The following is a 46,897-nucleotide window of genomic DNA, read 5'->3' as shown; positions in this document are numbered from 1 at the left end:
CGGCTGATGGAATCCCTGGCGCCGCTGTTGCTGTTTCTGGCGCTGTTCTGGATGTGGAAAGACACCGCCCTGGAGGCCGCACTGATCAGTTGGCTGGCGGGTCTGAGCCTGGTGGTATTGGCCGGTTGGGTCTGGCTGCGGCGGGACCACAGGTTCACCCTGCAATGGGATCGCTCCAACCAGAAGGAGCTGTTGCGCTACGGTGCCCGCAGCCACCCCGATTTACTGTTCCAGCAAGTGGTACTGCGCTCGGACTACCTGTTCATCGGCGCCCTGCTGGGCAGCACTGCCCTGGGCCATTACGCCATGGCCAGCGCCGCCGCCGAACTGCTGCTGATTGTGCCTGAGGCGGTCACCACGCCGCTGATGAAGCGTTTGCTGCAGCAGGACTCCGACATGAAACGCCTGACGCCTCTGGCCCTGCGCCTGACCGCCACGGTCATGCTCGGCGCCTGCCTGGGCATGGCACTGATTGGTGAATGGCTGATCGTCACGCTGTTCGGCGCGGCCTACCAACCAGCGTATCCCGCCTTGCTGGCGCTGCTGCCGGGGCTGTTCGGATTGTGCTACGCGAGCATCCTGCGCCTGGATCTGCTGGGCAAGAACCGGCCCGGCACGGTTTCACTGCTGATGGGTGTGGGAGCGTTATTGAACCTGGCATTGAACCTGATCCTGATTCCGCGTTACGGCATCGTCGGGGCCGCCGCGGCTTCTTCGATCGCCTATATGGCCGTGACCGTCGCGCTACTGACGATGTACTGCCGCCTCAGTGGCGTGGCGCTATGGCAGACGCTGATCATCCTGCCCAGTGACCTGCTGCCAATGCGGCAGATGCTGATGGGGAAATCCGCATGAACGCCGTCGTCAGGCAGATCGTCATCGCGAGCAGGCTCGCTCCCACAGTGGCTCGCCGCCGAACACAAGAGCTGCGGCCGCTACACCTCCAATGTGGGAGCGAGCCTGCTCGCGATGGGGTCGGCCCGGAGCTTATGCAAACCCCTCAGATCGGGTATCTCCTGCCCGGGGACACCCTGTTTTGCCATGGACTGGAACACACCTCGTTTCTCCCACCACGCCACCCGTCAGGAGGCACCATGAAGTCCCTGCAAAAATTGCGTGATCGCATCCAGAAGAAAGGCCTGCGCGCTGTGCTCAAACAGCTGTTCAGGCGCTACGTGTATTTCCACTCCCGACTGGTGTGGCTGCAGCACGATGTGCGGACCCCGCTTCCCCCGCATAACCTCAAACCCTACCCACCAATGCGCCTGGAGTTCATCACGGTCAGCAATGCCGACGCGTTTGCCCGGCACTTCGGCGACCGCGTCAAAACCATGCGCGAGCTGGCGGCGGAGGGCTACACAGGCTTGATGTACCTGGATGCTCAAGGCGACACCGTGGGTTTCGCCTGGGGCAGTACGCGAGACTATTTCGACCGCCATTTCTATCGCTGCAACTTCCCGATCCAGCCTGGCGAGTACTTTCAGTTCGGTGGCGAGATGATCCGTGCCTACTGGGGTTCCAGGATGTCGGCGGACATGCAGTTGGAAATTTGGAAGATCATGGCTGACAAAGGTTGCGACACGATGGTCGATGTCTGCGACTTGCAAAACATCCCGGCGATCAAGATGCACCTGCGCATGGGCTTCCAGGAGCGCGGCAAGATCACCCACGTGTATCGCCTGTTCGGTCACTGGCGGTTTTTCCGCGACACGTTTTACCGCGGCTCGGCACTGGGCGCTTTTCAAAAACCGGATCATCCGGTTGCATCGACTGCGGCGGCCTGATGTCCATGGCGATCCGGCTCAAATGGTGTCGCTCCTTGCCGTCCCAGCGGTGTGGCGCCGTGGCAGACACAGATCATCCTGCCCAGCGACTGGCTGCCGATGCGCCGGAGGCTGATGGGGACATCAGCATGAGTGCGCTCGTCAGCCAAAAACCCATCGCGAGCCAGCTCGCGATGGGGGCCATTTCCCAACCCGCCACCCGTCAGGAGGCACTATGAACGTTCTGCAAAAATTGCGTGATCGCATTCAGAAGAAAGGCCTGCGCACCGTGCTCAAAAAGCTGTGCAGACGCTACGTGTTTTTTCACTCCCAACTAATATGGATGGAGCGGGATCTGGTCAGTCCTGTGCGGCCTTGCAAACTTAAGCCTTATCCACCTTTGCGCAGGGAAGTCATCACTACCAGCAACGCCGACGCTTTCGCCACTCACTTCGGCGACCGTGTCGAGACCATGCGCGAATTGGCTGCCGAAGGCCACACCGGGCTGATGTACCTGGACGACAAGGGCGACACCGTCGGTTTCATCTGGGGCAGTCAACGCGACTATTTCGACCGCCATTTCTATGGTTGCTGGTTCCCGGTCAAGCCGGGCGAGTTCTTCGAGTTCGGCGGTGAAATGATCCGCGCCTATTGGGGCAGTCAGCTGTCGGTGGATGTGCAATTGGATCTCTGGAAGACCATGGCCGACAAAGGCAGCGACAAAGTAGTCGACGTCTGCGATCTGGAGAACATTCCAGCCGTAAAACTGCACCTGCGCATGGACTATCAGGAGCGCGGACAAATCACCCACGTGTATTGCCTGTTTGGCCGCTGGCGTTTTTTCCGCGACACGTTCTATAGCGGCTCACTACTGGACCCGTTTCGCAAACCGGCCCAGCCGTCCGCCACCACTGCGGCGGCCTGATGTCCATGGCGATCAGGTTCCAATGGTGCCGTTCCTTGGGCGCGGCGCAGTTCCCTGCAACAGCTTATGAACAGCTGCGAACCCTGGTGCCCGACACTACACCGTTCAACACATTGGCCTGGCTGCAAGCGGCGGAATTTGCGCTGCTGCCAGATCAGCAGCTCAACATACTGCTTGGCTGGCAGGATCAGACACTGTGCCTGTGTCTGCCGCTCATTTCGGGGCGCGAACGTATCTGTGGGCTGCGTTTCCGGGTATTGCGTCACTTGGGCTATCCATTGGCTGACCGCATCGCGCCGCTGATACGTCTGGACGCCGAGGGTATGGCAGAGGCGCTGATGCAGATCCGCCAACATCTGCCCCATGCGTTACTACAGTTGAATGAAGTGACCGAACCGGTGGGTGAAGGAAGCGTCCTCAGTGCCTGGATGGCCCTGAGCTCGACCGGGGAACGGCGACTCAGTTGCCGGGTGCCGGTGCATTTGATCAGCGACAGCGACCGCCAGGAGATATCCGGTGATCCGCGCTACAAGTTACGCCGGGCGCGCAAGCGGATCGCCGCATGCGGTGCCCAAATCCGCCGGGTGACACCCGATGCCATCAGCATGGGGCTGCTGCTGCACGACCTTGCCGAAGTCGAGGCAGCCAGTTGGAAAGGAGAAGAAGGTGTCGGCATTTTCGCCGACCCCAGCCGTCGGCAATGGATGAATCACGCCTTCACTGCGCTCGCCGCCGAGGGCATGGTGCGGGTGGTGATACTGGAACTGGACGGTCGCTGCATCAGTTATCGCCTCGGCCTGCTGGATCAGGGACGACTGTACGACTACAACCTGGCGTTCCTGCCACAGCATGCCGACCTGGGCAGTGGTCGGGTTCTGCTCGAGGAGTGGATTCGCTGGGGGCTGGATGACAACTGGCGCTGGATCGATGCCTCGCGGGTCAGCCTGGAGAACTCGAGCCATCAACTGCATGAACGCATGACCGGACAACTGGAGCACTGGCGTTGGAGTTTTTATTCATGGCAGCCCGATGGCCTGGTACTGGGGCTCGCCTTGCGGTTATGGAAAAGCCTGAAACCGTTACTGCGCAAGCGCCCGACCGGGCAAAGCGCGACAGCGACTTCGTCATCTACCCCCAAGCGCCAGGAGAATGTGAATGCCACGCCAAGTGATCGTCAACGCTGACGACTTCGGACTCGATCTCAACGAAAACTCCCTGATTCTGCGGGCCTTCGAGGCTGGCGTGATCAGTTCGGCCACGGCCATGGCCAACATGCCGGCTTTCGAGCAAGCTTGTGAAATGGCCCGCAAACCGCTACTCGACGGCCGAATCGGCCTGCATTTCAATCTCAGCTTCGGCCGCCCGCTGAGCCAGACCATTGCTTCGCGACCGGCGTTTTGCGACACGAACGGCGAGTTCGACCTGAACCTCTCGCGCTACTGCCTGCGCCTTGGTTCAAAGGACCTCCGCGCGGTACAGGAAGAGCTTGATGCCCAATGGCAACGCTGCCTGGACCACGGCCTGCGGCCTAGCCACCTCGACTCTCATCAACACGTACATAACATCTGGCCCATTGGAGAGCTGGTGGCCCGCTTTGCCGCCCGACACGGCGTGCCGATTCGGTTGGCGCGTAACCTGGGGGCGAATCTCAACCTGCCCAAGCGCCTGTTCAAGACCATGCTCAACCGTCGCCTGCGCAGCCTGTGCGGCGCGACAGCCGACTACGTCTGCACACCCGCCGACCTGCACCACGCCGCGCCGCCAGGTCACGGCTCGCTTGAGGTAATCGTTCATCCACTGCACCTGGATGAAGACTTTGGCGACGCGAGCCTGATGCCAGGGGACTCACTGACCCAAGTGTTGCATAAACGCCTGTCGGGCGTACCTAGGGTGGCGTACGGCGCGGCGGTGAAGGCTTTGATATTGACCCAATATGGGGATATGCAGTGATTTAGGATACGCGACAACAAGCCATCCGAAATCCCTCCACCCTTCGAGCGAATCTGATAAAAAGCACCTTCATGCCTTGAGTAGTGAATCGCATCGATGTCTTCGTCTCTTATCTCCCGCCTTGGGCGACGCTGGCTGGCTTTGCTGTGCATGAGCGCGATGGTGGTCGGGCTGCCGGTGGGCTGTGGCGTGTTGCAGCACAAGGAACGTGAACTGGTGTTTCGGATCGAGCCGGGTACGGCAACCTGGTTCAGCGGCTTGCCGGGCGACGTGCAGGAGTTCGACCTCAAGTCCAAGAGCTTCAAGGCCGGGGAAAATATCCACGGCTGGTGGTGGCCGGCCGAACGCAAGAACGCGCCGGCGATTCTGTACCTGCACGGGGTGCGCTGGAACCTGACCGGTCAGCTGTTTCGTATTCGGCAGTTAAGGGCCCTGGGCTTTTCGGTGCTGGCCATCGATTACCGTGGTTTCGGCAAAAGCCAGGGCGATCTGCCGTCGGAAGCCAGCGTCTATGAAGATGCGCGCATTGCCTGGCAGCGTCTTGAAGTGCTGCAACCGGACCCGGCCCTGCGGCTGATCTACGGCCATTCACTGGGTGGCGCCGTCGCGGTAGACCTCGCCGCGGAGCTTGGCCAGAAGGCGGCGAAAGACGGCAGCCTCGTGCCCGCCCGAGGTCTGGTCATCGAATCCACGTTCACCTCCCTGGGCGATGTCGCCACCGCCATGGCGAACACCTCCCTGCCGGTGCGCTGGCTGCTGTCGCAGAAGTTCGACTCCATCGACAAGATCCGCGAGATCAACATGCCCTTGCTGGTGGTGCACGGCGCCGCCGACCGCTACGTCCCGCCACGCTTGAGCGAACAATTATTCAACGCCGCCCTGGAGCCAAAGCGTCTGTTGCTGGTGCCAGGCGCAACCCACAACAACAGTATGAACCTGGCGGGCAGCACCTACCGCCAAGCATTGGAGACCCTGATGAAAGCCGGGCCATCGCCAGTGGCCGGACACCCTCCTACCAGCCCGGCCAAGGCGGGCTGATTCAAATCCGCCACCCAATCCCCCTGTGGGAGCGAGCCTGCTCGAGATGGCGGCGGGTCAGTTGGCATTAATGCGGGATGTGCCACCGCCATCGCGGGCAAGCCTTGCTCCCACCGTTTTGCGCGTCGAGGGGCCGGCCGCAAAAAAAAAACGGCACCTTACGGTGCCGTTCATTCATTGCAGGTCCAGCTTTATTTACGCGCCGCCTCCCATGATTTCAGCAGTTCGGCGTAGCTCACGGTTTCACCCTTAGGCTTCTCGTTGGCCAGTTTCGGCTTCGGTGCGCCCGGTTGGTCGAACCAGTATTGCGCGTCGCGCTCAGGGTTCATTTTCGGGGCGCAGGTGGCCTGGGCCTTGGAGCGTTCCAGACGGGTCATGATTGCGTCCTGATCCTTGGCCAACCCGTCGAGTGCCTGTTGCGGAGTCTTCTCGCCGCTGGCGGCTTCGGCGATGTGGCTCCACCACAGCTGAGCCAGGCGTGGATAGTCCGGCACGTTGGTCCCGGTCGGGGTCCATTGCACACGGGCCGGGCTGCGATAGAACTCAACCAGCCCACCGAGTTTCGGCGCCAGATCGGTCAAGGCCTGAGAGTTGATGTCCGACTCACGAATCGGCGTCAAACCTACAATGGTTTTCTTCAGCGATACGGTCTTGGACGTCACGAACTGCGCATAGAGCCAGGCGGCCAGCCTCTGCTTCTCAGGCGTGGACTTGAGGAACGTCCAGGAGCCCACGTCCTGATAGCCCAGCTTCATGCCCTCTTCCCAATACGGTCCGCGCGGCGACGGCGCCATGCGCCATTTCGGCGTGCCATCGGCGTTCATCACCGGCAGGCCCGGTTTGGTCATGTCGGCCGTAAAAGCGGTGTACCAGAAGATCTGCTGGGCGATGTTGCCTTGCGACGGCACCGGGCCGGATTCGGAGAAGGTCATGCCCGCCGCTTCCGGTGGCGCGTACTTCTTCATCCAGTCCACGTATTTGGTGGTGGCGAACACAGCCGCGGGGCCGTTGGTGTCGCCGCCACGGGTCACGCTGGAGCCGACCGGATGGCAATTTTCGACGCGAATACCCCACTCGTCCACCGGCAAGCCGTTGGGCAGGCCCTTGTCGCCGCCACCGGCCATGGAGAACCAGGCATCGGTAAAGCGCCAGCCCAGGGACGGATCCTTCTTGCCGTAATCCATGTGACCGTAGACGCGCTTACCGTCGATTTCCTTGACGTCTTCAGTGAAGAACTTGGCAATGTCTTCATAAGCCGACCAGTTCACCGGTACACCCAGCTCGTAGCCGTACTTTTCCTTGAACTTGGCCTTCAGGTCGGCCCGCTCGAACCAGTCGGCGCGGAACCAGTACAGGTTGGCGAACTGCTGGTCCGGCAGTTGATAGAGCTTGCCGTCCGGCGCGGTGGTGAACGAAGTGCCGATGAAGTCCTTGAGGTCCAGGGTCGGCGAGGTGTAGGCCTTGCCTTCGTTGGCCATCATATCGGTGATCGATGCGGTCTTGCCGTAGCGAAAGTGCGTGCCGATCAGGTCCGAGTCATTGACCCAACCGTCGTAGATGTTCTTGTCCGACTGCATCTGGGTCTGCAGCTTCTCCACCACGTCGCCTTCCTGCAACAGGTCGTGGGTCAGCTCGATCCCGGTAATGTCCCTGAAGGCCTTGGCCAGCACCTTGGATTCATATTCGTGGGTGGCGATGGTTTCCGACACCACGTTGATTTTCATGCCGCGAAATGGCTCGGACGCCTTGATGAACCACTTGAGCTCTTCGAGCTGCTGTTCGGCTGTCAGGGTAGACGGCTTGAATTCACTGCCAATCCATTTTTTCGCCGCGTCTTCATAGGCGTCGGCCCAGGCCGCAGCGCTCAACCCGCTGAGTGCCAGCACGGCTGCCAATGAAACGCTATGTCGCAGCTTATTGTTTTTATCGAACATAGAGACCTCCTGTTTGGGTTTAAGAGCCTGATCGTCGAACCTTCGACTAGCCCCACCGCATCACTGCCAACAGCCACACCAAAGACAACGCGAACGCTATCCAGATGCTCCAGTCGGTGGCGCCGATCACCAGCAGATGCAGGTAGGCGCTACCGAGAAGACCGATAAACAACCGATCGCCACGGGTGGTGGCAATCGGCAGGAAACCGCGCCGAGGGATACTCGGCGAACGCAGTTCCCACGTAGTCATGCCTGCCAGCAGCAAGGCGATGACACCAAAGAAGGCCGCCGTCGGGCCGGTCCAGTTCATCCATTCCATCATCGTCTCCTCAGACCCGGCCCAGGGCAAAGCCCTTGGCCACATGGTTGCGTACGAACCAGATCACCAGCATGCCTGGCAGGATAGTCAACACCCCCGCCGCCGCCAGCACGCCCCAGTCGATACCCGATGCCGAGACCGTGCGGGTCATGACCGCCGCGATCGGCTTGGCATTCACCGAGGTGAGGGTGCGCGCCAGCAACAGTTCGACCCAGGAAAACATGAAGCAGAAAAACGCCGTGACGCCGATGCCGGAGCCGATCAACGGGATGAAGATCTTCGCGAAGAACTTGGGGAAACTGTAGCCGTCAATGTAGGCAGTCTCGTCAATTTCTTTCGGCACCCCGGACATGAACCCTTCGAGGATCCACACCGCCAGCGGCACGTTGAACAGGCAATGGGCCAAGGCCACAGCGATATGAGTGTCGAACAGCCCGATGGACGAGTACAGCTGGAAGAACGGCAGCAGGAACACCGCTGGCGGCGCCATGCGGTTGGTCAGCAGCCAGAAGAACAGGTGTTTGTCCCCCAGGAACCGGTAGCGGGAAAACGCATAGGCCGCCGGCAACGCCACAGCCAGGGAAATCACCGTGTTCAGGCTGACGTAGTACAGCGAGTTCAGGTAACCGGTGTACCAGCTCGGATCGGTGAAGATCACCTTGTAGTTCTGGAAGGTGAAATCCTGGGGCCACAGCGTCAGGGTGCCGAGGATCTCGGTGTTGCTCTTGAACGACATGTTCAGCAGCCAGTAGATGGGCACCAGCAGGAACAGGATGTAGATCAGCAACGGAATCAGCTTTCTCTTGCTCATGGCGCGGGCCTCAACGGTTGGCGTCGGAATGAGTCATGGCGGTATAGAACAGCCACGACACCAACAGAATGATCAGGAAGTACACCAGGGAAAACGCTGCCGCCGGGCCCAGGTCGAATTGACCGATGGCCATCTGAGTCAGGGTCTGGCTCAGGAACGTGGTGGCGTTACCCGGCCCGCCGCCGGTGAGCACGAACGGCTCGGTATAGATCATGAAGCTGTCCATGAAGCGCAGCATCACCGCGATCAGCAGCACGCTCTTCATTTTCGGCAACTGAATATGCCGGAACACCGCCCAGTTGGAGGCCCGGTCAATTCGCGCGGCCTGGTAATACACGTCCGGAATCGCCCGCAACCCGGAATAGCAGAGCAGCGCCACCAGGGACGTCCAATGCCAGACGTCCATCACCAATACCGTGACCCAGGCGTCCATGGTGTTGGCCGCATAGTTGTAGTTGATGCCCATGGCGTTGAGCGTGGAGCCCATCAGGCCGATGTCGGCGCGGCCGAAAATCTGCCAGATGGTGCCCACCACGTTCCATGGAATCAGCAGCGGAATCGCCAGGATGATCAACACCAGGGACGACCATTTGCCCTTGGTCGGCATGGTCAGGGCGATGGCGATGCCCAGCGGAATCTCGATCAGCAGTACGCACGCCGAATAGATGAACTGGCGTAGTAACGAGTCGTGCAGCCGTGGATCGAGCAGCACCTGCCTGTACCAATCGGCACCGACGAAATAGCGGCTGGACTGGTCGAAGATGTCCTGCACCGAATAGTTGACCACGGTCATCATCGGGATCACCGCACTGAACGCCACCAGCAGGAACACCGGCAACACCAGCCACCAGGCCTTGTTGTTCTGCACCTTGTTCATGGCTGCACCTCGCTCAACGGTTCCAGCAAGTATTCATCGGCATACACCATCAGCCATTGGCCCGGAAAACTGATGTACGCAGTGCCTTCGGGCACCGGTTTGTCTTCGGCCAGGCGCACCTTGATCGGCGCGCCATCGAGGTTGAGGGTGAGGATCTTGTAGGTGCCCAGGTCCTCGACGTGGACCACATCGGCCCGCATCGCATCGTCGTAAGGCCCGTCCCAGACATGGACAAATTCAGGACGAATACCGACCTTCAGGCTTTTGCCTTCGGCCTGGGCAATACCGCGTTGCAACGTTTCGGACAGCGGAAAGTGGGTGGAAGCGAAACCGACGCCGCCGGGTTGTGCCGTGACCTCGATCAGGTTCATCCCCGGGCTGCCGATGAAATAGCCGACAAAGGTGTGGCTCGGACGCTCGAACAACTCCCGAGGCGTACCGAACTGCACGATCTGACCGCCATACATCACCGCGATCTTGTCGGCGAAGGTAGAAGCTTCCAACTGGTCGTGAGTGACGTAGACCATGGTGATATTGAACTGCTCGTGGATCTGCTTGAGCTTGCGCCGCAGTTTCCATTTCAGGTGCGGGTCGATCACCGTCAGCGGTTCATCGAAGAGGATCGCCGACACATCGTCGCGCACCAGCCCGCGCCCCATGGAGACCTTCTGTTTTTCGTCGGCGGTGAGGTTGCGGGCCTTTTTGTCCAGCAGGTTCTGCAGGTCCAGGACCTCGGCGATTTCCTGCACCTTGGTGTGGATTTTCGCCTCGGCCATGCCCTGGTTACGCAGCGGGAAGGCCAAGTTGTCGAACACCGTCATGGTGTCGTACACCACCGGAAACTGGAACACCTGGGCAATGTTGCGACGCTCCGGGGTCAGGTCGTTGACGACTTTGCTGTCGAACATCACTTGGCCTTCAGAGGGGCTCAGCAGTCCGGAAATGATATTGAGCAAGGTGGATTTGCCGCAGCCCGATGGCCCGAGCAACGCATAGGCGCCGCCCTGCTCCCAGATGTGGTTCATCTCGCGGATCGCGTAATCCTCTGGGCCCGCTGGGGTGCTGGTGTAGCTGTGGGCGAGGTTCTGCAAACGAATTTCAGCCATCAGGCAACCCTCGCAATACGCTGGCCTGGGGCTTGGACCAGCTTGCCCTGGGCATCGAAGACAAACAGTTTGTGGGTCGGAATGTAGATGCGGATCGGCTCATCCACGTCGTATTCATGGACGCCGGACAAGTGCAGCACCAGCAGGAAATGCTCGTTGCGCACGTGCAGGAATGTCTCCGAACCGCTGATCTCGGCCACCTCGACAGTCACCGCCAGTTCCAGGTCGTCGTCGTTGCTCGGCACCAGGGAAATATGACTGGGCCGCACACCGAAGCGGAACTCACCCTCGCCCACCGGCCGCAGATCGACGTTCAGCGGAAAGTGCACGAAATTGGCAAAGCTCACTTCATTGCCGGCGATGCGGCCCGGCATGAGATTGATCGGTGGCTCGGAGAACAGCTCGGCGGCCAGTACGGTTTGCGGCTGGTGATACACCGAGGCCGACTTGCCGCTCTGGATCACCCGGCCCTCATGCAGAATCGTCGTGGTGCCGCCCAAAGCCAGGGCTTCGTTGGGTTCGGTGGTGGCGTAGACGGCAATGGTGTGGCGGGCCTGGAACAGTTCGCGCATTTCCTGGCGAAGTTCCTCACGCAGCTTGTAGTCCAGGTTCACCAGGGGCTCGTCGAACAGGATCAGTTCGGCGTCCTTGACCAGCGCCCGGGCCATGGCGGTGCGCTGCTGTTGGCCACCGGACAGCTCCAGCGGGTGACGCTGCAGGAACTTCTCAATGCGCAGCATCTTCGCGGTTTCCAGCACCTTGCTCTGGATCACCTCGTTGGACACACCGGCCTGGCGCAGCGGCGAGGCGATGTTTTCGAACACCGTCATGGTCGGGTAGTTGATGAACTGTTGATAGACCATCGACACGTTGCGCAGGCGCACCGGGCGCTGGGTGACATCGACGCCGTTCATCAGGATGCGACCGCTGTCGGGCTTGTCCAGACCGGCCATCAGGCGCATGAGGCTGGTCTTGCCGGACAGCGTGCGGCCCAGCAGAACGTTGAACGATCCGGGTTCGAAACTCAGGTTGGCATCGTCGATCCAGGTCTGGCCTTCGACGGTGCGACAAATGTGCTCAAGCGTTAATGACATGGCTCGGCCTTTTTATTATTTGGAGTCAAGCGACCCGAGTCTAAAAGCGAAAGCCGTGCCAGAAATCACAAGCTCATGATCCTGTTGATTTTTTCTCTTATCCTTCAGAAAAGAACGTTCGTTGATGAACGAAAATGAACAACCTGACTGAACAACTGAACAGATTACTGGTTGACAATGAACAATTTTGAACAACACTGAATAGAGGTTTTCGGCCAGCCTGACTTCGATCCTGTGGGAGCGAGCCTGCTCGCGATAGCTTTGTGTCAGGCACATCAATGCTACTGATCAGACGCTATCGCGAGCAGGCTCGCTCCCACAGGTTTCGTATATCAAGTGACATTCAGGCATGCCCCAGCACAAGGAGGATGTGCGAGACTTATCACAACAATAAAAACAACATCTGCGAGAGTGCCCCATGGCCGCACCTGCTCCAGCCTTGTCCCACGAAGCCATCATCCAGGCCTCCTGGTCCCGCTGCCGCGCCTTTGGCCTGAATCACCAGAGTGTGCCTGCCTTCGATCAATTGCCCGCCGAAGGCATTGCCCAGTTGCTGGAAAGCCAGCATTCGCTGGTGCAGACCACCCACCAGGAAGTCCTGCCGTATTACGAGAATATCCTGAGCAACTCCAATTGCCTGATCATGCTGGCAGACAACCAGGGCCAGGTGCTGACCTCGTGGGGGACCCAGCGCTTTATCGAACCGAAACTGGCCCATGGTTTCAGCGCCGGGGCGAGCTGGATGGAGCGCTGCAGCGGCACCAATGCCATCGGCACGGCACTGGCCTGTGAACAGGCGGTGCACATTGAACACGATGAACACTTCCTCAAGGCCAACCGCTTCATGACCGGCTCCGCCGCGCCGATCTTCGACGCCGAGCGCAAGGTCATCGCAGTGCTGGACGTTTCCAGCGACAGCTACCTGCCGCCCTCCCACACCCTGGGCATGGTCAAGATGATGAGCCAGACCGTGGAAAACCGGCTGATCCTCAACCTGTTTCGCGGTGAACACTTCCAACTGACCTTCAACACCGGCTTGAACAACCTCGACAGCCAATGGGCCGGGCTGCTGATTTTCGATGAAACCGGCCAGGTGCTCTCCGCCAACCGCCGCGCCGACAATCTGCTGGGCCTGCGCCTGTCACGGGTGAGCATCGAAAGCCTGTTCAAGGTTTCGCTGCTGGAGCTGCTGAACCAGCCCGACGGCCTGCCGTTCGCCCTGCAAGCGTCGGGGAGCAATCGCTTCCAGTGTTTGCTCAGACGCCCGCAACAGGTGACGGTCAAGGCCCGGGTCTTCAGCGAGCCAGCGCCCTCGTCCGCCCCCGCCGCGAACGTGATCAGCCTCAATACCCTGCACTTCGGCGACAGCCGCGTGGAAAAAGCCGTACGCCAGGCCGAGCGCTTGCTGGAGAAGGACATTCCACTGCTGATCCACGGCGAAACCGGGGTCGGCAAGGAAGTGTTCGTCAAAGCCCTTCACCAGGCCAGCTCCCGCAGCAAGCAGCCGTTCATTGCGGTCAACTGCGCGGCGATCCCCGCCGAGCTGGTGGAATCGGAACTGTTCGGTTATGAAAAAGGCGCCTTCACCGGCGCCAATCAAAAAGGCAGTATCGGCCTGATCCGCAAGGCCGACCGCGGCACCTTGTTCCTCGATGAGATCGGTGACATGCCCCTCCCGACTCAGGCCCGATTGCTGCGAGTATTGCAAGAGCGTTGCGTGCAACCGGTGGGCAGCGCCGAGCTGTTTGCGGTGGACATTCGTATCATCTCCGCCACCAACCGCTCGTTGCGCGAACAGGTGCAACTGGGCCGGTTCCGCGAAGACCTGTACTACCGCATCGGCGGCCTGACCCTGGAACTGCCGCCCCTGCGCGAACGCAATGACAAACAGGCCCTGTTCAAACGTCTTTGGGAACACCACCGCGAACCCACACAATGGGCCGGCCTGAGCCGCGAAGTGCTGGATCTGTTCGAACGCCATCCATGGCCAGGCAACCTGCGCCAGGTCAGCAGCGTGCTGCAAGTGGCCCTGGCGATGGCCGAAGAGCAGCCGATCCGCCCGGAACATCTGCCAGACGACTTCTTCATTGATCTTGAAATGGAGCCGGTGGAAACACCGGAGCCGCTGACGGTCGACCTGAACGATGTCGAGGACCTGAACCGTCAGTTGCAGGCGGTGGGCGGGAACATCTCACACCTGGCGCGGCGGCTGGGGGTCAGCCGCAACACCTTGTACAAGCGCCTGCGACAACTTGAAAGCTGATGCAAAACCTGTGGGAACGGGCTTGCTCGCTCCCACAGGCGTTTCGCTTAACTGACAGGCATTACTCCGAATGAGACTGCTATTTATTCCATTGGCGCTTTAGTCGAACGCACCGTTAAGCACTTCATAGATGATGCCGGTGGCAATCGCCACCAGAATCAGGTCCGTGCCCACCTGCTGCCATTCGTACCCGTCATAGTGCGGCAGGCGTCCCAGCAAGCGCCCATCCAGCTTCTTGGCAATGCCCGGTGGCAACGGCTTGCCTCGGGCGAGGTTTTTCTGGATACCCGGCGGCAGTGGCGGACCGGGGCTCCAATAATCACGGTGACCGCTCACCAGGCCGAGAATGCCGCCGCGGTCGATGCTGGGGCCGTTGTGCCAATCACCACCCGATGGGTTGCCCTTGCCGCCCTGGTTACCTTTGCCGCCCTGATTGCTACCTGAGTTACCTTGACCGCCCTTGTTGCCCTGCCCGCCTTTGTTTCCTTGTCCTTGACCCTGGCCTTGATCGAATTTGGCGTTCCCCTTGTCGTTACCCGGGTTCGCCACTACAGCGGTAGAACCCGCCACGAGGGCGAAGCAGGTAACCGCAACAATCAACGAGCGCGATTTGAACATGGTGGTTCTCACTGAAAAGGGAACATCCCTGTGAATATAGAGGCTAACAGTGATATTAGTTCCATATCATACTGCGCGCTGACAGCAAGGCCCGATACCGTACAACGACGTTTCCAAGGAGCTCCATGCGCAAGGATTACCTGGCCTTTTTCGTTTCAATGTTCCTCTCACGGCTGGCCGACCAGATACTGCTGTTCATTGTCCCGCTGATTGTTTTCCAGACCACCCAAAGCGTCTCCTGGGCGGGCCTGGCTTTCTTCGTCGAATCCCTGCCACGCTTTCTGTCGTTCCCGATCTGCGGGGCGCTGTGCGACAAGTTCTCGCCCATTCGAATCCTGCACATCAGCCAGGTTTATCGCGCCGTGATGTGCATCGCCGCCGTGGTGCTCTTCATGATTTTTGGCGGCATTTATTGGATCGTCGCCCTCTCGGCGGTCTGCGGTGTATTGACCACCCAGGGCATCATGGCTCGCGAAGTGGTGATGCCCTACATCTTCAAGCATTACACCTACACCAAGACCTTGTCGTACTCGCAGATCGCCGACCAGACCGGGCTGGTGCTGGGCCCGCTGATCGCCGCGCTGATGCTGGAGGTATGGGCCTGGCACTGGGTGGTGCTGGCGATTGCCATACTGTTCCTGCTGGCGGACCTGGCGATGCTGTTCTGGCAGCGGACCAGCGCGGTGACGCTGGAAACCTTCGAACAACATCACGACGTCTGGCTGAACCCGCTGCGCATTGCCTTCGGTCACATCCGCAACCTGGCCGAGCTGAAAAAAATCATCGGCCTGGCCGTAGGGGTCAACCTGATCATCGGCGTCACCCTCGCCACCTCGGCGGCCATGGTGATCGGCGAGTACAGCGCCGGCAAGGACTACTACGCCTGGTTACAGGCAGCCGGGGCCGTGACCACCATCATCATTCTGTTCTTCCTGGCGCGGGTGACCTTGCCCTTGAGAGTCTTGGGCAGCGTGTCTTACACGCTGATCGCCGCCGGCGCCTTCATCACAGCACTCAGCCCGACAGTATGGGGTTACATCGTCGGATTTCTGCTGATCGTCGGCTTCGACAAGATGTTCAACGTCTACATACGCAGCATTCGCCAGCAGGTCATTCCAGCCAGGGATTTTGGCAAGACTGTCGGCGTCATTACCCTGCTCAACAACCTGTCACAGCCCTTGGCGGGGCTGTTGGTCGCGCTGCTGGCAGCGCCCGTCGGAACGCAGCAGGTGATCCTGCTGCTGGCGCTTGCCACCAGCCTGATCGGCATCACCGTGGTCGCGTTCTTCAGCAAGACGGCAGGCATGCCGGCCGGCTATGGCGCCGACACAGACGCTTGAGAAGTCGCCCGCGTCTTTAAATATTCATCTGTGGGCGGTTAGAGTTTCCCGGTGCCCACCATTCGTCGCTAATGGAAGGTGACGCGCATTTCGCCGCCACGTCTGGCTCAGGGTTTGCACCGACTTGTCATGGCAGCCCCAGGGCGACGTAACCCTGACGCGGCGGCCGTCTTATCACTGCTGGTCAGTCACCGGAGATGTACCGTGTCAACTCTCAATGAAATCGCAGCGAACCACGCGAGAATGGCAAAGGCAAAGGAAGAAGAGTCGATACGGCTACGTGCACTTCACAGTCAAATAGTCGGTAGTTTTGACATTGCGCCGGTCGAGGCGAAACAGAAGATGCCACTGCACTTCATGGCCGGCGTTCAGGACCACTCGTTTGGGGAGGCATTGGCCCTGAACTTCTGACCTGTGTTACTTGGAATTCATCGCCCGCTTGTGAGCGGGCGACATGGTTTCAGAACTGCCTGACCAAAGCGGCTGCAAGTATCCCGGCCGCAATCGCCGGCAGAGGTTTCTTCACGATCACCATGATGATTGCGGTGCTCAGCAAAGCCAGGCGCGCGCCGTTGTCACCCTCGATCGCCAACGGGGCAAGCACGGCCACCAATACCGAGCCGGACATTGCCGTGATGAATTGCTGCACCCGATAGTTGATCGGCACGAACGACATCACGAAAACACCGCCCCAGCGGGTCGCCAACGTCACGATGGCCATGATCAGGATGATGATCAGGGTGCCATGGCCCGCCGTGTCGATATTCATTGTTTTTTCTCCATCCACAACGCGCCCAGAATACCTCCCGCCAAAGCCCCCACCACGACATGACTGTTAGCCGGCAGATACCAGTAGGCCAACAGCGATGAACAGGCCGCCACCGTCCAGATGATGAGCATGCGCAGGTTCTTCTTCCCGCCCACGACCATCGCCAACAGGAAACACCCCATCACCATGTCGAGCCCGAAACTGACCGGGTCTTCAATGGCGCTGCCAAAGTGCAGCCCCAGCCAACTGCCCAGGATCCAGGCGACCCAGAGCGCGATGCCACCGCCAAATAAAAGCCCCAGCCCAGGTTTTCCACGGCTGAACGCTTGCATCGCCATGGCCCAGTTGGCGTCCGAGACCACCAGCATCACACCATAACGCTTGGCAACCGGCAGCTCCCGTAGCCATGGGTAGAGCGTGGCGCCCATCAACAGGTGCCGGGCGTTGATGGCAAAGACGGTGATCATCAACGGAACGACCGGGACCTGTTGGCCCCACAGATCCAGCGCAGCAAATTGAGAAGCGCCGGCGAATACCAGCGTGCTCATGAGCACGGCTGAAACATCACTCAACCCCGACTGCGCTGCGGCCAAGCCAAAGGCGACGCCGAATACAACGACGAACAGAGAAATGGGGAGCAGCTGTTTGAAGCCGTCGTAGATGTGATGGAGCTTTAGTTCATGCAGGCGAGATTCTACGTTCGACAAGAGATGGCCTCTTAAAATATTTGCTGCGTCACTTGAACAACCCAGGGCCGCAAGACAGGAACCGTGTCAGCAAAGAAGTCATGGGGAGCCCTACGATTCAATGTAGGGCTTCCTTTAGCCATTCTCGTCAGTTATCACTGCGAGCGCACTGAACTGCTGACTTACTCAACCGCCGACCGGCTGTTACGCCAGAACAGATACGCCAGCCCCACCGGCGCTATGAAAATCGCCAACGACCAGCACATCGCCATGGTGAAAACCTTCACTATCAGCATGAACAGCGCATTCACGAAAAAAACGTTGTTACCCATGATGTAGCCAACAACGCTTTCGTAGACGAACCGAGAATACGGATAGAGCAATGAGTTGATGACCGCCAACACAATCAGCCCAGGCTTGGCACCGATTCCTCCAGGGCCATTGGCGGCCAAAGAGATGATCATCACAGCGAACACCAGCCCAAAAAGGAACTGACGGATGTAATAGCTGGTAGTAAGACCCCCAAAGGTCTTGGCGAAAAATGAGTGCATAGAAGATCCCTCTTGAACGCTGATTTAAACGAGGCGCCACCATACCAGCATCATTTTTTCGCGCAAGATCAAGCAGATCCCCGGATTGATGTCAGCGCAAGCGGTAGACAATCGGACCGAGTCCTTGCTTTTAGAAACTGAGACCTACAAAAAACGGGCGACTCATAAGTCGCCCGCTTTTGCCATAAATCAGCAAGGACGAAAGCTAAGCGTCGGGATGCTCACTGGCCACCGAATCGGCGGCCTCCACATCAGACATATCCTCCTCGACAGGAGCCTCATCATCCGCCGGCAATGGAACCTCGGGGCCGTCCTTCTTGGGATCGTGGCCTGTTTCATTATCCGTGCCACGGGTTACGTCCTGCTGGGATTTGTTCCCAGGGGCATTCTCGTCGATTTCCATGATGGCTCTCCGTTCTGACGCGAGGGATTTCCACGCTTAAACATGAGAGATGTCTGGGCAACTGCAAGTGCCGGGCAATGGATGAACGGCAGGTACAGAAAAAACGGAGTTTGGATCGGTGGATTCAGGGAGCGTTGGCGCTGGACACGGAGTTCTGAGTGGACTGCGCCGCGCGCCGACGTTACTCACGGGACAGGAATCGGTCGATGATCATCGAGACCGCTTGCACCGGAGAGACCAAGGCTGTGTCTACGCAAAACGAAGCTTCATGCCATGGCTCATATTCATGATCCAGTACCGATTGCCAGGTTGGTGGAGTCAGCCCTGGAACATCAACCATCCTTGTTTCGACCCGGCGTCGATGTTCATCTTTATCGGAACAGACCACTTGGATATTTGCTAATCGGACACTGGCCTGTGAGGCGATTTCGCTCCACGCGATCCGGCTTTCGAGGACGGGATTGACACAATCAACAATGACCGTGCGGCCCAAACGAAGATTACTCCGCGCAAGCTCATTGGCGACCATGTAGCCACTGCGCCCCACATCTTGCGCAAGAGCGCCCGAGTTTCGAATCGCCTGCTCAATAGTATCGATCCGCAGGTACATGGCGCCTGTTGTCGCGGCGAGATCATTGGCGATAGTCGTTTTTCCGGTGCCGGGAAGGCCGCTGAAGACGATGAGCATTCCATATCCTTCGATTAATGCGTCAGGTAGAAAACCGGGGACCGACCACGATTTGGACCCTTGGAATCGTCCCGTTTCATATTGTGGGAGGTATCCCATTTTCCTTCACGCCTCAATGAAGAACCCTGCGGCTCTCCCCAATCCTGATCCTATCGAGCGCCCGGTTTAAAGCATCCAAGGCATCGAGCAGAGCTTTGGCCTCAGCTTCCCGACCATCACCCCAGAGGCGTTCAGCCATTTTGTTCAGTGCCTGGATAGAGCGTTCAATGTCAGCAGCCGTCGCTGCTTTGCTTTCCTGATGTTTCTTTGGCATTGGTTAACCCTTCCTCAGGGCGTGTTGCATCAGCTTCAGTGCGAATACTTCGCCAACCGGAACACCTGCTTCAAAATGGAGAACTGCCGCTCCTGCCTCTTGGCGAAGGAGAGAGAACTGGAGGGCCAGACCACAATTCTTCGTCTCTGATCACCCACCTGTCTCAAATCGTGACCTGCCCCGTTATTCGCTTTAATTACGAAAGAATCAATCTTTTGCAACAACTAATGTTTGCTGAGTACCCCATGCCAAAAAATATCCTAGGGCACACGTCTCAATAACGCCCAACCAAGGGTCATAATAATCGATTGTATTAGCAGAATCATCATATCCCAATACGACCACGTAGTGAGATTCAACAAATACCAAGAACCCTGAATATTGGCTTGCATACTGCAAAATAGGCTCCAGCTTTGCATAAGCTTTAAGCTCTCTTGCCCCATGCACAAGTCCAGTTTCCTTTGAAAAGTGATAGGTATTGTAATATTTGGCCAGCTCTTCTAACTGATGAAAAGTTATCCCGTCGTGAACCCATTCAGGATAGAAACCAATTACAGCCTGCTCCGAGACCTGAACATCATTTAATCGCATAAGCACTGAAAAGCTCGCAGCCCAGCAACTATGACTCACCTTTTGTATCTCAAGCTTAGGAAAAATAGAAAAAAACTTTTCTCGAGTGACACCTTCATATGCCATATGAACTCCCTTTCATTGGAAAGCCAATCGATCAATCCATACGTTAAACGTAACTGTCCAACTATTTACTTGTAGTTGATCAATGCACATTTTTCCACAATCTCGAGGATTCCTATGCCGGAGGCAGGATGCACGCACAATTCTTGAAAACTGGCAGCGGTCGCGGTCAACTCGCGGGTCCCGTCTTCCGCCTGGTTTCCGAAAACTTAACGGCAGCCAGTTTTTTCCCGAACCAACCAAAACAAAGGGCTTTCAGCGCGGCGAAATATATCTGTCCCCCCTTTTCCAATTGGCCTCGTCTTTCCTGCCCGGCTTCCGACATTCGCGCGACAGACGGGATCAGATCGAAGCCCGTCCACTTGAGAAGACCGCAGCCTCTTCAGATCCCGGTGCTGTTCGGGTCAATGGCAGTGGCGTGCTCCAGCTTTCTTGTCGTTATGACAGCCCTGCTTGTCCGTACGGCCACCATGAGCAATTGCGGATACAGAGGTGACTGCAATAATTGCTGCCAGTACTAGGGTGATGATTTTCATGGTCCACTTCCTGTGATTGCGAGTTCCTGGGTTGTGCCGATTTGGCTGACCGACGCGAGTAGATCGTGGGGCCTATATCTCCCCGCCTCGTCAGGCGATTCATACATGCTGAATGCATAGAATTTAGCACCATTACTTCGCCACTACGAGCCGCATAACAGGGCTTGCCCTTTGCCATAGGGTCAGGGGTAAAACTGGGAAAAGGCCACGGTTTTGGGGCCTCTTGTAATCGGCCCGATTCATAATCGTGGTATGTCCCGTTTCCTCCACCTCACAGCTGGGGTTCAGGAGAAAGCCGTTACCGTCGAGGGCAGCCTATCTTGAATGTCCGAATGGATAACGCCTCGTTACGCGCATCTTTTTCGTTCTGAGCCTTCATGGTGAAGCTACCGTCTTGGTAGCTGCGAGCCATAGCTTGGTTATTCTTATCGATTTCATCGTAGATGCGAGCACACTCGCTGGTCGTTGCTTCAGGAGTCGTCGGCACTGGCGCGTTTTCTATGTCCAGAACGTACTGGGATTTCTGATAGGCACAGCCGGTAAGAGCGAAGATAGCGAAAATTGTGATGACTTTATTCATGAGATTTCCATATCGTTAGTGAAACCAGGTCCGCTTTAGTAAACAACTGTGCAGCTCTTCCCAATCTTTCTTCAATAGGACGTCGCGATTGCCTGAGCAAGTTGCATATCAGACATCAGAGGTGACGTGTAGGTCGCGCGGTAATATCGGCAAGCCTGTTCGAACTGTGCACCGCGGATCTCGCCATCTGAACCCATAAACGCGAGCGCATCAGCCTTGGCAGGCTTGAAGTTCTTTGTAGCCTGCAGAGAGAGCCCAGTCGTTCCTGCAAGAAGGAAGGTAGGTGCCAGCGTTATCATCATCATCGAGTTTTGATACGAGCCCTTATCTTCCGCTACCGCTTGAGCGCTGATCGACACCATGATGGCGACGGCCACAGTCATCCATGAATCCATTCTTTGATGCTTCCATTTCGATCTAGGGGCACCACGATAGCAGAGTAGGTACTCACCACAAACAAGAAGCTCGGCGCTGGGCCGGGCCGTGCGAAAACCGGGACAGACTACGATTTTGCCCCCTTGGAATTGGTCCGTGCATACTGTGGAGAGGTATCCCGCTATCCTTCACGTCTCAATGAAGAACCCTGCGGCTCTCCCCAATCCTGATCCTATCGAGCGCCCTGTTCAAAGCATCCAAGGCATCAAGCAGGGCTTTCGCCTCGGCTTCACGACCATCGCCCCAGAGGCGCTCAGCCATTTTGTTCAGTGCCTGAATAGAGCGCTCAATATCAGCAGCCGTCGCTGCTTTGTGTTCCTGGTGTTTCTTTGGCATTGATTAACCCTTCCTCGGGGGGCATTCGCTTCATCAGCTTCAACGCGAATACATAACATGCCAGAACTCGATGCAAGTGTCCTGACCGTCAACACCCAACCATTCGCGCCGGGAAACCACGGCCATCGACAGATTGACCTGAGGGAAGCAGCATCTTCGGCAATGCGCCTTTGCGTTCCGGTCAATAGTACGTCACGAACAGTCTCTGCCCCCTGAGTGGTGTTGTCAGGAAATTCAAGAGGCAACAACTGTCCTAACACCCGAACAGCACAAGCCAGCACCCCGAATTGACGCTAACGGTAGGGTAGTCATCGTGCTAGTGGCTGGTGGTGACAAGTCTTCACATAGTTCTGATATCCGACGAGCGAAGAAATTGGCGAAGGAGATTTGAGCATGATCCAACACCTGACGACATTTGATATGGCCGCACTTCAAAGCGTTCGCACCCGGATCAAAGCCGAGACTCGATACCTTACTTAAAGTCATTTATGCGCTAGGCATTGATCTTCATGCGCAGCCTGGGCATGCAGCTAATCATTCACCTGCCTGACGAACGGATTAGACACAGGCGGACAAACCACGATTTTGAGTTCGCTTGTAAAATCGGCCCGTCTCATAATCATAGTCTGCCCCTGTTCTCCTCTTATGAAACGGGCGGCTTATAAGTCACCCGTCTTCATTATTTCGCCGCCTGCGCCCGCAATCGTCTTCCAATCACATCCATGACATCACAACCATCGCGTAACGAGGTGGTCAGCAATTTACAAAAATCTGTCAGCACCACCGTGTCTGAGTTGATGTCCGAGCGAAACGCGATATTTTCCAAGACTTGGGTCACCGTGCGGATGCGGTAATCGGCGGTTTCGAAAAGGACGTCTAGAGGCGCTTCGGTGTCGATGAGCAGGGTTGCGGGGATGCAGTCAATGCCGGTGATGGGCATGTATCGGGTCATGAGCAGTACCTTCATTCAATTGATAAGGACTACCACTCAACGTCGCCAAACGAATGGGTGGCAGCTGTGCTCGGGTTGGCGAACCGGGAATGAAAGCGAACCGGCAGACTTAGAAAGTCTCCCGCACACAGCTGCCATAAAGCAGTCTGCAACTGCAAAAAAGCCCCGCAGTGTAGCAGGAGCTTCTGCTCTTCATTCAATCGAGTCGCCAAACCCGAATCGCCATCTGGGCGACAGAGAGACAATAAGCCGCCCATCCAGATGCCGCAATGCGCTGGTTTCCGAGGTTTGTGTAGGAATTTGCGTCGCTACGCGCGCCCCCGGTTGGAACCCTCATAAGCTATAGCGGAGAGATGTGCGAGAAAGGGACAGAAAAGGGAGTAAAAACTGAGACATAAAAACTGGGATAGACCACGATTTGGGGAAAAGGGGACAGACTTTTTCTAGCCGTCAGTTGCTCCAAGCGAATCCATTCGATGAAAACTCTCAGCGCAGCGCAGCGAAGCAAAAACAAATCTGTCCCCTGTCTCCTTTTGGGTCAGATTAACGCAGCAATTAGGGGGACGAGTGAAGCGCTTAGGGGATGATCGGAGTATCTATCCGCTCACCAGTTTCCATATCATCAATCCTAAAGTCCCACCAGTCTTCACTTGGCACAGCCTTAAGACCGTACTCCCGCCCGGCCTTCAGATTAACGTCCCGAAAAATCGATCTAGTCGCGCGCGTTCCCGTCCACTTCTTTACTTCCAGGCGATGGTTTCCTGGGGACAAGCGATATTCGGTCCGCTGCGTATACAAAGCATATAGGGTATCTGCTCCATCTACGCTGGCAATAGTGAGCGTCTTCTCTATCGCCCGAATACCTGCTGTATGGGAGTTTGGCAACCCCTCCGCCGCTTTCTCAGTGTAAGACTTACAACCAGCCGCCATAGCTATAACCATAGCGAAACCGAGGATCTTGAACCCGCGCTTGAACTGCATAAACCGACCCGTACTCCATTCGTGGATTGCGCTATTCAACCCCACCCACCACAAAATTGCCAGCATGGCGCCATCACCACGGAGCCAGTGATCAGTCGGCTCACCGACGCGCGAATTACTTCAACGCCGCTACCACGGCATCGAAGAACACCATCGGGTCGATCGGCTCTTTGTCAACCGGCTTGGGCTGGGCACCGAAGGTGACAATCACCACGTTATTGGCAGGGTTGACGTAGATGTTCTGGCCCTGGATACCGACCGCCGAATAGGCGCCGTCTTTCACAGATGGCTCGGTCCACGCCGTCCACCACATGTAACCGTAATCCAGGGACTTGCCGCCTTTGAGGCTGGTCGGCAGCGTCGCCTCCTTGACCCAGCCTTCGGGCAGAATCGACGTGCCATTGATCTTGCCGCCGTTCATGAAAAACAGCCCGAAGCGTCCATAATCGCGCAGCGTGGCGCTGATACCGCTGCCACCGATTTCCACGCCGTCAGGCGAATCGAGCCACCACCGGGCATCACTCTCCATACCGAACGGCTGCCAGATCTTCTGCGATAGATAATCGGCCAGCGGCATCTTCACAGCGCCACGGACGATCTCGCCGAGTACCTGCGTTTCGCCAGTGCTGTAAGTGTTGGCCGTGCCGGGCTCGGCCGCTCGCGGCAAACTTGCCATCAAGGCCATGGCCGAACGCGGTTTCTGCGATATCTGCGTTTTGAGTAGCGCGCGACGATCGGACGCCGGATCGGTGTAGGTCTCGTTCCACTTCACGCCCGAAGACATCATCAGCACGTTGCGCACGGTCACACCTTCATAGGCGCTGCCCTTGAGCTCGGGAACGTAATCCACCACTTGCGCATCAAGACCCTTGATAAGGCCGTCTTTGATCGCTGCAGCCGCCAGCGTGGAGGTGATGGACTTGGCTATCGACATCGACATCCATCGGGTTTTCTCGGTGTTGCCACGCTGGTAGGTCTCGAACACGATCTTGCCGTCCTTGAGCACGAGCATCGCCGTAATGCTGTCCAGTGCGACGAAGTCATACAGGTCGTACTTTTTGTCCCCGACAGTGAAGCGAACGTTGGGCAACTGTTTGTCTGATTTCGGCAGCGCATACGGGTGATCGCCGGCTTTAATCCTGTGGGTGGGGAACAGCCGGTCGATGTTGCGGTAGGTACTGACCGCCAGATCGGGGAGCATTGCGCCGTCATAGATCTGCTCCACGGTGCCAATCGGTTCCTGGGCGTGGGGATAATCCTCAGCCCATGCGCCCGAGGTGATACCCGCAGCGAGCAGACCGAGCGAGAGAAGCAGCGAGCGACCAGGCGAAGCCGCACGAAAAATAGCGGATGAGTGCATAACCTATCCTTTTTTTTGCTTTGCTATTCACGCACGTTAAGGCACGCGCCCGCTTGAACCATAGCCTACTCATTGGAATCGCGCCCGAGCTGAAGGACGATGCTGTTTGCGTCTCGTCAGGGATAAAGAATTGCGTGCAACTCAACGTCAACTACAGACAGACACGAGTTCCGGCATAGGGACTAAAAGAGGACAGATTTACTTTCTAGCCGGCTGCCAGTTGATCCAAGCGAATCCATTCGATGAAAACTCTCAGCGCAGCGAAGTAAAAATAAATCAGTCCTCTTTTCTGTTTTTCTGGGCCTGGCATGGAGATTCTGGGCAGTGGTCACTCCAGAATAAAAAGACCAGAATAAAGACCTATTCAGGAGTCATATCCATGCAAAATATTCTTGCCGATGTGGCCGTCAGCGTATCTGAACTCATGAAGAACCCATCTTCCGCCTTGAGCAGCACCAATGGCTTACCTGTGGCCGTGCTGAACCACAACCGCGTTGTGGGCTACATGGTCCCGGCGAATGTCTATGAGGCGATGGTCGAGCGCCTGGACGAACTGGAACTCGTACACCTGGTCAAGGCACGTCTCGACGCCAACGAAACACCTGTTCGAGTATCTCTCGACGATCTGATTGGCGAGGCCGAAGCAGATATCGCCAATGGCCGTTGAGTAGCGAAAAAGCCCGCGTATCGGCTATCAGTGGCTTCCACTATAACAAGCCTCCCCAAACCCCAGACGCAAAAAAGGGCCAACCTCTCGGTTGACCCTTCTAGACCGCCCAGCAGAGCGGATTTTGTTTGGTAGGCGCGATTGGACTCGAACCAACGACCCCCACCATGTCAAGGTGGTGCTCTAACCAACTGAGCTACGTGCCTGCTGTGAGGCGGCATTCTACGGAATTCCGAAGGGGTGTCAATACCTTTTTTTCACCTAACCCTATGAATATGCAAAATATTTAATTTCGCCCAAGCGCCGAAGATTTGGCGGTGGCTGGCGGCTGATTTTTATCTCGGGTAGGATCGGCGCATTCGTAAAAAATATAAAACAGAGGTTGCAGAATGGCGAACACACCGTATCCAGAATCTTATTACGCCGCGTCGGCCAATCCGGTTCCAGCTCGCCCTGCCCTGCAGGATGATGTCGAAACGGATGTTTGCGTGATCGGCGCTGGTTACACCGGCCTGTCCTCTGCGCTGTTTCTGCTGGAGAACGGTTTCAAGGTCACGGTCCTTGAGGCGGCAAAGGTTGGCTTTGGCGCTTCAGGTCGTAATGGCGGGCAGATCGTTAACAGTTACAGCCGCGACATCGACGTGATCGAGCGCAGTGTCGGGCCTCAGCAGGCGCAGTTGCTGGGCAATATGGCGTTCGAGGGCGGTCGGATCATTCGCGAGCGGGTGGCGAAGTATCAGATTCAGTGTGATTTGAAGGATGGCGGAGTATTCGCTGCCCTTACCGCCAAGCAAATGGGCCATCTGGAGTCGCAGAAGCGTTTGTGGGAGCGTTTCGGGCATACCCAGCTTGAGTTGCTCGATCAGCGGCGTATTCGCGAGGTGGTGGCCTGCGAGGAGTATGTGGGCGGGATGCTGGACATGAGCGGTGGGCATATTCATCCGCTGAACCTGGCCCTCGGTGAGGCGGCGGCGGTGGAGTCTCTTGGCGGGGTGATTTATGAGCAGTCGCCGGCGGTGCGCATCGAGCGTGGCGCCAGCCCGGTTGTGCATACACCGCAGGGCAAGGTCAGGGCCAAGTTCATCATCGTGGCGGGCAATGCTTACTTGGGCAATTTGGTGCCGGAGCTGGCAGCCAAGTCCATGCCTTGCGGTACACAGGTGATTGCTACCGAAGCGTTGGGCGATGAGCTGGCTCGCAGCCTGTTGCCCCAGGATTATTGTGTTGAAGACTGCAATTACTTGCTCGATTACTACCGACTCACGGGCGACAAGCGTCTGATTTTCGGCGGCGGCGTGGTGTATGGCGCGAGGGATCCGGCGAATATTGAAGCGATCATTCGTCCGAAGATGCTCAAGGCATTCCCGCAGCTCAAGGACGTGAAGATCGACTACGCCTGGACCGGAAACTTCCTGCTGACGCTATCGCGCCTTCCGCAGGTCGGGCGCCTGGGGGACAACATTTATTATTCCCAGGGCTGCAGCGGCCATGGCGTGACGTATACGCACCTGGCGGGCAAGGTCCTGGCCGAGGCGCTGCGTGGTCAGGCTGAGCGTTTCGATGCGTTTGCGGACCTGCCCCACTACCCCTTCCCCGGCGGTCAGTTGTTGCGTACGCCGTTTGCGGCGATGGGGGCTTGGTATTACGGGCTGCGGGATAGGCTTGGGTTCTGAGACTCGTCGGACGACTTCATAGAAAAGGGCTGCTGCGCAGCCCAGCGGGAGCAAGCTCCCTCGCCACAGGCGTGTTCCAACCTTTCAGTGTCATTATCCCGAAAACAAAAAACCCCGGTCTTTCGACCAGGGTCTTTGCTATCGACTAGAAGTAGCTTTTCAGCTTTCTTCTTAGCTTCAAGGCGTTCAGTGGGCCTCGAAGCAGATATGGCGCAGCGGACGGGACTCGAACCCGCGACCCCCGGCGTGACAGGCCGGTATTCTAACCGACTGAACTACCGCTGCGCGTCGGTGGAGGCTTTTGACAGCTTCCGTCTTGCTTTCGCAAAACTCTCGTAAAACATGGTGGGTGATGACGGGATCGAACCGCCGACATTCTGCTTGTAAGGCAGACGCTCTCCCAGCTGAGCTAATCACCCTTTGCTTCGTTGAGGCCGCGAAATTTACGCAGGTACCGAAGCTAAGTCAATAGCAGGGTTGAAGTTTTTTCAAAACAGTTCAAGCGGCACGCACAACCGCTCTCACTCATAAATCATTTTCTTGGTCATGCCGCCGTCCACCACGAACTCCTGGCCCGTGACAAAACCGGCATTGCGCGACAACAGCCACGCCACCATCGCCGCTACATCCTCCACCGTGCCTACCCTGCCTGCCGGATGCTGAGCATGATCGGCATCGCTGAGCGGCTGCGCGCGACGCTGGGACGGGTCCCGTGCGTCGATCCAGCCGGGGCTGACAGCATTGACCCGGATCTCCGGCCCAAGGCTGATCGCCAAGGCATGGGTCAGGGCGAGCAAGCCGCCCTTGCTCGCCGCATAGGCTTCGGTGTCGGGTTCTGATTGTGCGGCACGGGTCGAGGCCAGGTTGACGATGGCGCCATTGTGGGCACGCAGGTAAGGCGCACAATGCTTGGCCAGCAGCATGGGACCACCCAGGTTCACCGCCAGGACCCGATTCCAGTAGGCCAGATCCAGGCTTTCCAGGGTGATGTTGTGGGGATCGGCGATGGCCGCGTTGCACACCAGCGCGTCAAGCCGCCCAAACTGGCCCAACACCTCGGCGATTCCCGTGGCGACTTGCGTCTCATCCGCCACATCCATGGTGATGAACCAGGCGTTCTCCCCCAGCGTCTTGGCGACCTTGGAGCCGCGCTCACGATCCAGGTCAGTCAGCACCACCTGCCAGCCCTCACAGATCAGCCAGGTAGCAATCCCCAGGCCGATACCCCGCGCGGCGCCTGTCACCAGAGCTACCCGGCCATGAGTGCCGCCGTGCGGCGTTGCCAGCTCGATCACAAGGCGGCCAACCCACGGGCCAGATCGGCTTGCAGGTCAGCCACGTCCTCCAGACCCACCGCGACGCGGATCAGGCTGTCGCGGATGCCCGCTGCTTCACGCTCCTGGGGCGTCAGGCGACCGTGGGAGGTGGTGCTTGGGTGAGTGATGGTGGTTTTGCTGTCACCCAGGTTGGCGGTGATGGAAATCAACCGGGTGGCGTCGATGAAGCGCCAGGCGCCCTCCTTGCCCCCTTTGACCTCGAAGCTCACCACCGCACCGAAACCGCGCTGCTGACGCGCGGCCAGGTCATGTTGCGGATGGCTCTTGAGGCCGGCGTAGTGCACTTTCTCGATGCCATCCTGCTGCTCCAGCCACTCAGCCAGCAGTTGGGCGTTGGCGCAATGGGCTTTCATACGCAGGCCCAGGGTTTCCAGGCCTTTGAGGAAGATCCAGGCGTTGAACGGACTCAAGGTCGGCCCGGCGGTGCGCAGGAAGCCCACCACTTCTTTCATCTGCTCGCCACGACCGGCCACCACGCCGCCCATGCAACGACCCTGGCCGTCGATGAACTTGGTCGCCGAATGCACCACCACGTCGGCACCCAGCTTCAGTGGCTGTTGCAACGCCGGCGTGCAGAAGCAGTTATCGACCACCAGCATGGCGCCCTTGGCGTGGGCGATTTCCGCCAACGCGGCGATGTCCACCAGCTCGGCCAGGGGGTTGGACGGCGATTCGACAAACAGCATCTTGGTATTGGGCTTGATTGCCGCATCCCAACCGGACAAGTCCGCCAGGGGCACGTAATCGACTTCCACGCCGAAACGCTTGAAGTACTTTTCGAACAGGCTGATGGTCGAGCCGAAGACACTGCGCGACACCAGCACGTGGTCGCCAGCGCTGCAAAAGCTCATGACCACGGCCATGATCGCCGCCATGCCGGTGGCGGTGGCCACAGCCTGCTCGGCACCTTCCAGAGCAGCGAGGCGCTCTTCGAAAGCCCGCACGGTGGGGTTGGTGTAGCGCGAGTAGACGTTGCCCGGCACCTCGCCGGCAAACCGTGCCGCCGCATCGGCAGCGGTACGGAACACGTAGCTGGACGTGAAGAACATCGGATCGCCATGCTCGGCTTCCGGCGTGCGGTGCTGACCGGCGCGGACCGCCAGGGTATCGAACGCTACACCCTCAAGGTCGCTGTCCAGCCGACCGGCATCCCAATCCTGACTCATGCTGTCGCTCCTGTAGTCATTAAACGCAAACCGGCCCCTCAGGGCCGGCTTGTCACTCAGTTGTTGTACAGATCGATGATCGCGCTGACCGCCTGGGTCTTGGCCTTGGACGCATCGTTACGAGCGTTCTCGATCTTGTTCAGGTAGGCCTCATCGACGTCACCGGTGACGTACTTGCCGTCAAACACTGCGCAGTCGAACTGCTCGATCTTGATCTTGCCACCACCCACCGCTTCTATCAGGTCCGGCAGGTCCTGATAGATCAGCCAGTCGGCGCCGATCAGGTCGGCCACTTCCTGGGTAGTGCGATTGTGGGCGATCAGCTCGTGGGCGCTCGGCATGTCGATGCCGTAGACGTTCGGATAACGCACGGCCGGCGCCGCCGAGCAGAAGTATACGTTCTTGGCACCGGCTTCACGGGCCATCTGGATGATCTGCTTGCACGTGGTTCCGCGCACGATGGAGTCATCCACCAGCATCACGTTCTTGCCGCGAAATTCCAGTTCGATGGCGTTGAGCTTCTGGCGTACCGATTTTTTCCGCGCGGCCTGGCCGGGCATGATGAAGGTACGGCCGATGTAACGGTTCTTCACGAAGCCTTCGCGGAACTTGACGCCCAGGTGGTTCGCCAGCTCCAGGGCCGCGGTGCGGCTGGTGTCCGGGATCGGGATGACCACGTCGATGTCGTGGTCCGGCCGCTCGCGCAAGATCTTGTCGGCCAGTTTCTCGCCCATGCGCAGGCGGGCCTTATAGACCGAGATGCCGTCGATGATCGAGTCCGGGCGCGCCAGGTAGACGTGCTCGAAGATGCACGGAGTCAGGCTCGGGTTGGTCGCGCACTGACGGGTGAACAACTTGCCGTCTTCGGTGATGTAGACCGCTTCGCCCGGGGCCAGGTCGCGAATCAGGGTGAAGCCCAGAACGTCCAGGGACACGCTTTCCGAGGCAATCATGTACTCGACGCCTTCGTCGGTGTGACGCTGGCCGAACACGATCGGGCGGATGCCATGGGGGTCGCGGAAACCGACGATGCCGTAACCGGTGATCATCGCCACGACCGAGTAGCCGCCGACGCAGCGGTTATGCACGTCGGTCACAGCGGCGAACACATCTTCTTCGGTAGGCTGCAGCTTGCCGCGCTGGGCCAGTTCATGGGCGAAGACGTTGAGCATCACTTCCGAGTCGGAGTTGGTATTGACGTGGCGCAGGTCCGATTCGTAGATCTCCTTGGCCAACTGCTCGACGTTGGTCAGGTTGCCGTTGTGCGCCAACGTGATGCCGTACGGCGAGTTGACGTAGAACGGCTGGGCTTCGGCCGAAGTCGAGCTGCCCGCTGTTGGATAGCGCACATGGCCAATGCCCATGTGACCAACCAGGCGCTGCATGTGACGCTGATGGAACACGTCACGCACCAGCCCGTTGTCCTTGCGCAGGAATAACCGGCCGTCATGGCTGGTCACGATACCGGCAGCGTCCTGGCCGCGGTGCTGGAGCACGGTTAGCGCGTCATACAGCGCCTGATTGACGTTCGACTTACCGACGATACCGACGATGCCACACATGCGACACAACCCCTACTTAATGGATCTGAACTGAACAACACTCACTGCGGCGTTTTGGCCATCGGCAAGAGTTGTTCCTTGAACGGTATTTCAGCGGGTACGCTGATACCGCTGGCAAGCCACTGACTGCTCCAACCCAGGATCAGGTTCTTGGACCAGTCTGCGACCAATAGAAATTGTGGCACGAGCCGGGACTCCTGCCACCACGTATCCTGCTGTACCGGCCCCAGGCTCAATAGCCCGACAGCCACGACCACCAGCAACGCGCCACGCGCCGCGCCGAAGGCCATGCCCAGGAACCGGTCCGTCCCGGAAAGCCCGGTGACGCGAATCAGTTCGCCGATCAGGTAGTTGATCATTGCGCCGACCAGCAAGGTGGCGATAAACAAGATGGCACAGCCCGCGATCACGCGGGCCGACGGAGTTTCAATGTATCCGGCGAGGTACTGGGACAACGAACCACCAAACATCCAGGCTACGACCCCCGCGATGATCCAGGTCAGCAGCGAGAGGGCTTCCTTGACGAAGCCGCGGCTCAGACTGATCAATGCGGAGATGGCGACGATTGCAACGATCGCCCAGTCAACCCAGGTAAATGGCACGGTGCAGCCTACAGACGGATAAGGCGGCGCATTTTAGCAGAGGCCAGAGCTGTCGGTAAGCTGCGATTGTCAGTGTGATTCAAATCAGGCAAACCGCCGTCAACCGCGCTCAGGCTGAAAACGCACCACAAAACCCTTGAGGTTCTGCTGGCGGCTGAGCAGGTCCCGCAGCCGATCGGCCTCGGCACGCTCGATCAGCGGCCCCACAAATACGCGATTCTTGCCATCGGCGGTGCGGATATAGGCGTTGTAGCCCTGGCTGCGCAGGGTTTTCTGCAGTTTTTCGGCACTCTCACGATTGCTCAGGCTGGCCAACTGAACGGACCAACTGACCGACAGACCGTTGGCGTCCACGCGGCTTTGCGTGGTATCCGGCTTGGCCGGGGCTGGGGTAATCGGTTGGGTCGGGGCCGGCTTGGCCACCGGTGCTGCCGGGGCTGGAGCGACTGCCGGCTTGCTCGGAGCCGGCGCTGCCGTGGCGGGCGCCGCCGGCGCAGGCTCGATCGGCAGGGAAGGCGCAGGTTGCTCGGCCAGCTCCTCGTCGCTCGGAACGGGTTCCTGGGGTAGCGCTTCAGGTTCAGGCACCAGCACCGGCTCGACCTGCACGGGCGCGACAGACGGCGCCTGGGGGGCAGCCGGAGCGTCGACCGTAACCTGGCGCTGCTCATCCTGACGAGAAAACAGCATCGGCAGGAAAATCACCGCCAAGGCCACCAATACCAGGGCCCCGACCATGCGCTGCTTGTACGCTTTATCCAGCAATGCCATCTGCAGCTTCCTCCGTGGAGCGCCGGGCCAGCCATTGAAGGGCCTCGGCAACACAAAAAAATGATCCGAACAGCAGGATCTCATCGTCGACCGTCGCCAGGGCGCACTGCCCTTCCAGCGCCGCGGCCACGCTGTCATAAGTCTCTACGCAAGCGCCGCGACGCTGCAAGGCTTCCCGTAGTTCGGCAGCCGGGCGCGAGCGCGGAGAATCCAGCGGTGCTACCGCCCAATGCTGGACACTAGCACCCAACGCATCGACAACGCCATCCAGATCCTTGTCGCCAAGCAGCCCAAATACCGCCAGGCGGCGCCCGGCTACCGGCCGCCGCGCCAGGCGCTCGGCCAGATACTGCGCCGCATGAGGGTTGTGGCCGACATCAAGCAGCAGATTCAGGCGCTTGCCGTGCCAATCGAACTGGCGACGATCGAGACGACCGACGACGCGAGTCGCTTGCAACGCGTCGATAATTTGCCCGGCATGCCATGGCAGGTCCAGCAACAGGTAGGCCTGGAGCGCCAGCGCGGCGTTCTCCATCGGCAGCTCCAGCAGCGGCAAATCGCGCAACTCCACCGGATTGCCCCGGGCGTCACTGCCCCGCCATTGCCAATGCTGCTCAGTCATTGCCAGGTCGAAATCCCGCCCGCGCAGAAAGAACGGGCAGCCCAACTCGCGGACCTTGTCCAGCAACGGTTGAGGGGGATTGAGGTCACCACAGAGCGCAGGCGCGCCCGGGCGGAAGATGCCGGCTTTCTCGAAGGCGACGGACTCACGGGTGTCACCCAGATAATCGGTATGGTCCACACCGATGCTGGTGACCAGCGCAACGTCCGCATCCACCAGATTGACAGCATCGAGCCGGCCACCCAGGCCGACTTCAAGCACCACGGCATCAAGACCGGCACCCGCGAACAGCCAGAACGCCGCCAGGGTGCCCATCTCGAAATAGGTAAGGGAAATCTCGCCCCGCCCGGCTTCCACCGCAGCAAAGGCTTCGCACAACTCGGCGTCAGAGGCTTCGACGCCGTTGATCTGCACCCGCTCGTTGTAGCGCAACAGGTGCGGCGAACTGTAGACACCAACGCTCAACCCCTGGGCCCGCAACAGCGAGGCCACGAAGGCGCAGGTCGAACCCTTGCCATTGGTGCCGGTAACGGTGATGACCCGGGGCGCCGGCTTGGCCAGTCCCATGCGGGACATTACCGCTTGCGAGCGCTCCAGCCCCATGTCGATGGCTGACGGATGCAACTGCTCAAGGTAGGCAAGCCAATCGCCCAGGGTACGTTGGGTCATATGTTCGCTGGCACCGGCGGAACCACGATAGGCTCGATGGGGGCGGCGACGAATTTCGGGGTCGGCAGGCCCATCAGTTGCGCCAGCAGATTGCCCAGACGCGGACGCAACTCCTGGCGGTGGATGATCATGTCGATGGCGCCGTGCTCCAGCAGGAACTCACTGCGCTGGAAGCCTTCCGGCAATTTTTCGCGCACGGTCTGCTCGATAACGCGCGGGCCGGCAAAACCGATCAGCGCCTTCGGCTCGCCAACGATCACATCGCCCAGCATCGCCAGGCTGGCGGAAACGCCGCCGTAGACCGGGTCGGTCAACACCGAGATGAACGGAATGCCTTCTTCACGCAGACGCGCCAGCACCGCGGAGGTCTTGGCCATTTGCATCAGGGAGATCAGCGCTTCCTGCATACGCGCACCACCGGAAGCGGCAAAGCAGATCATCGGGCAACGGTTTTCCAGGGCATGGTTGGCGGCACGCACGAAGCGCTCGCCGACGATGGCCCCCATGGAGCCCCCCATGAAGGAGAACTCGAAGGCCGAAACCACCACCGGCATGCCCAGCAGGGTGCCGCTCATGGACACCAGGGCGTCTTTTTCGCCGGTCTGCTTCTGGGCCGCGGTCAGGCGATCCTTGTACTTCTTGCCGTCGCGGAATTTCAGGCGGTCCACCGGCTCCAGGTCGGCACCCAGCTCAACACGGCCTTCGGCATCCAGGAAGATGTCGATACGGGCACGCGCACCGATGCGCATGTGATGGTTGCACTTGGGGCAAACGTCCAGGGTCTTTTCCAGCTCGGGGCGGTACAGCACCGCTTCGCAGGATGGACATTTGTGCCACAGACCTTCAGGCACCGAGCTTTTTTTCACCTCGGAACGCATGATCGAAGGGATCAGTTTGTCTACCAACCAGTTGCTCATGCTTTCTTTCTCCAGTACCGGTGACCCGAACGCTCTGGTTCGCGGCCCCGCGTATGCCCTTGAGCTAAATTCATTGTGCGGCGAGGGTCGAGGGACCACCACGATCAGCGCGAAGCATGACCTGCGGCAGCCCAACCTCCTCAGCCATCCCGGCAACCGCGGCACCGCGGCTACCACTACGCTATCGGCCCACCCGGAGGCGGCGCCTGCCTGCTTTGTACAGTGCTGGTATGGACGGCGGCAGTCTGCCAGCCGTCACATTGACTACTGGCTGCTGCGTACAGCGGCCATGAACGCACGAATCCTGGCCGGATCCTTGATGCCCTTGCTTTGCTCTACCCCACCGCTGACATCGACCGCGTAAGGGCGAACCTGACGGATGGCTTCGGCCACGTTTTGCGCCGTCAACCCACCGGCGAGGATAATCGGTTTGCTCAGGCCCTGGGGCACCAGCGACCAGTCGAATGCTTCACCGGTCCCACCGGGAACGCCTTCCACATAGGTGTCCAGCAGTATGCCACTGGCACCGGCAAAGGCATCGCAACTGGCCGCGATGTCATCACCGGCCTTGACCCGCAACGCCTTGATGTACGGACGATGCCAGCCCTCGCAATCGGCGGGCGTCTCGTCCCCGTGAAACTGCAACAGGGCCAACGGCACCGCGTCGAGTATCTCGCCCAGCTCACAACGACTGGCGTTGACGAACAGGCCGACGGGGGTCACGAACGGAGGCAAGGCCCGGATGATCGCCCTCGCCTGCTGCACCGTCACCGCGCGCGGGCTCTTGGCATAAAACACCAGCCCGATGGCATCGGCACCAGCCTCCACCGCCGCCAGCGCGTCCTCGACGCGGGTGATCCCGCAAATCTTGCTGCGAACGGCCGGCATGTCGTCAAAACCTCAGGCAAATCCGTGAAAGTCCCGGATGGTAGCAAATGCTGCGCAGGGCGTCAGCCGTCGAGTTCCGAGAAGCCCGTGAGGAAATGTGGCCCGATGTAACGCTGCGGCAGCTCGAATTCATCGTGGTATTCGACCTGCACCAGGTACAGGCCAAACGGGTGCGCCGTCACGCCGCCGGAACGCCGGATGCGGCTTTCGAGCACTTCCTTGATCCACTCCACCGGCCGCTCACCGGCACCGATGGTCATCAGCACGCCCGCGATGTTGCGCACCATGTGATGCAGGAAGGCGCTGGCGCGGATATCGAGCACGATCATTTTGCCGTGGCGGGTCACCCGCAGGTGATGCAGCTCTTTGATCGGTGACTTGGCCTGGCACTGGCCGGCGCGAAAGGCGCTGAAATCATGAACACCGACCAGGTACTGCGCGGCTTCAGCCATGCGCTCGACGTCCAGCGGACGGTGGTTCCAGGTGATTTCTTCGTTCAGATGCGCGGGGCGGATCTGGTCGTTGTAGATCACGTAGCGATAACGCCGGGCGATGGCCTTGAAGCGTGCATGGAAATGCGCCGGCATTGCCTTGGCCCAGCTGACACTGACGTCGTGAGGCAAGTTGATGTTGGCCCCCATGACCCAGGCCTTCATCGAACGCTCGACCTGGGTGTCGAAATGCACCACCTGGCCGCAGGCGTGCACGCCGGCATCGGTACGGCCGGCACAATGCAGCGACACGGGCGAATCAGCGACTTTGGACAGTGCGTTTTCGAGGGTTTCCTGCACCGTCGCCACACCGGAGGCCTGGCGCTGCCAGCCGCGATAGCGCGAGCCCTTATATTCAACGCCCAGGGCGATCCGGAAAAAGCCGTCGGCCGCCATTTCGGCGGCCGGGTTGTCTATGTTTGCCAAGGAATTACAGCCTGCTGAAGTACGCAAAGGCGGGCATTATAAGGCCGGCGGGATGGGATGCCAGTCCAACCGGTGGTCATGTGTTGAATGTACTGGCGCCATCGCGAGCAGGCTCGCTCCCACAAGGGATTTGTGCTGGGCGCAGGATTTGTGAATACCCGAGAACCTCTGTGGGAGCGAGCCTGCTCGCGATGAGGCCCGCCAGCCACCCTAAACTCCAGCCCAAACAAAAACGGCAGCCTCACCGGCTGCCGCTTTTGTTTACCCGATCACCTCAGGCCAGGCGCGACAACATTTCCTGCGCCTCGCTCTTCTGCGTGGCATCGCCTTCGCTGAGGACTTCGCCGAGGATATCCCGGGCACCATCGTTGTCACCCATGTCGATGTAGGCCTGGGCCAGATCGAGCTTGGTCGCCACTTCATCGGTACCGCTGAGGAAGTCGAAATCCGGCTCATCGTCGGCACTGGCCAACGCGTCTTCAGCAGTGAAAGTCGGCTGAGCGAGGCTGTCGGACAGGCGCTCAAGCTCGGCATTGACATCGTCCAGTTCGGACTCGAAGGCGTCCTTGGGTTTGTCTTGCACGTCCATTTCATCGGCCAGGGACAGGTCGAAATCTTCCGGCAGCTCAAGGTCGTCAGACGGGGTGTCGGCCACCGCAGGGGTTTGGACGGCAGGCTCATCCAGGCCCTTGAGGTCGTCATCCAGGTCCAGCAGGAAGTCTTCGTCGGCCAGGGCCGGCGTCGGCGCCGGGGCGTCGGCACCCAGGTCAAGGTCGAACTCCGACAGGTCATCCAGGCTTTCATTGGCCTCGGTCTGCTGCTTGAGCAACGATTCGAAGTCCAGGTCATCATCGGACGGGAATGCATCCAGCTCGACGACAGGCTCTGGCTCAGGCGTTGCCGGTGCGGCTTCCAGATCCTCAAGGCTCAGGTCGAAGGCGCTGTCGAGCTCCTCATCGGTGGGCGGCGTATCTTCCAGCAAATCCTTGACGTACTGGGCGTCCAGCTCGGCAGCGACTGCCGCGGCGGCCAGACCGGCAGTGGTGGCGACCACCATGGCCGGGAAACGGCTTTTGAGCTGTTCGACCTGGGCATAGTTTTCGCCGTTGGCCACCAGTTGGCGCTCTTGGGCAACAAAGGCGTCGCGGTCGCCCTGCTGACCGTAGACTTCCATCAGTTTCAGGCGCAGGTCGCTGCGCTGAGGCTCGGCCTTGATGCCCTGCTCAAGCAGATCGGCCGCCTGATTCAAACGACCACGATCAATGTGGGACTGGGCCTGACCCAGCACATCGTCGGAACGCTCGGCAGCCGGAGCCACCAATGGCGCGGCGATCGGCGGCGTGACGATCACGGGCGCAATCACCGGGGCTGGCTTGGGCGCTGGCGCGGGAGCGGGTTTTGGTTCGAGCTTTACGCTTGGCGGTGGAACTTCAATGCCCTCGAAGCTGCTCGGGGGCAGATCGAGCTCCGGGGAGAAATCAGCCTCCTCCTCGAGGGCTCGGGCCATGCGCAAGTGCTTCTCGGCTTCCTGTTGCGCCTTGCGGCGACGGGCCAGCAACAGCAGCAACAACAGCAGGATCAACGCGCCACCGCCAACCAGACCCAACAGGATCGGATTGGTCAGCAAATCGTTGTACTTTTGTTCGCTGGACGCTGCCGGGGCTGGCTCCACGGGAGTCACGGGCGGCGTCGCTTCAGGTGCGGGCGCAGGGGCTTGCGCCGTTGGGTCCGGCGTCAATTCTGCCGACATCGCCGGGGCCGACTCATCGAGCGGCGGTACGGCGACACCATCAGCCTGCATTTTGGCCAGTTGATTGTTCTTCAGCTCGATCAGGCGCTGCAGCTTGTCCAGCTGGCTCTGCAGATCCGCCATGCGGCTTTTGAGTTCTTCATTGTCGCGGCGAGCCGAATCGAGGCTTTCCTGGGTGACCGCGAGCTGGTTGCTCAGGGCTTGGGCATCGCCGGCAGCGCCTTTGGCGCCGGCCTTCGCAGCCTCGGCGGAGACCAGACTCAGATTATCGCGACCGGCCGCCTGGGCCGGTGCAGCTTGACTGCCACCACGCTTGGTACCGTCCAACTGCTGCTGGCCGGAACGCGCAACGCCCCGCCGCCCCTGACGCCAGGCGGCATTCTGCGCAGCCACTTCAGCGATAGCCTGGGGCTGCGGCAACGCGGTGCTTTGCACCGGATCCGGCAGACGCAATACCTTGCCGGTCTTGAGCAGATTGATGTTGCCGTTGATGAATGCGTCCGGGTTCAACGCCTGGATCGCCAGCATGGTTTGCTGGATCGACCCGCCGTTGCGCACCTTGGCAGCAATTTCCCAAAGTGTATCGCGCGGCGTGGTGGTGTATTGGGAAGGCTTGGTGGCGCCCGTCACCGGCGTGGAGACGACCTGGGACGGCTTCGTCCGGGCGGCGTCAGCCGCCTGGGGGGAGAATTTGGAAGGGTCGATCAACACGCTGTAGTCGCGCAGCAGACGGCCATTGGGCCACATCACCTGCACCAGAAACTTGACCATCGGCTCCGACAGCGGCTGGCTGGAAGTCACCCGCAAGACGCTCTTGCCATTGGCATTGATTACCGGGGTGAAGGTCAGGTCATTGAGAAACGCCTGGCGGTCGATTCCGGCCTTGGCAAACTCCTCGGGCGAGGCCAGGCTCGGCACGACTTCGGCGGCGGTCAATTGCTGGACATCGAGCAGCTCGATCTCGGCGACCAGAGGCTGGTTCGGCGGCGACTTCAGGGTCAATTCCCCGAGCCCGAGTGCTTGCGCCATACCGGAGGACAGCGCCGAGGCGGCCGCTATTGCTAACACCAGTTTGCGAACTTGAACCATAGCCTCTTCCTTTGTTTGAACATTCCTCGGCCAGCGAGAAGGTGTTGATGCCGCTGCCGTAAGGCATTGCGCGCCCCCCGAAGCAACGGCGCGCGCGATCGTTTCACTTATGCTCGGGGAAAGCCCCGAGAGGGAGGTTCGCCTTCAGCACTCTGGCCAAGCATAGCGCCCAGCTAGAATCATTCGACAAATTGTTGCCAAGTATCTTTTACAGCAGGTCTTTTATCAACAACTCAGCCACTTGCACAGCATTGAGCGCCGCGCCCTTGCGTACGTTATCTGACGTCAGCCACATATTTAGTTCCGCTGGGTCATCGATCCCCCCGCGCACACGTCCAACGTAGACTACATCCTGCCCTACCGCATCGCCCACCGGAGTCGGGTAATCGCCCGCCTCCACCAGCTCGATGCCGGGTGCCGCCTCCAAGGCTGCGTTGACTTTCGCCAGGTCGACGGCGCTGGCTGCCTGCACAGTCACGCTAAAGCTATCGCCAAAAAACACCGGGGCTTGAATGCAAGTGACGGAAATCTTTAACGAAGGCTGTTCCAGCACCTGACGCAATTCACGCACCACACGCTTTTCCAGCAGCGTGTGACCCTGCTCGTCCGGGGTACCCACCTGAGCCAGCAGGTTGAACGCCATTTGCCGATCGAAAAATTTCGGCTCAAGGGGACGTGCATTGAGCAACTCGGCAGTCTGACGGGCCAGCTCACTGACGGCGGCGCGGCCCTGAGCGGACACAGCGAGACTGGCGGTCAGGCTGATGCGCTGCAACGCCAGGCATTGGCGCAGCGGCGCCAGCACCACGGCCAGCGCGGTCGCCGACGCACTGGGACTGCTGACTTGAAACGGCTTGCTCAGACTCGCCAGCAGCCCGGCGTTGGCTTCCGGCACGATCTGCGGCGCCTGCTCAGGCGGCAGAGCGCCGGACAGGTCAATCAACGCGCAACCGGCCGCCGTGGCACGCGGGGCGAAGCTCAGGGTCACCGCCGGGCCGGCGGCAAAAAACACCAGTTGGACTTTGCCGAAATCAAATTCGTCGACTTCGCGCACCCGCACATTTTTGCCGCGAAACATCACCGAGCTTCCTGCCGACTCGCTGCTGGCCAGCAGGTGCAGGTTGCCGATCGGGAAGTCACGTTCTTCGAGAATCTGGACAAGGGTTTCGCCGACAGTACCGGTGGCGCCGATCACGGCAATATCAAAGGACTGGCTCATGGGTCTACCTCAGGTAAAACGTGGGGAGCGGCACTTTACCGGGTGGGGGGTATGCAGGCAATTGGCAGGGGAGTTTGCAGTGGTTGTACTGGCCCCATCGCGAGCAAGCTCGCTCCCACAGGTGTTGTGGCCACTGAAGATCCACCGTGGGAGCAAGCCTGCTCGCGATGGCGATGTCACAGACGACACCGTTCCCATAAAAAAACCCGCACCTCTCACAAGGCACGGGCTCTTTCACAGCAGAGACCGATCAACGCTCGAGCAGAATCCGCAGCATGCGACGCAGCGGTTCGGCCGCGCCCCACAGCAACTGGTCGCCGACGGTGAAGGCACCGACGAATTGCGAGCCCATGTTCAACTTGCGCAGACGACCCACTGGTACGTTCAAGGTGCCGGTGACCTTGGTCGGGCTCAGCTCCTGCATGCTGATTTCGCGGTTGTTCGGCACCAGCTTGACCCAAGGGTTGTGCTGGCTGATCAGCCCTTCGATGTCGGCGATCGGCACGTCTTTGTTCAATTTGATGGTCAGCGCCTGGCTGTGGCAGCGCATGGCGCCGATACGCACGCAGATGCCATCCACCGGGATCGGGCTCTTGAAGCGACCGAGGATCTTGTTGGTTTCGGCCTGGGCCTTCCACTCTTCACGGCTCTGGCCGTTCGGCAGTTCCTTGTCGATCCACGGGATCAGGCTGCCGGCCAACGGCACGCCAAAGTTCTCGGTCGGGTACGCATCGCTGCGCATCGCCTCGGCGACCTTGCGATCGATGTCCAGGATGGCACTGGCCGGGTTGGCCAGGTCATCGGCGACAGCGGCGTGGGTCGCACCCATTTGCTTGATCAGTTCACGCATGTTCTGCGCGCCGGCTCCCGAGGCCGCCTGATAGGTCATGGCACTCATCCACTCCACCAGACCGGCCTCGAACAGGCCGCCCAGGCCCATCAGCATCAGGCTGACGGTGCAGTTGCCGCCAATGTAGTTCTTGGTGCCCGCGTCCAGTTGCTGGTCGATGACCTTGCGGTTCACCGGGTCGAGAATGATCACGGCGTCGTCCTGCATGCGCAGGCTGGAGGCGGCGTCGATCCAGTAACCCTGCCAGCCGGCTTCACGCAGTTTCGGGAAGACTTCGCTGGTGTAGTCGCCACCCTGACAGGTCAGGATCACGTCGAGGGTCTTGAGCTCGTCAATGCTGTAGGCATCCTTGAGCGCACCGGTGTCCTTGCCCACGGACGGGCCCTGGCCACCGACATTGGAGGTGGTGAAAAACACCGGTTCAATGAGATCGAAATCCTGCTCTTCCAGCATTCGCTGCATGAGCACGGAACCGACCATGCCGCGCCAACCGATCAGACCTACACGTTTCATCGCAACTACACCTATACAAAAGTGGGCCACCGTCGAAGCGGTGGGCCGCAAAGATTACAGATTACGCAACGCGGCGACTACTGCATCGCCCATTTGCTGCGTACCGACTTTGGTACAACCGGTCGACCAGATGTCGCCCGTGCGCAAACCTTGATCCAATACCACACTGACCGCCTTCTCGATGGCATCAGCCGCGTCATTGAGACTGAAGCTGTAGCGCAGCATCATCGACACCGACAGGATGGTTGCCAACGGGTTGGCAATGCCCTGCCCGGCAATGTCCGGCGCCGAACCGTGGCATGGCTCGTACATGCCTTTGTTGTTGGCATCCAGGGAGGCCGACGGCAGCATGCCGATGGAGCCGGTGAGCATTGAGGCTTCATCAGACAGGATGTCACCGAACATATTGTCGGTGACGATCACGTCGAACTGCTTGGGCGCGCGCACCAGTTGCATGGCAGCGTTATCGACGTACATGTGGCTCAGTTCGATGTCCGGGTAATCCTTGGCCACCTGCTCGACCACTTCGCGCCACAGTTGGCTGGAAGCCAGGACGTTGGCCTTGTCCACCGAGCACAGTTTTTTGCCGCGCACCCGCGCCATATCAAAACCGACCCGGGCGATACGGCGGATTTCGCTCTCGCTGTACGGCAAGGTGTCGTAGGCCTGACGCTCGCCATTATCCAGCTCACGGGTGCCACGCGGGGCGCCGAAGTAGATACCGCCGGTCAGTTCACGAACGATGAGGATGTCCAGGCCCGAAACGATTTCCGGCTTCAGGCTCGAAGCGTCGGCCAGTTGCGGGTAGAGGATTGCCGGACGCAGATTGCCGAACAGGCCCAGTTGCGCACGGATCTTCAGCAGGCCGCGCTCAGGACGGATGTCGCGTTCGATCTTGTCCCATTTCGGGCCGCCCACGGCGCCCAGCAGCACGGCATCGGCGGCACGCGCGCGATCCAGGGTTTCATCGGCCAGGGGGACGCCATGCTTGTCAATCGCTGCGCCGCCGATCACATCGTGGCTGAGTTCAAAGCCCAGGCCGTACTTGTCGTTCGCCAGCTCCAGGACCTTGACCGCTTCGGCCATGATTTCCGGGCCAATACCGTCGCCTGGGAGAATCAGAATCTGCTTGCTCATGTTTTCCTCGTTTGCTCTGTCGGCCCGCGCTTGGACTGGCCGGAAAAAGTGCTATCGCTCGGCCCACAGCACCAGTACGTCTGTACTGAACGAACCATCGGCCTCAATCTCAAAATATTCACGCACCTCAACACCCATCGATCGCTGCAGCTCACGGATCGCCCCACGCATCACTTCGGGGGTGCGCATGCGCTCGACCCACGACTGGTACTCCAGGCGCAGACGCTGGCGCGTGGTGCTGCGGGTATGCAACCCCGCCTCGCTGACCTGGCGCAACCACTCGCCGGCCGAATAATCGCGAACATGGCTGGTGTCACGCAGCACCTCAACGCTTTGCAGGTACGTGTCCAACAACGGCATGCCGGGTGACAGGACATCAATGAACGCCGCCACTCCACCCGGCTTGAGCACCCGGCGCACTTCCCGCAGCGCCAAGCCCAGGTCGCTCCAATGATGCGCCGAATAGCGGCTGAACACGAAGTCGAACTCAGCGTCAGCGAACGGCAGGCGTTCGGCGGCGCCGCACACCGTGGTGATGTTACTCAGGCCACGATCCGCTGCCGCCGTAGCTACAACGTCAAGCATTGGCTGGGACAGGTCGTAGGCCACCACTTCACCGGCCAGCGGCGCCACATGGAAACTCACGTGCCCAGCGCCGCAGCCCAGGTCCAGCACACGGGCCTCGCCGCGCCCGGCAAGCTCAGCCTGCAGCAGGGCGAACTCAGTGCCCTGGGCGTGCACAGCACTGCTCAGATAGGCCGAAGCCTGTTCACCGAATTGCTTTTGTACGACCTGACTGTGGGCGGTGCTAGTCATGGGGACTTCCTTTTGGCTGGGTCTGTTCTGGCGTCATCGCGAGCAGGCTCGCTCCCACAAGGGATTTTGTCAGCGCCGCAAATCCAATGTGGGAGCGAGCCTGCTCGCGATGGCATCTTCACGCCTTACACAAGATCAAGCATCCCGAAACAACCAAGGCTGGCTCGCCCGGTGCTTGGCCTCGAACGTGGCAATCGCCTCGCCGTCCTGCAAGGTCAGGCCGATGTCGTCCAGACCGTTGAGCAGGCAGTGCTTACGGAATGCATCGATCTCGAAACGCAACACCTTGCCGTCAGGACGGGTCACGGTCTGGGCCGCCAGGTCGATCTGCAGTTGATAGCCGGGGTTGGCCTCGACCTGCTGGAACAACTCATCGACTTCAGCGTCGCTCAGGATGATCGGCAACAAGCCGTTCTTGAAGCTGTTGTTGAAGAAGATGTCGGCGTAGCTCGGCGCAATGATGCTGCGAAAGCCGTACTCTTCAAGGGCCCATGGCGCGTGTTCGCGACTGGAGCCGCAGCCGAAGTTTTCGCGGGCCAGCAACACGCTGGCGCCTTGGTAACGTTCGGCGTTGAGGACGAAATCCTTGTTCAACGGGCGCTTGGAGTTGTCCTGGTACGGCTGGCCCACATCCAGGTAGCGCCACTCGTCAAACAGGTTCGGGCCGAAACCGGTGCGCTTGATCGACTTCAAAAACTGCTTGGGGATGATCTGATCGGTGTCGACGTTGGCACGATCCAGAGGCGCGACAAGACCAGTGTGCTGGGTAAAAGCTTTCATGCTGCGCTCCTTCAGATCAATTCACGGACGTCGACGAAACGGCCGTTGACGGCGGCGGCGGCGGCCATGGCCGGGCTGACCAGATGCGTACGGCCACCGGCGCCCTGACGGCCTTCGAAGTTACGGTTGGAGGTGGAGGCGCAATGCTCGCCCGACTCCAAACGGTCCGGGTTCATCGCCAGGCACATCGAGCACCCAGGCTCACGCCATTCGAAACCGGCCTCGAGGAAAATCTTGTCCAGACCTTCGGCTTCGGCCTGGGCCTTCACCAGGCCCGAGCCCGGCACCACAATGGCCTGCTTGATGGTCGAGGCGACTTTGCGGCCCTTGGCGATCACCGCCGCTGCGCGCAGGTCTTCGATCCGCGAGTTGGTGCAGGAGCCAATGAACACACGGTCCAGCTGAATGTCGGTGATCGCCTGGTTGGCGCTCAAACCCATGTATTTCAGGGCGCGGACGATGGAGTCTCGCTTGACCAGATCCATCTCCTGGGCAGGATCGGGCACGTTCTGGTCCACGGCCAGGACCATTTCCGGGGAAGTGCCCCAGCTGACTTGCGGCTTGATTTGCGTCGCGTCGAGTTCGACCACGGTGTCGAACTTCGCGTCGGCATCGGAAACCAGGTCTTTCCAGGCTTGCACCGCCATGTCCCACTCGGCGCCCTTGGGGGCGAACGGACGGCCCTTGACGTACTCCACGGTTTTTTCATCGGCGGCCACCAGCCCGACACGAGCGCCGGCTTCGATGGACATGTTGCAGATGGTCATGCGCCCTTCCACGGACAAATCGCGGATGGCGCTGCCGGCGAACTCGATGGCGTGGCCGTTACCACCGGCGGTGCCGATCTTGCCGATCACGGCCAGGACGATGTCCTTGGCAGTCACGCCAAACGGCAGCTTGCCCTCGACGCGCACCAGCATGTTTTTCATTTTCTTGGCGACCAGGCACTGGGTAGCGAGCACGTGCTCGACCTCGGAGGTGCCTATGCCGTGGGCCAAGGCGCCAAACGCACCATGGGTGGAGGTGTGGGAGTCGCCGCAGACCACGGTCATGCCGGGCAAGGTCGCGCCCTGCTCCGGGCCAATGACGTGGACGATACCCTGGCGCACGTCATTCATCTTGAATTCAACGATGCCGTATTCGTCACAGTTATCGTCAAGGGTCTGCACCTGCAAGCGCGAGACCTGATCGGCAATGGCTTCGATGCCGCCCTTGCGCTCCGGTGTGGTCGGCACGTTGTGGTCCGGGGTCGCGATATTGGCATCGATGCGCCACGGCTTGCGCCCGGCCAGACGCAGGCCTTCGAAGGCTTGCGGCGAAGTCACTTCGTGGATGATGTGACGGTCGATGTAGATCAGCGCCGAACCATCGTCGCGCTGCTTGACCAAATGCGAATCCCAGAGCTTGTCGTAGAGCGTTTTGCCGGCCATCAGACGGTTCCTCATCAGCTTGTTTCTATGCCCCGGGTCTTGAGTGAATCAATAACCCCTTGGCTTGTGAGGCTGATCTTATGAGGCTACATTAAATAACTCAAATTCATATTTTTCATGCTTTGCATAACCATTTGGAATTCGACCAGGACGACCATGGACCTCGCCAGCCTTAACGCCTTTATCGCCATCGCCGAGACCGGC

Annotated in this window: 48 protein-coding genes, 3 tRNA genes and 1 pseudogene; 12 read left to right on the top strand and 40 right to left on the bottom strand. The window is 59.4% G+C overall.

Annotated elements, in window-relative coordinates; translation table 11 throughout:
- From GSM73_RS00545 to GSM73_RS00520, 6 genes are all read left to right on the top strand, one after another.
- Positions 1–855 (top strand): oligosaccharide flippase family protein (locus GSM73_RS00545; RefSeq protein ID WP_256676618.1); only part of this gene is annotated, 855 nt, incomplete at its 5' end.
- A gap of 239 nt (positions 856–1,094) precedes the next feature.
- Complete coding sequence (locus GSM73_RS00540; RefSeq protein ID WP_160891303.1) at positions 1,095–1,784, top strand: GNAT family N-acetyltransferase; 690 nt, start codon at positions 1,095–1,097, stop codon at positions 1,782–1,784.
- Between the two features lie 214 nt (positions 1,785–1,998).
- A complete protein-coding gene (locus GSM73_RS00535) occupies positions 1,999–2,688 on the top strand; it encodes an N-acetyltransferase (RefSeq protein ID WP_160891301.1) in 690 nt (229 codons plus the stop codon).
- Between the two features lie 5 nt (positions 2,689–2,693).
- Positions 2,694–3,872 carry a GNAT family N-acetyltransferase gene (locus GSM73_RS00530; RefSeq protein ID WP_047228568.1) on the top strand — a complete coding sequence of 393 codons (1,179 nt, stop codon included), beginning with the start codon at positions 2,694–2,696 and terminating at the stop codon, positions 3,870–3,872.
- Positions 3,844–4,638 carry a ChbG/HpnK family deacetylase gene (locus GSM73_RS00525; protein ID WP_160891299.1) on the top strand — a complete coding sequence of 265 codons (795 nt, stop codon included), beginning with the start codon at positions 3,844–3,846 and terminating at the stop codon, positions 4,636–4,638. The genes GSM73_RS00530 and GSM73_RS00525 overlap by 29 nt, the downstream gene beginning before the upstream one ends.
- 96 nt (positions 4,639–4,734) lie before the next feature.
- Positions 4,735–5,676: an alpha/beta hydrolase gene (locus GSM73_RS00520; protein ID WP_160891297.1), complete on the top strand. Its 942-nt coding sequence runs from the start codon at positions 4,735–4,737 to the stop codon at positions 5,674–5,676.
- 191 nt (positions 5,677–5,867) lie between these two features.
- Here GSM73_RS00520 and GSM73_RS00515 read toward each other — a convergent pair whose 3' ends face one another.
- From GSM73_RS00515 to GSM73_RS00490, 6 genes are read right to left on the bottom strand one after another with little or no spacing between them, the layout of a single operon-like run.
- Positions 5,868–7,610: an ABC transporter substrate-binding protein gene (locus GSM73_RS00515; RefSeq protein ID WP_047228549.1), complete on the bottom strand. Its 1,743-nt coding sequence runs from the start codon at positions 7,608–7,610 to the stop codon at positions 5,868–5,870.
- A 46-nt stretch (positions 7,611–7,656) separates the two neighbouring features.
- Entirely contained in the window at positions 7,657–7,929 is a 273-nt protein-coding gene (locus GSM73_RS00510; RefSeq protein ID WP_047228550.1) for a DUF2160 domain-containing protein, read from the bottom strand.
- A gap of 10 nt (positions 7,930–7,939) precedes the next feature.
- Positions 7,940–8,740, bottom strand: a complete 801-nt coding sequence (locus GSM73_RS00505; protein ID WP_047228551.1) for a carbohydrate ABC transporter permease — start codon at positions 8,738–8,740, stop codon at positions 7,940–7,942.
- A 10-nt stretch (positions 8,741–8,750) separates the two neighbouring features.
- Positions 8,751–9,617 carry a carbohydrate ABC transporter permease gene (locus GSM73_RS00500; RefSeq protein ID WP_047228552.1) on the bottom strand — a complete coding sequence of 289 codons (867 nt, stop codon included), beginning with the start codon at positions 9,615–9,617 and terminating at the stop codon, positions 8,751–8,753.
- Positions 9,614–10,723, bottom strand: a complete 1,110-nt coding sequence (locus tag GSM73_RS00495; RefSeq protein ID WP_047228553.1) for an ABC transporter ATP-binding protein — start codon at positions 10,721–10,723, stop codon at positions 9,614–9,616. Before GSM73_RS00495 ends, GSM73_RS00500 begins: the two co-directional genes overlap by 4 nt.
- Positions 10,723–11,817 carry an ABC transporter ATP-binding protein gene (locus tag GSM73_RS00490; protein ID WP_047228554.1) on the bottom strand — a complete coding sequence of 365 codons (1,095 nt, stop codon included), beginning with the start codon at positions 11,815–11,817 and terminating at the stop codon, positions 10,723–10,725. The genes GSM73_RS00495 and GSM73_RS00490 overlap by 1 nt, the downstream gene beginning before the upstream one ends.
- A 418-nt stretch (positions 11,818–12,235) precedes the next feature.
- On the opposite strand from GSM73_RS00490, the gene GSM73_RS00485 reads away from it, so the two are divergent.
- A complete protein-coding gene (locus GSM73_RS00485; protein WP_047228555.1) occupies positions 12,236–14,080 on the top strand; it encodes a sigma-54-dependent Fis family transcriptional regulator in 1,845 nt (614 codons plus the stop codon).
- 99 nt (positions 14,081–14,179) lie between these two features.
- Here the strand turns inward: GSM73_RS00485 and GSM73_RS00480 are convergent, their stop codons facing one another.
- On the bottom strand, positions 14,180–14,698 hold the full coding sequence (locus GSM73_RS00480) for an anti-virulence regulator CigR family protein (RefSeq protein ID WP_160891295.1): 519 nt from the start codon (positions 14,696–14,698) through the stop codon (positions 14,180–14,182).
- Positions 14,699–14,823: 125 nt separating this feature from the next.
- Between GSM73_RS00480 and GSM73_RS00475 the strand changes: the two genes are divergently transcribed.
- Positions 14,824–16,038, top strand: coding sequence for an MFS transporter (locus tag GSM73_RS00475; RefSeq protein ID WP_160891293.1), 1,215 nt, complete (start codon positions 14,824–14,826; stop codon positions 16,036–16,038).
- A 204-nt stretch (positions 16,039–16,242) separates the two neighbouring features.
- The gene (locus GSM73_RS00470; protein ID WP_047228558.1) at positions 16,243–16,449 is read left to right on the top strand and encodes a hypothetical protein; all 207 of its coding nucleotides are present in this window, start codon (positions 16,243–16,245) and stop codon (positions 16,447–16,449) included.
- Between the two features lie 49 nt (positions 16,450–16,498).
- On the opposite strand, the gene GSM73_RS00465 is transcribed toward GSM73_RS00470, so the two are convergent.
- From GSM73_RS00465 to GSM73_RS00415, 11 genes are all read right to left on the bottom strand, one after another.
- Entirely contained in the window at positions 16,499–16,807 is a 309-nt protein-coding gene (locus GSM73_RS00465; protein ID WP_047228559.1) for an AzlD family protein, read from the bottom strand.
- Positions 16,804–17,514: an AzlC family ABC transporter permease gene (locus GSM73_RS00460; RefSeq protein WP_047228560.1), complete on the bottom strand. Its 711-nt coding sequence runs from the start codon at positions 17,512–17,514 to the stop codon at positions 16,804–16,806. Before GSM73_RS00460 ends, GSM73_RS00465 begins: the two co-directional genes overlap by 4 nt.
- A gap of 161 nt (positions 17,515–17,675) precedes the next feature.
- Positions 17,676–18,044 carry a hypothetical protein gene (locus GSM73_RS00455; protein ID WP_047228561.1) on the bottom strand — a complete coding sequence of 123 codons (369 nt, stop codon included), beginning with the start codon at positions 18,042–18,044 and terminating at the stop codon, positions 17,676–17,678.
- Positions 18,045–18,249: 205 nt separating this feature from the next.
- On the bottom strand, positions 18,250–18,447 hold the full coding sequence (locus GSM73_RS00450) for a hypothetical protein (protein ID WP_047228562.1): 198 nt from the start codon (positions 18,445–18,447) through the stop codon (positions 18,250–18,252).
- Between the two features lie 181 nt (positions 18,448–18,628).
- Positions 18,629–19,135, bottom strand: a complete 507-nt coding sequence (locus GSM73_RS00445; RefSeq protein ID WP_160891291.1) for an AAA family ATPase — start codon at positions 19,133–19,135, stop codon at positions 18,629–18,631.
- A gap of 112 nt (positions 19,136–19,247) precedes the next feature.
- Entirely contained in the window at positions 19,248–19,448 is a 201-nt protein-coding gene (locus tag GSM73_RS00440; RefSeq protein WP_007895617.1) for a hypothetical protein, read from the bottom strand.
- Between the two features lie 207 nt (positions 19,449–19,655).
- Positions 19,656–20,144, bottom strand: coding sequence for a papain-like cysteine protease family protein (locus tag GSM73_RS00435; RefSeq protein ID WP_076383937.1), 489 nt, complete (start codon positions 20,142–20,144; stop codon positions 19,656–19,658).
- Positions 20,145–20,545: 401 nt separating this feature from the next.
- A complete protein-coding gene (locus GSM73_RS00430; RefSeq protein WP_160891289.1) occupies positions 20,546–20,677 on the bottom strand; it encodes a YHYH domain-containing protein in 132 nt (43 codons plus the stop codon).
- 298 nt (positions 20,678–20,975) lie between these two features.
- The gene (locus tag GSM73_RS00425; protein ID WP_076383936.1) at positions 20,976–21,257 is read right to left on the bottom strand and encodes a hypothetical protein; all 282 of its coding nucleotides are present in this window, start codon (positions 21,255–21,257) and stop codon (positions 20,976–20,978) included.
- 71 nt (positions 21,258–21,328) lie between these two features.
- A complete protein-coding gene (locus GSM73_RS00420) occupies positions 21,329–21,652 on the bottom strand; it encodes a DUF2388 domain-containing protein (RefSeq protein WP_047230558.1) in 324 nt (107 codons plus the stop codon).
- A gap of 175 nt (positions 21,653–21,827) precedes the next feature.
- Entirely contained in the window at positions 21,828–22,028 is a 201-nt protein-coding gene (locus GSM73_RS00415) for a hypothetical protein (protein WP_160891287.1), read from the bottom strand.
- A gap of 430 nt (positions 22,029–22,458) precedes the next feature.
- Between GSM73_RS00415 and GSM73_RS26595 the strand changes: the two are divergent.
- A pseudogene (locus GSM73_RS26595) lies at positions 22,459–22,578 on the top strand (transcriptional regulator); the annotation flags it as partial.
- Positions 22,579–22,707: 129 nt separating this feature from the next.
- On the opposite strand, the gene GSM73_RS00410 reads toward GSM73_RS26595, so the two are convergent.
- From GSM73_RS00410 to GSM73_RS00400, 3 genes are all read right to left on the bottom strand, one after another.
- Positions 22,708–22,980 (bottom strand): hypothetical protein, encoded by a 273-nt coding sequence (locus tag GSM73_RS00410; protein WP_160891285.1) that lies wholly within the window; start codon positions 22,978–22,980, stop codon positions 22,708–22,710.
- 576 nt (positions 22,981–23,556) lie between these two features.
- Complete coding sequence (locus GSM73_RS00405; protein ID WP_160891283.1) at positions 23,557–24,027, bottom strand: hypothetical protein; 471 nt, start codon at positions 24,025–24,027, stop codon at positions 23,557–23,559.
- A 49-nt stretch (positions 24,028–24,076) separates the two neighbouring features.
- Positions 24,077–25,321, bottom strand: coding sequence for a serine hydrolase (locus tag GSM73_RS00400; RefSeq protein WP_160891281.1), 1,245 nt, complete (start codon positions 25,319–25,321; stop codon positions 24,077–24,079).
- Positions 25,322–25,700: 379 nt separating this feature from the next.
- Here GSM73_RS00400 and GSM73_RS00395 point away from each other — a divergent pair, with 379 nt between their 5' ends.
- Positions 25,701–25,988, top strand: coding sequence for an antitoxin (locus GSM73_RS00395; protein ID WP_076383935.1), 288 nt, complete (start codon positions 25,701–25,703; stop codon positions 25,986–25,988).
- A 129-nt stretch (positions 25,989–26,117) separates the two neighbouring features.
- On the opposite strand, the gene GSM73_RS00390 is transcribed toward GSM73_RS00395, so the two are convergent.
- Positions 26,118–26,194: transfer RNA gene (locus GSM73_RS00390), tRNA-Val, on the bottom strand.
- 183 nt (positions 26,195–26,377) lie between these two features.
- On the opposite strand from GSM73_RS00390, the gene GSM73_RS00385 reads away from it, so the two are divergent.
- Positions 26,378–27,661: an FAD-binding oxidoreductase gene (locus GSM73_RS00385; RefSeq protein WP_107322245.1), complete on the top strand. Its 1,284-nt coding sequence runs from the start codon at positions 26,378–26,380 to the stop codon at positions 27,659–27,661.
- A 208-nt stretch (positions 27,662–27,869) separates the two neighbouring features.
- Here the strand turns inward: GSM73_RS00385 and GSM73_RS00380 are convergent.
- The 18 genes from GSM73_RS00380 to leuC form a co-directional block, all read right to left on the bottom strand.
- A tRNA-Asp gene (locus tag GSM73_RS00380) sits at positions 27,870–27,946 on the bottom strand.
- Between the two features lie 58 nt (positions 27,947–28,004).
- A tRNA-Val gene (locus GSM73_RS00375) sits at positions 28,005–28,080 on the bottom strand.
- Positions 28,081–28,182: 102 nt separating this feature from the next.
- Positions 28,183–28,956, bottom strand: coding sequence for an SDR family oxidoreductase (locus GSM73_RS00370; protein ID WP_047229233.1), 774 nt, complete (start codon positions 28,954–28,956; stop codon positions 28,183–28,185).
- Complete coding sequence (locus tag GSM73_RS00365; protein ID WP_047229234.1) at positions 28,953–30,164, bottom strand: O-succinylhomoserine sulfhydrylase; 1,212 nt, start codon at positions 30,162–30,164, stop codon at positions 28,953–28,955. The genes GSM73_RS00370 and GSM73_RS00365 overlap by 4 nt, the downstream gene beginning before the upstream one ends.
- A gap of 56 nt (positions 30,165–30,220) precedes the next feature.
- Entirely contained in the window at positions 30,221–31,726 is a 1,506-nt protein-coding gene (gene purF, locus GSM73_RS00360) for an amidophosphoribosyltransferase (protein WP_047229235.1), read from the bottom strand.
- Between the two features lie 41 nt (positions 31,727–31,767).
- Positions 31,768–32,328: a CvpA family protein gene (locus GSM73_RS00355; RefSeq protein ID WP_039593931.1), complete on the bottom strand. Its 561-nt coding sequence runs from the start codon at positions 32,326–32,328 to the stop codon at positions 31,768–31,770.
- 99 nt (positions 32,329–32,427) lie between these two features.
- Positions 32,428–33,096, bottom strand: a complete 669-nt coding sequence (locus GSM73_RS00350) for an SPOR domain-containing protein (protein WP_047229236.1) — start codon at positions 33,094–33,096, stop codon at positions 32,428–32,430.
- A complete protein-coding gene (folC, locus tag GSM73_RS00345) occupies positions 33,080–34,387 on the bottom strand; it encodes a bifunctional tetrahydrofolate synthase/dihydrofolate synthase (protein ID WP_160891279.1) in 1,308 nt (435 codons plus the stop codon). Before folC ends, GSM73_RS00350 begins: the two co-directional genes overlap by 17 nt.
- Complete coding sequence (gene accD, locus GSM73_RS00340; protein ID WP_047229238.1) at positions 34,384–35,304, bottom strand: acetyl-CoA carboxylase, carboxyltransferase subunit beta; 921 nt, start codon at positions 35,302–35,304, stop codon at positions 34,384–34,386. The genes folC and accD overlap by 4 nt, the downstream gene beginning before the upstream one ends.
- A 264-nt stretch (positions 35,305–35,568) precedes the next feature.
- Positions 35,569–36,192 (bottom strand): phosphoribosylanthranilate isomerase, encoded by a 624-nt coding sequence (locus GSM73_RS00335; RefSeq protein WP_076383919.1) that lies wholly within the window; start codon positions 36,190–36,192, stop codon positions 35,569–35,571.
- A 62-nt stretch (positions 36,193–36,254) separates the two neighbouring features.
- A complete protein-coding gene (gene truA, locus GSM73_RS00330; protein WP_047229296.1) occupies positions 36,255–37,079 on the bottom strand; it encodes a tRNA pseudouridine(38-40) synthase TruA in 825 nt (274 codons plus the stop codon).
- Positions 37,080–37,383: 304 nt separating this feature from the next.
- A complete protein-coding gene (locus GSM73_RS00325; RefSeq protein ID WP_076383918.1) occupies positions 37,384–39,948 on the bottom strand; it encodes a FimV/HubP family polar landmark protein in 2,565 nt (854 codons plus the stop codon).
- A 208-nt stretch (positions 39,949–40,156) separates the two neighbouring features.
- Complete coding sequence (locus tag GSM73_RS00320; RefSeq protein ID WP_160891277.1) at positions 40,157–41,167, bottom strand: aspartate-semialdehyde dehydrogenase; 1,011 nt, start codon at positions 41,165–41,167, stop codon at positions 40,157–40,159.
- 250 nt (positions 41,168–41,417) lie between these two features.
- Entirely contained in the window at positions 41,418–42,530 is a 1,113-nt protein-coding gene (gene asd, locus GSM73_RS00315; RefSeq protein ID WP_047229242.1) for an aspartate-semialdehyde dehydrogenase, read from the bottom strand.
- Positions 42,531–42,584: 54 nt separating this feature from the next.
- Complete coding sequence (leuB, locus tag GSM73_RS00310; protein WP_047229243.1) at positions 42,585–43,667, bottom strand: 3-isopropylmalate dehydrogenase; 1,083 nt, start codon at positions 43,665–43,667, stop codon at positions 42,585–42,587.
- A gap of 51 nt (positions 43,668–43,718) precedes the next feature.
- Positions 43,719–44,483 (bottom strand): class I SAM-dependent methyltransferase, encoded by a 765-nt coding sequence (locus GSM73_RS00305; protein ID WP_076383916.1) that lies wholly within the window; start codon positions 44,481–44,483, stop codon positions 43,719–43,721.
- A gap of 135 nt (positions 44,484–44,618) precedes the next feature.
- Positions 44,619–45,263: a 3-isopropylmalate dehydratase small subunit gene (gene leuD, locus GSM73_RS00300; RefSeq protein WP_047229245.1), complete on the bottom strand. Its 645-nt coding sequence runs from the start codon at positions 45,261–45,263 to the stop codon at positions 44,619–44,621.
- A gap of 11 nt (positions 45,264–45,274) precedes the next feature.
- Positions 45,275–46,693, bottom strand: a complete 1,419-nt coding sequence (gene leuC / locus GSM73_RS00295) for a 3-isopropylmalate dehydratase large subunit (RefSeq protein ID WP_139049559.1) — start codon at positions 46,691–46,693, stop codon at positions 45,275–45,277.
- Between the last annotated feature and the right edge of the window lie 204 nt (positions 46,694–46,897).

It is taken from the genome of Pseudomonas sp. PICF6 (assembly GCF_009831705.1).
Taxonomy (GTDB): Bacteria; Pseudomonadota; Gammaproteobacteria; order Pseudomonadales; family Pseudomonadaceae; genus Aquipseudomonas; species Aquipseudomonas rhizophila.
Note: the sequence above shows the minus strand (reverse complement) of the source record. Positions and strands in the feature narration are given on the sequence as shown.

Excerpts from the sequence above, each read along its gene's own strand:
- GSM73_RS00540 (WP_160891303.1), top strand. The coding sequence starts at position 1,095 with ATGAAGTCCCTGCAAAAATTGCGTGATCGCATCCAGAAGAAAGGCCTG.
- GSM73_RS00535 (WP_160891301.1), top strand. The coding sequence starts at position 1,999 with ATGAACGTTCTGCAAAAATTGCGTGATCGCATTCAGAAGAAAGGCCTG.
- GSM73_RS00530 (WP_047228568.1), top strand. The coding sequence starts at position 2,694 with ATGGCGATCAGGTTCCAATGGTGCCGTTCCTTGGGCGCGGCGCAGTTC.
- GSM73_RS00525 (WP_160891299.1), top strand. The coding sequence starts at position 3,844 with ATGCCACGCCAAGTGATCGTCAACGCTGACGACTTCGGACTCGATCTC.
- GSM73_RS00520 (WP_160891297.1), top strand. The coding sequence starts at position 4,735 with ATGTCTTCGTCTCTTATCTCCCGCCTTGGGCGACGCTGGCTGGCTTTG.
- GSM73_RS00515 (WP_047228549.1), bottom strand. The coding sequence starts at position 7,610 with ATGTTCGATAAAAACAATAAGCTGCGACATAGCGTTTCATTGGCAGCC.
- GSM73_RS00510 (WP_047228550.1), bottom strand. The coding sequence starts at position 7,929 with ATGGAATGGATGAACTGGACCGGCCCGACGGCGGCCTTCTTTGGTGTC.
- GSM73_RS00505 (WP_047228551.1), bottom strand. The coding sequence starts at position 8,740 with ATGAGCAAGAGAAAGCTGATTCCGTTGCTGATCTACATCCTGTTCCTG.
- GSM73_RS00500 (WP_047228552.1), bottom strand. The coding sequence starts at position 9,617 with ATGAACAAGGTGCAGAACAACAAGGCCTGGTGGCTGGTGTTGCCGGTG.
- GSM73_RS00495 (WP_047228553.1), bottom strand. The coding sequence starts at position 10,723 with ATGGCTGAAATTCGTTTGCAGAACCTCGCCCACAGCTACACCAGCACC.
- GSM73_RS00490 (WP_047228554.1), bottom strand. The coding sequence starts at position 11,817 with ATGTCATTAACGCTTGAGCACATTTGTCGCACCGTCGAAGGCCAGACC.
- GSM73_RS00485 (WP_047228555.1), top strand. The coding sequence starts at position 12,236 with ATGGCCGCACCTGCTCCAGCCTTGTCCCACGAAGCCATCATCCAGGCC.
- GSM73_RS00480 (WP_160891295.1), bottom strand. The coding sequence starts at position 14,698 with ATGTTCAAATCGCGCTCGTTGATTGTTGCGGTTACCTGCTTCGCCCTC.
- GSM73_RS00475 (WP_160891293.1), top strand. The coding sequence starts at position 14,824 with ATGCGCAAGGATTACCTGGCCTTTTTCGTTTCAATGTTCCTCTCACGG.
- GSM73_RS00465 (WP_047228559.1), bottom strand. The coding sequence starts at position 16,807 with ATGAATATCGACACGGCGGGCCATGGCACCCTGATCATCATCCTGATC.
- GSM73_RS00455 (WP_047228561.1), bottom strand. The coding sequence starts at position 18,044 with ATGCACTCATTTTTCGCCAAGACCTTTGGGGGTCTTACTACCAGCTAT.
- GSM73_RS00450 (WP_047228562.1), bottom strand. The coding sequence starts at position 18,447 with ATGGAAATCGACGAGAATGCCCCTGGGAACAAATCCCAGCAGGACGTA.
- GSM73_RS00445 (WP_160891291.1), bottom strand. The coding sequence starts at position 19,135 with ATGCTCATCGTCTTCAGCGGCCTTCCCGGCACCGGAAAAACGACTATC.
- GSM73_RS00440 (WP_007895617.1), bottom strand. The coding sequence starts at position 19,448 with ATGCCAAAGAAACATCAGGAAAGCAAAGCAGCGACGGCTGCTGACATT.
- GSM73_RS00435 (WP_076383937.1), bottom strand. The coding sequence starts at position 20,144 with ATGGCATATGAAGGTGTCACTCGAGAAAAGTTTTTTTCTATTTTTCCT.
- GSM73_RS00430 (WP_160891289.1), bottom strand. The coding sequence starts at position 20,677 with ATGAAAATCATCACCCTAGTACTGGCAGCAATTATTGCAGTCACCTCT.
- GSM73_RS00425 (WP_076383936.1), bottom strand. The coding sequence starts at position 21,257 with ATGAATAAAGTCATCACAATTTTCGCTATCTTCGCTCTTACCGGCTGT.
- GSM73_RS00420 (WP_047230558.1), bottom strand. The coding sequence starts at position 21,652 with ATGGATTCATGGATGACTGTGGCCGTCGCCATCATGGTGTCGATCAGC.
- GSM73_RS00415 (WP_160891287.1), bottom strand. The coding sequence starts at position 22,028 with ATGCCAAAGAAACACCAGGAACACAAAGCAGCGACGGCTGCTGATATT.
- GSM73_RS00410 (WP_160891285.1), bottom strand. The coding sequence starts at position 22,980 with ATGACCCGATACATGCCCATCACCGGCATTGACTGCATCCCCGCAACC.
- GSM73_RS00405 (WP_160891283.1), bottom strand. The coding sequence starts at position 24,027 with ATGCTGGCAATTTTGTGGTGGGTGGGGTTGAATAGCGCAATCCACGAA.
- GSM73_RS00400 (WP_160891281.1), bottom strand. The coding sequence starts at position 25,321 with ATGCACTCATCCGCTATTTTTCGTGCGGCTTCGCCTGGTCGCTCGCTG.
- GSM73_RS00395 (WP_076383935.1), top strand. The coding sequence starts at position 25,701 with ATGCAAAATATTCTTGCCGATGTGGCCGTCAGCGTATCTGAACTCATG.
- GSM73_RS00385 (WP_107322245.1), top strand. The coding sequence starts at position 26,378 with ATGGCGAACACACCGTATCCAGAATCTTATTACGCCGCGTCGGCCAAT.
- GSM73_RS00365 (WP_047229234.1), bottom strand. The coding sequence starts at position 30,164 with ATGAGTCAGGATTGGGATGCCGGTCGGCTGGACAGCGACCTTGAGGGT.
- purF (WP_047229235.1), bottom strand. The coding sequence starts at position 31,726 with ATGTGTGGCATCGTCGGTATCGTCGGTAAGTCGAACGTCAATCAGGCG.
- GSM73_RS00350 (WP_047229236.1), bottom strand. The coding sequence starts at position 33,096 with ATGGCATTGCTGGATAAAGCGTACAAGCAGCGCATGGTCGGGGCCCTG.
- folC (WP_160891279.1), bottom strand. The coding sequence starts at position 34,387 with ATGACCCAACGTACCCTGGGCGATTGGCTTGCCTACCTTGAGCAGTTG.
- accD (WP_047229238.1), bottom strand. The coding sequence starts at position 35,304 with ATGAGCAACTGGTTGGTAGACAAACTGATCCCTTCGATCATGCGTTCC.
- GSM73_RS00335 (WP_076383919.1), bottom strand. The coding sequence starts at position 36,192 with ATGCCGGCCGTTCGCAGCAAGATTTGCGGGATCACCCGCGTCGAGGAC.
- truA (WP_047229296.1), bottom strand. The coding sequence starts at position 37,079 with ATGGCGGCCGACGGCTTTTTCCGGATCGCCCTGGGCGTTGAATATAAG.
- GSM73_RS00325 (WP_076383918.1), bottom strand. The coding sequence starts at position 39,948 with ATGGTTCAAGTTCGCAAACTGGTGTTAGCAATAGCGGCCGCCTCGGCG.
- GSM73_RS00320 (WP_160891277.1), bottom strand. The coding sequence starts at position 41,167 with ATGAGCCAGTCCTTTGATATTGCCGTGATCGGCGCCACCGGTACTGTC.
- asd (WP_047229242.1), bottom strand. The coding sequence starts at position 42,530 with ATGAAACGTGTAGGTCTGATCGGTTGGCGCGGCATGGTCGGTTCCGTG.
- leuB (WP_047229243.1), bottom strand. The coding sequence starts at position 43,667 with ATGAGCAAGCAGATTCTGATTCTCCCAGGCGACGGTATTGGCCCGGAA.
- GSM73_RS00305 (WP_076383916.1), bottom strand. The coding sequence starts at position 44,483 with ATGACTAGCACCGCCCACAGTCAGGTCGTACAAAAGCAATTCGGTGAA.
- leuD (WP_047229245.1), bottom strand. The coding sequence starts at position 45,263 with ATGAAAGCTTTTACCCAGCACACTGGTCTTGTCGCGCCTCTGGATCGT.
- leuC (WP_139049559.1), bottom strand. The coding sequence starts at position 46,693 with ATGGCCGGCAAAACGCTCTACGACAAGCTCTGGGATTCGCATTTGGTC.